The 55,450-nt window shown below is 72.6% G+C and carries 48 protein-coding genes; 13 read left to right on the forward strand and 35 right to left on the reverse strand.

From position 1 onward, the window contains the following. The 7 genes from purM to VMI11_06980 form a co-directional block, all read right to left on the reverse strand. On the reverse strand, positions 1-782 hold a 782-nt coding region (gene purM / locus VMI11_06950), incomplete at its 3' end, for a phosphoribosylformylglycinamidine cyclo-ligase (GenBank protein HTY72149.1). Positions 783-832: 50 nt separating this feature from the next. Continuing rightward, positions 833-2,371: an amidophosphoribosyltransferase gene (gene purF / locus VMI11_06955; protein HTY72150.1), complete on the reverse strand. Its 1,539-nt coding sequence runs from the start codon at positions 2,369-2,371 to the stop codon at positions 833-835. A 39-nt stretch (positions 2,372-2,410) separates the two neighbouring features. Next, positions 2,411-3,628: an aminotransferase class V-fold PLP-dependent enzyme gene (locus VMI11_06960; protein ID HTY72151.1), complete on the reverse strand. Its 1,218-nt coding sequence runs from the start codon at positions 3,626-3,628 to the stop codon at positions 2,411-2,413. 10 nt (positions 3,629-3,638) lie between these two features. Then, positions 3,639-4,427 (reverse strand): ABC transporter permease, encoded by a 789-nt coding sequence (locus VMI11_06965; GenBank protein HTY72152.1) that lies wholly within the window; start codon positions 4,425-4,427, stop codon positions 3,639-3,641. A 20-nt stretch (positions 4,428-4,447) separates the two neighbouring features. Continuing rightward, positions 4,448-5,356, reverse strand: coding sequence for an ABC transporter permease (locus VMI11_06970; protein HTY72153.1), 909 nt, complete (start codon positions 5,354-5,356; stop codon positions 4,448-4,450). Between the two features lie 28 nt (positions 5,357-5,384). Continuing rightward, a complete protein-coding gene (locus VMI11_06975; protein ID HTY72154.1) occupies positions 5,385-6,569 on the reverse strand; it encodes an ABC transporter substrate-binding protein in 1,185 nt (394 codons plus the stop codon). Next, entirely contained in the window at positions 6,556-7,644 is a 1,089-nt protein-coding gene (locus tag VMI11_06980; GenBank protein HTY72155.1) for an ABC transporter ATP-binding protein, read from the reverse strand. The genes VMI11_06975 and VMI11_06980 overlap by 14 nt, the downstream gene beginning before the upstream one ends. A gap of 215 nt (positions 7,645-7,859) precedes the next feature. On the opposite strand from VMI11_06980, the gene VMI11_06985 reads away from it, so the two are divergent. After that, positions 7,860-8,696 carry a TIGR02452 family protein gene (locus VMI11_06985; protein HTY72156.1) on the forward strand — a complete coding sequence of 279 codons (837 nt, stop codon included), beginning with the start codon at positions 7,860-7,862 and terminating at the stop codon, positions 8,694-8,696. Positions 8,697-8,927: 231 nt separating this feature from the next. On the opposite strand, the gene VMI11_06990 is transcribed toward VMI11_06985, so the two are convergent. The 6 genes from VMI11_06990 to VMI11_07015 all read right to left on the reverse strand — a co-directional run bounded on the left by VMI11_06990 (position 8,928) and on the right by VMI11_07015 (position 15,068). Beyond that, on the reverse strand, positions 8,928-9,746 hold the full coding sequence (locus tag VMI11_06990; GenBank protein ID HTY72157.1) for a sterol carrier family protein: 819 nt from the start codon (positions 9,744-9,746) through the stop codon (positions 8,928-8,930). Positions 9,747-9,748: 2 nt separating this feature from the next. Beyond that, positions 9,749-12,007, reverse strand: coding sequence for a phosphoribosylformylglycinamidine synthase subunit PurL (gene purL, locus VMI11_06995; protein HTY72158.1), 2,259 nt, complete (start codon positions 12,005-12,007; stop codon positions 9,749-9,751). A 156-nt stretch (positions 12,008-12,163) separates the two neighbouring features. Beyond that, positions 12,164-12,859 (reverse strand): phosphoribosylformylglycinamidine synthase subunit PurQ, encoded by a 696-nt coding sequence (gene purQ / locus VMI11_07000; GenBank protein HTY72159.1) that lies wholly within the window; start codon positions 12,857-12,859, stop codon positions 12,164-12,166. Next, the gene (gene purS / locus VMI11_07005) at positions 12,856-13,107 is read right to left on the reverse strand and encodes a phosphoribosylformylglycinamidine synthase subunit PurS (GenBank protein HTY72160.1); all 252 of its coding nucleotides are present in this window, start codon (positions 13,105-13,107) and stop codon (positions 12,856-12,858) included. Before purS ends, purQ begins: the two co-directional genes overlap by 4 nt. 114 nt (positions 13,108-13,221) lie before the next feature. Further along, the gene (gene galE / locus VMI11_07010; GenBank protein ID HTY72161.1) at positions 13,222-14,196 is read right to left on the reverse strand and encodes a UDP-glucose 4-epimerase GalE; all 975 of its coding nucleotides are present in this window, start codon (positions 14,194-14,196) and stop codon (positions 13,222-13,224) included. After that, the gene (locus tag VMI11_07015; GenBank protein ID HTY72162.1) at positions 14,193-15,068 is read right to left on the reverse strand and encodes a phosphoribosylaminoimidazolesuccinocarboxamide synthase; all 876 of its coding nucleotides are present in this window, start codon (positions 15,066-15,068) and stop codon (positions 14,193-14,195) included. Before VMI11_07015 ends, galE begins: the two co-directional genes overlap by 4 nt. Before the next feature lie 47 nt (positions 15,069-15,115). On the opposite strand from VMI11_07015, the gene VMI11_07020 reads away from it, so the two are divergent. Continuing rightward, the gene (locus VMI11_07020) at positions 15,116-15,466 is read left to right on the forward strand and encodes a hypothetical protein (GenBank protein ID HTY72163.1); all 351 of its coding nucleotides are present in this window, start codon (positions 15,116-15,118) and stop codon (positions 15,464-15,466) included. Here VMI11_07020 and purB read toward each other — a convergent pair. From purB to purD, 3 genes are all read right to left on the reverse strand, one after another. Next, entirely contained in the window at positions 15,442-16,863 is a 1,422-nt protein-coding gene (gene purB, locus VMI11_07025; GenBank protein ID HTY72164.1) for an adenylosuccinate lyase, read from the reverse strand. The two genes, VMI11_07020 and purB, sit on opposite strands and share 25 nt — an antisense overlap. Positions 16,864-16,902: 39 nt before the next feature. Next, entirely contained in the window at positions 16,903-17,919 is a 1,017-nt protein-coding gene (locus VMI11_07030; GenBank protein ID HTY72165.1) for a DUF389 domain-containing protein, read from the reverse strand. Positions 17,920-18,001: 82 nt separating this feature from the next. Then, positions 18,002-19,243: a phosphoribosylamine--glycine ligase gene (gene purD / locus VMI11_07035; GenBank protein ID HTY72166.1), complete on the reverse strand. Its 1,242-nt coding sequence runs from the start codon at positions 19,241-19,243 to the stop codon at positions 18,002-18,004. Positions 19,244-19,472: 229 nt separating this feature from the next. On the opposite strand from purD, the gene VMI11_07040 reads away from it, so the two are divergent. Next, positions 19,473-20,822: an aminotransferase class I/II-fold pyridoxal phosphate-dependent enzyme gene (locus VMI11_07040; protein ID HTY72167.1), complete on the forward strand. Its 1,350-nt coding sequence runs from the start codon at positions 19,473-19,475 to the stop codon at positions 20,820-20,822. Between the two features lie 94 nt (positions 20,823-20,916). On the opposite strand, the gene VMI11_07045 is transcribed toward VMI11_07040, so the two are convergent. From VMI11_07045 to VMI11_07060, 4 genes are read right to left on the reverse strand one after another with little or no spacing between them, the layout of a single operon-like run. Continuing rightward, a complete protein-coding gene (locus tag VMI11_07045) occupies positions 20,917-22,266 on the reverse strand; it encodes an aspartate aminotransferase family protein (GenBank protein HTY72168.1) in 1,350 nt (449 codons plus the stop codon). Positions 22,267-22,312: 46 nt separating this feature from the next. Then, the gene (locus tag VMI11_07050) at positions 22,313-22,984 is read right to left on the reverse strand and encodes a GNAT family protein (protein ID HTY72169.1); all 672 of its coding nucleotides are present in this window, start codon (positions 22,982-22,984) and stop codon (positions 22,313-22,315) included. Continuing rightward, positions 22,981-24,264, reverse strand: a complete 1,284-nt coding sequence (locus VMI11_07055; GenBank protein ID HTY72170.1) for an adenylosuccinate synthase — start codon at positions 24,262-24,264, stop codon at positions 22,981-22,983. Before VMI11_07055 ends, VMI11_07050 begins: the two co-directional genes overlap by 4 nt. Before the next feature lie 25 nt (positions 24,265-24,289). Next, positions 24,290-25,261: an FAD-dependent oxidoreductase gene (locus VMI11_07060; GenBank protein HTY72171.1), complete on the reverse strand. Its 972-nt coding sequence runs from the start codon at positions 25,259-25,261 to the stop codon at positions 24,290-24,292. Positions 25,262-25,369: 108 nt separating this feature from the next. Between VMI11_07060 and VMI11_07065 the strand changes: the two genes are divergently transcribed. Then, positions 25,370-25,798, forward strand: a complete 429-nt coding sequence (locus VMI11_07065; protein HTY72172.1) for a DUF3151 domain-containing protein — start codon at positions 25,370-25,372, stop codon at positions 25,796-25,798. 121 nt (positions 25,799-25,919) lie between these two features. After that, positions 25,920-26,867, forward strand: coding sequence for a type IV toxin-antitoxin system AbiEi family antitoxin domain-containing protein (locus VMI11_07070; GenBank protein HTY72173.1), 948 nt, complete (start codon positions 25,920-25,922; stop codon positions 26,865-26,867). A gap of 75 nt (positions 26,868-26,942) precedes the next feature. Here the strand turns inward: VMI11_07070 and fbaA are convergent, their stop codons facing one another. Continuing rightward, complete coding sequence (gene fbaA, locus VMI11_07075; GenBank protein HTY72174.1) at positions 26,943-27,965, reverse strand: class II fructose-bisphosphate aldolase; 1,023 nt, start codon at positions 27,963-27,965, stop codon at positions 26,943-26,945. A gap of 244 nt (positions 27,966-28,209) precedes the next feature. Continuing rightward, entirely contained in the window at positions 28,210-28,866 is a 657-nt protein-coding gene (locus tag VMI11_07080) for a TrmH family RNA methyltransferase (protein HTY72175.1), read from the reverse strand. Between the two features lie 33 nt (positions 28,867-28,899). Here VMI11_07080 and VMI11_07085 point away from each other — a divergent pair, with 33 nt between their 5' ends. Then, positions 28,900-29,535 (forward strand): VTT domain-containing protein, encoded by a 636-nt coding sequence (locus VMI11_07085; GenBank protein HTY72176.1) that lies wholly within the window; start codon positions 28,900-28,902, stop codon positions 29,533-29,535. Positions 29,536-29,625: 90 nt separating this feature from the next. Here the strand turns inward: VMI11_07085 and VMI11_07090 are convergent, their stop codons facing one another. From VMI11_07090 to pyrE, 3 genes are all read right to left on the reverse strand, one after another. Next, positions 29,626-30,357, reverse strand: a complete 732-nt coding sequence (locus tag VMI11_07090) for a LemA family protein (GenBank protein ID HTY72177.1) — start codon at positions 30,355-30,357, stop codon at positions 29,626-29,628. Next, the gene (locus VMI11_07095; protein ID HTY72178.1) at positions 30,354-31,082 is read right to left on the reverse strand and encodes a DUF3137 domain-containing protein; all 729 of its coding nucleotides are present in this window, start codon (positions 31,080-31,082) and stop codon (positions 30,354-30,356) included. Before VMI11_07095 ends, VMI11_07090 begins: the two co-directional genes overlap by 4 nt. Positions 31,083-31,241: 159 nt before the next feature. Further along, positions 31,242-31,781 carry an orotate phosphoribosyltransferase gene (gene pyrE, locus VMI11_07100; GenBank protein HTY72179.1) on the reverse strand — a complete coding sequence of 180 codons (540 nt, stop codon included), beginning with the start codon at positions 31,779-31,781 and terminating at the stop codon, positions 31,242-31,244. A gap of 38 nt (positions 31,782-31,819) precedes the next feature. On the opposite strand from pyrE, the gene VMI11_07105 reads away from it, so the two are divergent. Then, a complete protein-coding gene (locus VMI11_07105) occupies positions 31,820-32,533 on the forward strand; it encodes an alpha/beta fold hydrolase (GenBank protein HTY72180.1) in 714 nt (237 codons plus the stop codon). A 370-nt stretch (positions 32,534-32,903) separates the two neighbouring features. On the opposite strand, the gene VMI11_07110 is transcribed toward VMI11_07105, so the two are convergent. Next, the gene (locus VMI11_07110) at positions 32,904-33,683 is read right to left on the reverse strand and encodes a hypothetical protein (GenBank protein ID HTY72181.1); all 780 of its coding nucleotides are present in this window, start codon (positions 33,681-33,683) and stop codon (positions 32,904-32,906) included. 209 nt (positions 33,684-33,892) lie between these two features. Between VMI11_07110 and VMI11_07115 the strand changes: the two genes are divergently transcribed. Then, on the forward strand, positions 33,893-36,781 hold the full coding sequence (locus tag VMI11_07115) for a sigma-70 family RNA polymerase sigma factor (GenBank protein ID HTY72182.1): 2,889 nt from the start codon (positions 33,893-33,895) through the stop codon (positions 36,779-36,781). A 59-nt stretch (positions 36,782-36,840) separates the two neighbouring features. Beyond that, positions 36,841-38,073 carry a serpin family protein gene (locus VMI11_07120; GenBank protein HTY72183.1) on the forward strand — a complete coding sequence of 411 codons (1,233 nt, stop codon included), beginning with the start codon at positions 36,841-36,843 and terminating at the stop codon, positions 38,071-38,073. Between the two features lie 5 nt (positions 38,074-38,078). On the opposite strand, the gene VMI11_07125 is transcribed toward VMI11_07120, so the two are convergent. Both VMI11_07125 and VMI11_07130 read right to left on the reverse strand, forming a co-directional pair. Further along, positions 38,079-39,611, reverse strand: a complete 1,533-nt coding sequence (locus VMI11_07125) for an ATP-dependent DNA ligase (protein ID HTY72184.1) — start codon at positions 39,609-39,611, stop codon at positions 38,079-38,081. Between the two features lie 5 nt (positions 39,612-39,616). Beyond that, positions 39,617-40,393 carry an SDR family NAD(P)-dependent oxidoreductase gene (locus VMI11_07130; GenBank protein HTY72185.1) on the reverse strand — a complete coding sequence of 259 codons (777 nt, stop codon included), beginning with the start codon at positions 40,391-40,393 and terminating at the stop codon, positions 39,617-39,619. 57 nt (positions 40,394-40,450) lie between these two features. On the opposite strand from VMI11_07130, the gene VMI11_07135 reads away from it, so the two are divergent. Together VMI11_07135 and VMI11_07140 are read left to right on the forward strand one after the other, a co-directional pair. Continuing rightward, the gene (locus tag VMI11_07135) at positions 40,451-41,428 is read left to right on the forward strand and encodes a phosphotransferase (GenBank protein HTY72186.1); all 978 of its coding nucleotides are present in this window, start codon (positions 40,451-40,453) and stop codon (positions 41,426-41,428) included. 37 nt (positions 41,429-41,465) lie between these two features. Next, positions 41,466-42,626 (forward strand): pyridoxal phosphate-dependent aminotransferase, encoded by a 1,161-nt coding sequence (locus tag VMI11_07140; protein HTY72187.1) that lies wholly within the window; start codon positions 41,466-41,468, stop codon positions 42,624-42,626. 32 nt (positions 42,627-42,658) lie between these two features. Here VMI11_07140 and VMI11_07145 read toward each other — a convergent pair whose 3' ends face one another. The 7 genes from VMI11_07145 to dnaK form a co-directional block, all read right to left on the reverse strand. After that, a complete protein-coding gene (locus tag VMI11_07145; protein ID HTY72188.1) occupies positions 42,659-43,327 on the reverse strand; it encodes a hypothetical protein in 669 nt (222 codons plus the stop codon). Between the two features lie 95 nt (positions 43,328-43,422). Then, complete coding sequence (locus tag VMI11_07150; GenBank protein HTY72189.1) at positions 43,423-43,947, reverse strand: hypothetical protein; 525 nt, start codon at positions 43,945-43,947, stop codon at positions 43,423-43,425. Positions 43,948-44,067: 120 nt separating this feature from the next. After that, positions 44,068-46,647: an ATP-dependent chaperone ClpB gene (clpB, locus tag VMI11_07155; GenBank protein ID HTY72190.1), complete on the reverse strand. Its 2,580-nt coding sequence runs from the start codon at positions 46,645-46,647 to the stop codon at positions 44,068-44,070. A gap of 65 nt (positions 46,648-46,712) precedes the next feature. Next, complete coding sequence (locus VMI11_07160; GenBank protein HTY72191.1) at positions 46,713-47,078, reverse strand: MerR family transcriptional regulator; 366 nt, start codon at positions 47,076-47,078, stop codon at positions 46,713-46,715. A gap of 5 nt (positions 47,079-47,083) precedes the next feature. After that, a complete protein-coding gene (gene dnaJ, locus VMI11_07165) occupies positions 47,084-48,244 on the reverse strand; it encodes a molecular chaperone DnaJ (GenBank protein ID HTY72192.1) in 1,161 nt (386 codons plus the stop codon). 31 nt (positions 48,245-48,275) lie between these two features. Then, complete coding sequence (gene grpE / locus VMI11_07170) at positions 48,276-48,920, reverse strand: nucleotide exchange factor GrpE (protein HTY72193.1); 645 nt, start codon at positions 48,918-48,920, stop codon at positions 48,276-48,278. Further along, the gene (gene dnaK / locus VMI11_07175) at positions 48,917-50,773 is read right to left on the reverse strand and encodes a molecular chaperone DnaK (protein HTY72194.1); all 1,857 of its coding nucleotides are present in this window, start codon (positions 50,771-50,773) and stop codon (positions 48,917-48,919) included. Before dnaK ends, grpE begins: the two co-directional genes overlap by 4 nt. Before the next feature lie 291 nt (positions 50,774-51,064). On the opposite strand from dnaK, the gene VMI11_07180 reads away from it, so the two are divergent. Together VMI11_07180 and VMI11_07185 are read left to right on the forward strand one after the other, a co-directional pair. Further along, positions 51,065-53,179 carry a heterodisulfide reductase-related iron-sulfur binding cluster gene (locus tag VMI11_07180; protein HTY72195.1) on the forward strand — a complete coding sequence of 705 codons (2,115 nt, stop codon included), beginning with the start codon at positions 51,065-51,067 and terminating at the stop codon, positions 53,177-53,179. A gap of 311 nt (positions 53,180-53,490) precedes the next feature. Beyond that, positions 53,491-55,323, forward strand: a complete 1,833-nt coding sequence (locus VMI11_07185; protein ID HTY72196.1) for a S8 family serine peptidase — start codon at positions 53,491-53,493, stop codon at positions 55,321-55,323. Positions 55,324-55,450 lie beyond the last annotated feature (127 nt).

Below are 55,450 nucleotides of genomic sequence, written 5' to 3' on the forward strand. Positions count from 1 at the left end.
GCGAGCCCGCCTCCGGTGACATGGCTGAAGGCATGCACCTCGACGCCGGGCGCCGACACCAGCTCCAGGCAGTCCCGGGCGTAGATGCGGGTGGGCTCGAGCAGCTCCTCGCCGAGGGTGCGCCCGAGCTCCGAGACGTGGCGGTCGAGGGACAGGCCGGCCTGGGAGAGCAGGACGTGGCGGGCCAGGGAGTAGCCGTTGGCGTGCAGGCCCGAGGAGCGCATGGCGAGGACGACGTCGCCCGAGCGGACCCGCGACGGCCCCAGGAGGGCGTCCGCCTCGACGACACCGGTGCCGGCGCCGGCGACGTCGTACTCCTCCGGCCCCAGCAGCCCGGGATGCTCGGCCGTCTCCCCCCCGACCAGGGCGCACCCCGCCCGCCGGCACCCCTCCGCGATCCCCGCCACGATCGCGGCGACCCGCTCGGGCACGACCTTGCCGATCGCGATGTAGTCGGTCATGAACAGCGGCTCGGCGCCGCAGACCACGAGGTCGTCGACCACCATCCCGACGAGGTCGAGGCCGATGGTGTCGTGGACGCCCATGCGTTGGGCCACCGCGACCTTGGTGCCGACGCCGTCGGTCGAGGTCGCGAGCAGCGGACGGCGGTACGCCCGCAGGGCGGACGCGTCGAAGAGCCCCGCGAAGCCGCCCAGGTCGCCGACCACCTCCGGCCGCTGGGCGCGCGCCACCGACTCCCGCATGAGCCGGACCGCCCGCTCACCCGCCTCGACGTCGACCCCCGCGTCGGCGTACGACGCCGACGGCCGGGCGACCCGCACCGGCGCGGCCGAGGAGTCCTCCGAGGGCCCGGTCCCCGACGGCGCGAGGCTCACGGGCGACGCAGCGCGTCGACGGCGCCGCCGCCGCCGACCAGGGTCGCCAGGCCTTCGGGGTCGCCGCCGAGGAGGCGCGGCTCGTGGATGTCGACCTCGGGCACTGGGACGGGATAGGTCCCGTCGAAGCAGGCTCGGCACAGCCGCCCGATCGGCAGCGTGGTCGCCGCGACCAGGCTCTCCAGGCTGATGTAGGCGAGGGAGTCCGCGCCGATCGAGGTCCGGATCTCCTCGACCGCCAGCCCGTTGGCCACCAGCTCGGCCCTGGTCGCGAAGTCGATGCCGTAGAAGCACGGCCACTTCACCGGTGGCGAGGAGATGCGTACGTGGACCTCGGCGGCCCCCGCCTCCCGCAACATGCGGACCAGTGCCCGCTGGGTGTTGCCCCGCACGATGGAGTCGTCGACGACGACCAGCCGCTTGCCGGCGATGACGTCGCGCAGCGGGTTGAGCTTGAGCCGGATCCCGAGCTGGCGGATGGTCTGCGAGGGCTGGATGAAGGTGCGCCCGACGTAGGAGTTCTTCACCAGGCCCTGGCCGAAGGGGATCCCCGACGCCTGCGAGTAGCCGACCGCGGCGGGGGTACCCGACTCGGGCACCGGGATGACCAGGTCGGCCGTGGGGCACGGCGCCTCGAGGGCGAGGCGGCGGCCCACCTCCACCCGGGTGGCGTGCACGCTGCGCCCGCTGATCGAGGTGTCGGGACGGGCCAGGTAGACGTACTCGAACAGGCACCCCTTGGGGTCGGCGGGCGCGAACCGGGACACCCGCAGGCCGTGCTCGTCGATGCCGATCAGCTCGCCCGGCTCGACCTCGCGGACGTAGCTCGCACCGACGATGTCGAGCGCCGCGCTCTCGGAGGCGACCACCCAGCCACGCTCGAGCCGGCCGAGGACGAGCGGGCGGATGCCCTGCGGGTCGCGGGCGGCGTACAGGGTCGTCTCGTCCATCCAGACCAGGGAGAAGGCGCCACGGACCTGCGGCAGCACCTCGAGGGCGGCCCCCTCGAGCGAGAGGTCGGGATAGGACGCCAGCAGCGTGGTGAGCAGGTCGGTGTCGCTGGTCGAGCGGATGGCGCTCGCCCCGGGCAGGGCGAGCTCGCCGCGGGTGTCCTGGAGCTCGTCGACCAGCTTGGCCAGCTCAGGGGTGTTCGTCAGGTTGCCGTTGTGGCCCAGTGCGATGGACCCGGTCGCGGTGGCCCGGAAGGTCGGTTGCGCGTTCTCCCACACGCTCGCGCCGGAGGTCGAGTAGCGGGTGTGACCGACCGCGAGGTGACCGTGGAGCGCGGTGAGGTGCCCCTCGTCGAACACCTGCGAGACCAGGCCCATGTCCTTGTAGACGAGGATCTGGCGGCCGTCGCTGACCGCGATGCCAGCGGACTCCTGGCCGCGGTGCTGCAGGGCGTACAGCCCGAAGTAGGTGAGCTTGGCGACCTCCTCACCCGGCGCCCAGACCCCGAAGACGCCGCAGGCGTCCTGGGGGCCGTGTTCGTCGGGAAGCAGATCGTGGGAGAGCCGTCCGTCACCACGAGGCACGCGTTCAGTCTACGGGAGTCTCGGGGACGACCGACGCGCTCAGGTGACGCGTCCCACGTGTTCGGCGCCGGCGTAGCCGCCGGACGCCACGAGGTCCCTGATGCGGCGCAGGCCCTCGCGGACGTCGGCGAAGGACGTCACCAGCGGGACGGGCGCGAGACGCAGGATGTCGGGCGGCCGCACGTCGGCAACGACGTCGGCGTCCCTGATGAGGGCGGCGCTGATGGCATAGGCGTCGGGGTGTGCCAGGGCGACGTGCCCACCGCGCGTCGTGGCGTCGCGGGGCGAGGCGAGCCGGAAGCCGAGCGGGAGCAACCACTCCTCGGCCAGCTCGACGAGATAGGTCGTCAGCGCCCGCGACGTCGCCCGCAGGACGTCGATGCCCACCTCGGCCAGCAGCGCCACACCGGAGTCGACGGCCAGGAGACCTGCGACCGGCGGTGACCCCGCGAGGAAGCGGGCCACCCCGCGCGCCGGCACGTACTCCGACGCCATGGCGAACTGGTCGTGGTGGCCGAACCAGCCCGGGATCGGCGTCCGCAGCTGCTCGGCGAGGCCCCGGCGCACGTAGAGGTAGCCCGGTGCGCCCGGGCCGGCGTTGAGGTACTTGTAGGTGCAGCCCACCGCGAGGTCCACGCCCGCGGCGTCGAGGTGCACCGGGACCGACCCCGCCGAGTGGCTCAGGTCCCACAGCACCCTCGCCCCGGCCCGATGGGCCTGCACCGTCAGGGCCTCCACGTCGGCGATCTCCGCGGAGCGGTAGTCGACGTGCGACGTGGCGAGGAGCGCGACGTCGTCGCCGATGAGCCCGTCGTAGACCCGCACGCTGCCGCGGTGCTGTGCGGCCACGGCCGACAGGACATAGGCGTCGGTCGGGAACTCGTGGTCGGTGGTCACGATGACCCGGCGCCCCGGAGGGGATGCGTCGAGCGCCGCCCACGCCAGCTTGTAGAGGTTGACGGTCACCGAGTCGGTGACGACCACCTGGCCCGGAGCGGCACCGAGCAGCGCGGCTCCCAACCGGTCACCGACCTGGGTCGGCAGGTCGACCCACCGCTGCCAGCCGCGGACCAGGTCACGTCCCCACTCCTCCTCGACGAAGCGGGCGAGGCGGTCGCCGGTGGCGATGGGCAGCGGTCCCAGGCTGTTGCCGTCGAGGTAGACCAGCCGGGGATCGGGGCGGGCCAACCTGGCCCGCGCGGCCCCCAGCGGATGCCTCACGTCGAGCGCGGCGGCGTACTCCTCGTCGGTGATCACGCCGGACAGGCTAGAGCCGGCCGCCCGAGCGGCCGTCGGACAGGCGCTGGGCCAGGTAGACCGGGGCGATGAAGGCCACGATGAGCAGCGCGGCCACGGCGTTGACGATCGGGCCCTGGTTCGGGCGCAGCAGGTTGTTGAAGATCCACTGCGGCAGGGTCTGGATGCCCGGCCCGGCGGTGAAGGTCGTCACGACGATCTCGTCGAAGCTCAGCGCGAACGCCAGCAGGGCGCCGGCCACGAGCGAGGACCGGATCACCGGGAAGGTCACCCGCCGGAAGGTCGTGAAGGAGTCCGCGCCGAGGTCCATGGAGGCCTCCTCCAGGGAACCACCGGTACGTCGCAGGCGCGCGACGACGTTGTTGAAGACGATCACGATGCAGAAGGTGGCGTGCCCGATGATCACCGTGAGCAGCCCGAAGTTGATGCCGACCGGCCGGAGCACGGTCGTGATCGCGGAGTTCAGCGCGATGCCCGTGACGATGCCGGGCAGCGCGATCGGGAGGATGACGAGGAAGCTGATCACCCCGCGGCCGAACCACTGGTAGCGGGCCACCGCGAACGCGATCATCGAGCCCAGGACGAGCGCGACGAACGTCGCCGCCAGGCCCACCTTGACGCTCGTCCACAGCGCGTCGCGGACGCCGACGTTGGTCACCGCCTTGTGCCACCACTGGGTGGTCCACGACCGCGGCGGCCACGAGAACACCTTCGAGGAGTTGAAGGAGTTGACGAGCACGACGAGCAGCGGCGAGTAGATGAAGGCCAGGACGAGGACCGCGATGCCGGTGAGCACCATCCGGGCGCGGCGGGACAGCGTCACAGGTTGTCCAGGGCGCCGGTACGACGTACGACGACGAGGTAGAGCACCACGACGATCACCGGGAACAGGGCGGCGGCCGCGGCGAACGGCAGGTTGCCCGCCACGCCGATGTTGTCGTAGACGATCGAGGCGAACATCTGGGCCTTGCCGCCCACGATGCGCACCATGATGTAGTCGCCGAGGGACAGCGAGAAGGTGAAGATCGAGCCGGCGACCACCCCCGGCCAGATCAGCGGCATCACCACCGTCCGGAAGGTGCGCCACGCCGGGGCGCCGAGGTCGGCGGCCGCGTCCAGGAGGGAGTCGGGCAGGCGGTCCAGCGCGGCGTAGATCGGCAGGATCATGAACGGCAGCCAGATGTAGGCCAAGGCGATCGTGGTGGCGGGGATCCCCAGGCCCGGACCGGACAGCCCGAGCGGGCGCAGCGCCCAGTCGATCACCCCGTTGTGGTCGAACATGACCCGCCAGGCGTAGCCCTTGACGAGGTACCCGGCCCACAGCGGCATGCTCACCGCGACGACGAGCGCAGCACGCGCGCGCCGGCTGTGCACGACCTTGGCGATGAAGAAGGCCAGCGGGAGGGCCAGCACCGCGTCGATCACCGTGACCGTCGCCGCGATGGTGACGGTCCGGATGGCCACCGTCCGGTAGACCGGCGTGGTGATCAGCTGCTGGAAGTTGCTGGTGGAGAACCGCTTCTCGATCTCGTTGGTGAAGGCGTTCACGGTCCAGAACGCCGAGATGAACATCACGGTCAGCGAGCCGAGATAGAGCACGATCAGCCAGGTCAGCGGCGCGGACAGCAGCGCTCCGAGCCGCAGGGTCGGATGGGCGTGCAGGTACGCCGAGAGCCGGCTGGACCGGCGGCGTGCCGCCGGTCCAGCCGTCGTCGTCGTGCTCGTCACGTGAGACCTCTCAGGCCACCGGGGACGGTCAGCCCTTGATTTCCGTCCACGCCTTGGTCCAGGCCGCGTAGTCCTCGCACTTGTTCCCCCGGCCGTCGAGGCACTTCGTGGTCGGCGTGGTCCAGTAGCTGATCTTGGCGGCGTAGGCGGCGTCGAGCGCGTGGTACTGGTCGCAGAAGCCCGGCGCCGCCTCCTGGCAGGCCAGCGCCTGTGCCGGCGCCTCACCGAACCACTGGGCCACCTCGGCGTTGACCTTCGGCGAGATGATGTAGTTCATCCACTTGTACATGCAGTTGGGGTGAGCCGCCTTGGCGGCGATCATCCAGGTGTCCGACCAGCCGGTGGAGCCCTCCTTGGGCACGATCGAGTCGACGGTCACCTTCTTGTCCCCGTTGATCAGGTTGGCGTTGATCTGCCACGCCGTCCCGATCACGTTGCTGCCCTGCTCGAAGGCCTGGACCTCGTCGGTGTAGACCGACCAGTAGCTGCCGATCATCGCGTGCTGCTGCTTGAGCAGGTTCACCGCCGCGGCGAACTGCTTGCTGTCCAGCGCGTACGGGTTGGTGATCTTGAGGTCCGGCTGGGTCTTCTCGAGGTACAGCGCCGCGTCGGCGATGTAGATCGGGGAGTCGTACGCGGTGATCTTGCCCTTGTACGGGCTGTTCGGGTCGAACACCGCACTCCAGGAGTCGGGCGCCGGCGTGACCGCCTTGGTGTTCCACATGAGGACGTTGGCGCCCCAGCCGTGCGGGATGCCGTACATCTGGCCGTCCACCGAGTTCCACGGCTTGTCCTTGAGGAAGTCGGAGACCGTGGCGTAGTTCGGCACCAGGCTGGTGTTGACCGGCGCGACGTTCCCGCCGTAGATCAGCCGCAGCGTCGCGTCACCGGAGGCAGAGACGCCGTCCCACTGCCCGGTCTGCATGAGGGTGACCATCTCGTCGGAGGTGTTGGCCACCTTCGCGTTGACCTGGCACCCGGTCTCCTTCTCGAACGGGTGCACCCAGTCGACGGTCTTGTCGTCGCTGCCGTCCTCGGCGTACCCGGCCCAGACGATGATGTTGAGCTTGCCCTCCCCCGCACCGACGGAGGTCGCCATCGCGACGTTCGGGGGCTTGCCACTGCCGCCGCTCGAACTGCTGCTGCAGCCCGCGAGGGCCAGCGCGACCGCCATCCCCACACCGGCGACCACGGCCAAGCTACGCATGCGCATGCTCCACGTCCTCTCCCTGTGACGGGCCGGGCGCCTCGCCGGCGTCGGCTTCGATGCAGTACTCGTGCTCCTGGTGCCAGACCAGGCGGACGCGCGCCTGTCGGTAGTTCAGGACGTCCATCGAGGACGTCCGCAGGTTCTGCTGCACGGCGACGAGAGCCGCACCCGCGTCCAGCGCGACCACGAAGCGGGTCACCGGGCCGGCGTACACGACCTCCTGCACGGTCCCGAGCGCCGAGCGCTCCCCCACCGCGACCTCCGCGTCCGGCTCGGTGACCCGGATCTTCTCGGGGCGCACCGACCAGGTGCCGCCACGACCGAGGACCGATCGTGCGACGTCGTCGCTCAGCAGGTTCGACGTCCCGACGAAGCCGGCCACGAAGCGGTCGGCGGGACGCTCGTAGACCTCCGCCGGGCTGCCGACCTGGGCGATCCGTCCGTTCTCGAAGACCGCGATCCGGTCCGACATCGTCAGCGCTTCCTCTTGGTCGTGCGTGACGAAGATGAAGGTGATCCCCACCTGACGCTGCAGCGCCTTCAGCTCGACCTGCATCTCCTCCCGGAGCTTGAGGTCGAGGGCCCCGAGGGGCTCGTCGAGCAGCAGGACGCGCGGACGGTTGACCAGGGCCCGCGCCAGGGCGACCCGCTGCCGCTGCCCGCCGGAGAGCTGGGCGGGGCGGCGGTCGCCGTAGCCGGTGAGGCGGACCGTGGCCAGCGCCTCGGCGGCGCGCGTACGTCGCTCCGCGCCCGCGACCTTGCGCACCCGAAGGCCGTACTCGACGTTCTCCTGCACCGACAGGTGAGGGAACAGCGCGTAGTCCTGGAAGACCGTGTTGACGTCGCGTTCGAACGGCGCGCGCTTGGTGACGTCCACCCCGTCGAGCAGCACCTGTCCGGCGGTGGGCAGCTCGAAGCCGGCGATCATGCGCAGCACGGTCGTCTTGCCCGAGCCCGACGGGCCGAGGAGGGTGAGGAACTCACCGTCGGCGATGTCGAGATCGACGCCGTTGACGGCGGTGACCTCGCCGAACGTCTTGACCAGGCCGCGCAGGCTCACGGCGGGCTGGGACGTCATGGTGGAGGAGGGTACAAGCGAACAAGGCTCTCTGACATCAGAAGGACGACGGATTTCGTCGCCAACTTCCTCACTCGTTACGGATTGCGTCAGCCAGCTGTGCGCTTGCGGTCCGCCAGCCACACCCGCCTCCCGCCCCCGTCGGATCGATGACTCCGCCGTCAGGCCCGGAAGTCACTTGCCCCGTGCGGTTGCGCAGACGAGGGTGATCGACCGTGAACCGGGCGGAACGAGCACGGCTGGCGGCAGAGACCGACCAGGTCGTGGTCGCCGGCCGATACAGCGTCGACGACATCGAGGTCGAGTTCGGCGAGGCACTCGCCGGCGCGATCGGCGCCACGCACCTGCACGAGCCCGATGAGCCGATCGACGTGGCAGCGTCTCGCTCGGGACACGACCGGACTGCCACGGTGGAGGTCACGGCCGAGACCACCCTGGAAGCCTCAGAGAGACTCGTGCGTCAGCACGGACCCGAGGTCGCCTGCCTCAACTTCGCCTCTGCCAAGAACCCTGGTGGCGGATACCGGGGCGGATCCCAGGCTCAGGAGGAATCGTTGGCTCGCTCCTCCGCCTTGGTCGCCTGCCAGGAGTCGGCGCCGGACTTCTACGCCCGCCATCGTCGCCTTGGCCACCCCGCCTATACCGACACCGTGCTGTGCTCCCCGGCCGTCCCGGTCTTCCGCCGCGATTCCGGGGCCTTGCTCAAGGAGCCGTACCAACTCTCGATGATCACCTGTGCCGCTCCGAACGCTCGAGCGCTCCTCGACCGGGGATGGAGCGGAGACCTGGAGGCCATCTTCGTCCAGCGGGGGCGGCGAGTGATCGAGGCCGCCATCTCCCACGGCTGGACGCGGCTCGTCCTCGGCGCCTGGGGTTGTGGGGTCTTCGGGAACGAACCCTCGACGGTGGCACGCGCCTTCCGGTCGATTCTGGGGGATCCGAACCTCTCGGACCGGCTGGCTGTCACGTTCGCCATCTACGACCCTCGACCGGGTGCCCCCGCTCTCACCGCCTTCCGGGCGGTCTTCCCTGGCGGCCACGGCCACGACTAGCGGCAGGCGGTCCGCCGAGACATCTCCAGCTCGAGTCTCCGACGTCCGCACGCGCGCACGTCGGACGCGGCTCGTGTGCGGGGGCTGCGGTGGTTGCGGGCGGTGGGTGGATGCGCGGGCGGTGAGTGGGTGCAGCGCAATGAACGCGGCGTGGTTGCACTAGGTATGCAACGACGCCGCGTTCATTGCAACGGGCGGGGGCAAGGGGCGTCGGCTGCGCGCGGCCTCGGGTCAGAGGAGGGGCAACCAGGGGGAGAGGTCGGCGCGCTCGCCGGAGGCGCGTACGTCGCCGGCGTGCACCGCGTCGGCCCAGGTCCGGCGCCCGGCGGCGACGCGCAGCCAGGTCAGCGGGTCGGTCTCGACGACGTTGGGCGGCGTCCCCCGGGTGTGCCGCGGTCCCTCGACGCACTGGACGACGCCGTAGGGCGGGACCCGGACCTCGACGCTGCGGCCGGGTACGCGCTCCGCGAGCACGCCGAGCAGCACGCGGACGACGAGCGCGAGGGCGTCGGGGTCGAGGCCCGGCGGGGGGACGCGGGGAGCAAGGGCGTCAGGGTCGAGGCCGGGCGGTGCGTCCGGCAGGCAGCGGGCGAGGTCGTCGGCGTGGACGACGTACTCGACGACCCTGGTGGCCACGAGGTCACCGGCGCGGATCGGACCCCGGGGCGCGTCGAGCACCTCGCCCGGCGTGAGGACGTCGATCCGCGGGCGGCGCTGCGCCCACGCGGCCTCGAGCGCCGCGGGCAGGTCGTCGCCGAGGGAGTCGGCGAGGCGTACCGCGCTGTCGCGCAGGTCGTCGGCCGCACCGGCGTACCCCGCGACGTAGCCGGCGATGCTCAGCGGCCGGGCCGAGGTCGGCGTGATGTCGTCGAACATGCGCAGCGTCCGCGTCAGGTGGGCGAGCAGGTCTCGTACGCGCCAGCCGGAGAGCGGGCTCGGCCGGTCGTAGGCCGACGTCGGCACCACGTCGACCCACCTGCTGATCAGCTCCCACTGGGCGTCCAGGCAGCGCCGGGCGTCGTCGAGGGCGACCTCGCGGGGTCGGGCCATGCTCAGGTGACGGAGGGACCGAAGATCGCGGGGAGCGTGGCGGACCAGGCCGCGCGCACCTCGTCCACGCCGAGCTCGAAGAGCCCGTCGACGACGAGCGAGCGACCCTCGACCCGACCGAGACGGCGCATCGGTACGCCGTGCCGAGCGCAGAGCCCCGCCAGGGCCGGCTCGCCCGCGGGGTCCACGACGACCAGCGCACGGGCCGTGGACTCCGAGAACAAGGCGACGAAGGGCTCCGCCGCGACCTCGGCGAGGTCGACGCGAAGGCCCACGCCGGAACCCAGCGCCAGCTCGACCAACCCTTGGGCGAGGCCACCCTCCGAGAGGTCGTGCGCGGCGTGCGCGAGGCCGGCCGACCCGACCAGCACCTCGGCGAGGGAGCGCTCGGCGGCCAGGTCCACGCGCGGTGGCAGGCCGCCCAGGTGGCCGTGGACCACGTGCGCCCACTCCGAGCCGCCCAGCTCCTCGCGGGTCTCGCCGAGCAGCACGACGATATCGCCCTCATGCCCACCACCGAGGGGGACGCGCTTCGCCACGTCGTCGATGACCCCGAGCACCCCCACGACAGGCGTGGGCAGGATCGCGGTGTCGCCGGTCTGGTTGTAGAAGCTCACGTTCCCACCCGTGACCGGCACCCCGAGCTCGAGGCAGGCGTCGGCCAGGCCGCGTACCGCCTCGGCGAACTGCCACATCACGCCCGGGTCCTCGGGGGAGCCGAAGTTGAGGCAGTTCGTGACCGCGAGCGGCCGGGCGCCGGTGGTCGCGACGTTGCGGTACGCCTCGGCGAGGGCGAGCTGCGCGCCCGCGTACGGGTCGAGCCTGGCGAAGCGGCCGTTGGCGTCCGTGGCGACGGCCACCCCCAGGCCGGTCTCCTCGTCGATGCGCACCATGCCGGAGTCCGCCGGCTGCGCGAGGACCGTGTTGCCCTGGACGTACCGGTCGTACTGCGCGGTGACCCACGACTTGTCGGCCAGGTTCGGGGAGGCGGCCAGCCGCAGCACGTGCTCCCTCAGCTGCGCTCCGGTGCCGGGGCGGGGCAGCCCGTCCGGTACGTCCGCCTGCAGGGCGTCCTGGTCGGCCGGGCGGGCGTACGGCCGCTGGTACACCGGGCCCTCGTGCGCGACCGTGCGCGGGGGGACCTGGACGACGAGCTGGCCGTGCCAGTGCACCTCGAGGCGCTCGCCGTCGGTGACCTCGCCGATGACGGTGGCGTCGACGCCCCACCTCTCGCAGATCGCGAGGAAGGCCTCGACCTTGGCCGGCTCGACGATCGCGCACATGCGCTCCTGCGACTCGCTCATGAGGATCTCCTCCGGAGCGAGGGTCGCGTCGCGCAGCGGCACCCGGTCGAGGTCGATGCGCATGCCGCCGGTGCCGGCGGAGGCCAGCTCGGAGGTGGCGCACGACAGCCCGGCACCACCGAGGTCCTGGATGCCGACGACGAGGTCCGCGGCGAAGATCTCCAGGCACGCCTCGATGAGGACCTTCTCCATGAACGGGTCGCCCACCTGGACGCTGGGCCGCTTGGCGGGACCACCCGCCTCGAAGGTCTCGCTGGCCAGCACGCTGACCCCGCCGATGCCGTCGCCGCCGGTCCGGGCGCCGAAGAGCACGACGAGGTTCCCGGGTCCCGATGCGTGCGCCAGCTTGACGTCCCCGTGGCGCATCACACCGACGCACAGCGCGTTGACGAGCGGGTTGCCCAGGTACGTCGGATCGAAGACCAGCTCCCCGCCGATGGTCGGCAGGCCCAGGCAGTTGCCGTACCCGCCGATCCCGGCGACCACGCCGGGGAGCACGCGCCTGGTGTCCGGGGCGTCCGCCGGGCCGAAGCGCAGCGGGTCGAGGACGGCGACCGGACGCGCGCCCATCGTGAGGATGTCGCGGACGATGCCGCCGACCCCGGTGGCCGCACCCTGGTACGGCTCGACGTAGCTCGGGTGGTTGTGCGACTCGACCTTGAAGGTGACGGCGTAGCCCTGGCCGACGTCGACGACGCCGGCGTTCTCGCCGATCCCGACGAGGAGGGCGTCGCTCGCCGGCGCCTTCTCGCCGAACTGGCGCAGGTGCACCTTGGAGCTCTTGTAGGAGCAGTGCTCGCTCCACATGACCGAGTACATCGCCAGCTCGCACGACGTGGGCCGCCGCCCCAGGATCTCCCGGATCCGCTGGTACTCCTCCGGCTTCAGCCCGAGCGCGGCGTACGGCTGCTCCGCCTCCGGCGTCGCCTCCGCATCCTTGACTGTATCCACGGTCACGCGCCGCTCCTCGCTCCCGCTCGTCCCGCCGCCGTTCCGGTGTCCACGGTCACGCGCCGCTCCTCCTTCCCGCGCGATCTTGAGAGATGCAGGGGCTGGGTCGGCGTGTTGCCATGGATCTCTCAAGATCGCCGGGGTGGGGGCGGGTGGGCCGGCTCACGCGGGCACCGGAGCGCTCATGCCGGTCAGGGCGCGCAGGACAGAGGTGAAGAAGGTCAGGCCGTCGGTGCTCGGGCCGGTGAGCGTCTCGACGGCGTGCTCCGGGTGGGGCATGAGACCCACGACGTTGCCGGCCGCGTTGCTGATGCCGGCGATGTCGCGGCGCGAGCCATTCGGGTTGACGTCGAGGTAGCGGGCGACGACGCGACCCTCGGTCTCGAGCTCGTCGAGGGTGCGCTCGTCCGCGACGTACCCGCCCTCGCCGTTCTTGAGAGGGACCACGATCTCCTGGCCGGGCGCGTAGCCGGAGGTCCACGGCGTCCCGCTCGACTCGATGCGCAGCCGCTGGTCGCGGCACACGAAGTGGAGGTGGTCGTTGCGCACGAGGGCACCGGGCAGCAGGTGCGACTCGCAGAGGACCTGGAATCCGTTGCAGATGCCCAGCACGGGCATGCCCTCGCGTGCCGCGTCGACCAGCGGGCCCATGATCGCGGCGAAGCGGGCGATCGCGCCGCAGCGCAGGTAGTCACCGTAGGAGAACCCGCCCGGCAGGACCACCGCGTCGACCCCGTGGAGGTCCGCGTCGGCGTGCCACAGCGGGACCGCCTCACCACCGGCGAGGCGTACCGCCCGCTGCGCGTCCCGGTCGTCCAGGGAACCGGGGAAGGTGACCACGCCCACCCGGGCGCTCACTCCGCCCTCACCGTGTAGTCCTCGATGACGGGGTTCGCGAGCAGGGTGTGCGCGAGCTCCTCGACCGCCGCCAGCGTCGCCGCGTCCACCTCGCCGTCGACGGTGAGCTCGATGCGCTTGCCGATGCGCACGTCGATCACCGAGGACGCCCCCTCCACGCCGAGGCCGGGCAGGGCGCGGGCGACGGCCTTGCCCTGCGGGTCGAGGATCTCGGGCTTGAGCATGACGTCGACGACGACGCGGGCCACGGGCGCTCCAAGCTGGCTGCTGGCGGTCTCGGCGGTGTCTCAGCCTACCGAGGCCGCCGGGAGCTCAGGTCAACGCAGCGCCGCCACCCACGGCCCCGGTGAGCCGGCCGGCGGTCAGGCGGGCTGTGCGGCGTCCTTCGGCCAGGAGGCCCACGCGCTGGCGACCATGTCGTCGACGCTGTGGCGCATCGCCCAGTCGAGATCGCGCGCGGCGCGGCGGCCGGAGGCGACGATGCGCGCCGGGTCGCCGGGTCGCCGCTCCCGCAGCTCGGGGGCGAAGTCGATCCCGGTGATCCGGCGGAACGCGTCCATGATCTCCAGCACCGACAGTCCGGCGCCGCTGCCGAGGTTGTACGCGCGCTCCAGCGGCCGGCCCTCCTCGAGGGCGGCAGCCGCCGCGACGTGCGCGAGCGCGATGTCCGCCACGTGCACGTAGTCGCGCACGCACGAGCCGTCCGGCGTCGGGTAGTCGGTCCCGGTGACCCACGGCCGCCGACCGGCCACCAGCGCGCGCATCACGGCGGGGAAGAGGTTGTACGGCGAGACGTCCCACACGTCCGGATAGCCGGAGCCCACCACGTTGAAGTAGCGCAGCGACGTCGCCGCGAGCGCGGTCACCGCCGCGGAGTCGTCGATGATGCGCTCGTCCATCGACTTCGAGGCGCCGTACGGCGACTCCGGGGCGTGCGGCGTCTCCTCGGTGACCTGGTCGACGTGCGGGGTGCCGTACACCCCGGCGCTGGAGGAGAACACCAGCCGCTGCACACCCGCCTCCAGCATCCCCTCGAGCAAGGTGATGGTCCCCGACACGTTGCGGCGATAGGTCTCCAGCGGGCGCTCCACCGACACCCCGGCGTACTTGAACGCGGCCAGGTGCACGACCCCTGCCACGTGGCCGGCCAGGGCCGCCCGTACGGCCGCCGGGTCGTCGACGTCGCCGTGCACGAAGGCGACGTCGCTGTCGACGAAGGACGCCAGTCCCGTCGAGAGGTCGTCCAGCACGACGACGTCGCGGCCGGACTCGCGAAGGGCGCGCGCCACGTGCGAGCCGATGTACCCCGCACCGCCCGTCACCAGCCAGGTGGTCACATGAACGTCCTTCCCGTGATGCGCTCGTAGGCCTCGACGTAGCGCGCCCTGGTCCGTTCGACGACCTCGTCGGGCAGGGGCGGCGGCGCATCCCCGGAGTGGCGGTCCCATCCGCTGGCGGGCGAGGTGAGCCAGTCGCGGACGTACTGCTTGTCGAAGGACGGCTGGGCGTGACCGGGCTCCCAGCGATCGAGCGGCCAGAAGCGGGAGGAGTCCGGGGTCAGCACCTCGTCGGCGAGCACGACCGTGCCGTCGGCGCGGTGGCCGAGCTCGAGCTTGGTGTCGGCCAGAAGGATCCCGCGCTCGCGGGTGACCTCCTCCGCGAAGGCGTACACCCGCAGCGTGATCTCCCGCAGCTGCTCCGCAGTGGGTCGCCCCACGCTGGCCGAGACCGTCTCGAGGTCCACGTTGACATCGTGCTCGCCCTGGGGGGCCTTGGTGGCGGGGGTGAAGATCGGTTCCGGCAACCGGGACCCGTCGAGCAGTCCGGGCGGGAGGCCGACGCCGCACACCGCCCCGGTCGCTCGGTAGTCGGCCCAGCCCGACCCGGCGAGGTAGCCGCGGGCCACGCACTCGACGGGGAACATCGCCAGACGCTCGACGACCATCGCCCGGCCGTTCACCTCAGCGGGGACGTCGACCGACAGCAGGTGGTTGGGGACCAGGCCAGCGAGCCGCTCGAACCACCACAGGGTCAACGCGGTGAGCACCCGGCCCTTGTCGGGGATCGGTGTGGCCAGGATGTGGTCGTACGCGCTGATGCGGTCGGTCGCGACGACGAGCAACGTGCCGTCCGGGCGGGCGTACAGCTCGCGTACCTTGCCCGAGTAGACGTGCTCCACGCCGGGCAGCTCGAGCGGCTCGGCGGTCACGGCCCGCAGGTTACCGGGGCCGGGGTCCCCGAGGATGATGGGACGCGATGGCCACGCTGTTGCAGGAGGGCGAGAGCTACCGGGTGCACCTCGGCAGCTGGGAGCGCCTGGGCGCCCTCCGCGGCGACCTGGTCATCCCCCGCAGCAGCGTGGTGGACATCCGGATGGTGCCCGACGTGGTGGCCGAGATCCGCGGCATCCGAGCCCCGGGGTACGGCCTGCCGGGGCACGCGGCGGTGGGCACGTGGCGGGGCCGGGGCTTCAAGGACTTCGTCGCCGTCTCCTGGAGGCAGCGCCGGGGAGTCGTGATCACCCTGTCCGGGCAGGAGTTCGACCGGGTCGTCCTCAGCAGCGGGCCGGTCGTGGAGGTCGCTCAGAGGATGGCGCCGGCGGTGTAGCCGGCGGCCTGGGAGTGGCGCGACACGACCGCACCCACCCGCTCGACGACACGCGACACCTGGTCGACCGCGTCACCGGTGAAGGACAGCGGGCGGTCGACGAGCTGCTTGACCTCCTCGTGGCCGAGCCCGAGCCGGGGGTCGGCCGCCAGGCGCTCGAGGAGGTCGTTGTGCTCCAGCCCCTCCTCGCGCATCTGGAGGGCGACGGCCACCGCGTGCTCCTTGATGACCTCGTGCGCCCTCTCGCGTCCGACGCCGTGCCGCACGGCGGCCATCAGCACCTTGGTCGTGGCCAGGAACGGCAGGTAGCGGTCGAGCTCCCGGGCGATGACAGCTGGGTACGCGCCGAAGTCGTCGAGCACGGTGAGGAAGGTCTCGAACAGCCCATCGACGGCGAAGAACGCGTCGGGCAGTGCCACCCGACGGACCACCGAGCAGGAGACGTCGCCCTCGTTCCACTGGGTGCCGGCCAGCTCGGCGGTCATCGCCGCGTAGCCACGCAGGACCACGGCGAGCCCGGTGACCCGCTCGCAGGAGCGGGTGTTCATCTTGTGCGGCATCGCCGACGACCCCACCTGGCCGGGGCGGAACCCCTCGGTGACCAGCTCGTGCCCGGCCATCAGCCGGATCGTGGTCGCGAGGCTGCTCGGACCGGCCGCGACGTGGACGAGGGTGGCGAGCACCTCGTGGTCGAGCGAACGCGGGTAGACCTGGCCCACGCTGTCCAGCACCCGTGCGAACCCGAGGTGGTCGGCGACCCGTCGCTCCAGCTCGGCCAGACGCGCCGCGTCGCCGCCGAGGAGGTCGAGGCTGTCCTGGGACGTACCGACCGGGCCCTTGATGCCCCGCAGCGGGTAGCGCTCGACGACCGACTCCAGCGCCTCGAACGCCAGGAGCAGCTCCTCGGCGGCCGAGGCGAACCGCTTGCCGAGGGTGGTCGCCTGGGCGGCGACGTTGTGCGACCGGCCGGTGAGGACGAGGTCGGCGTACTCGGCGGCCAGCCGGGCGAGCCGCGCCAGCGTCGCGACCGTCTTGTCACGCACGATCAGCAGCGAGTCGCGGACCTGCAGCTGCTCGACGTTCTCGGTGAGGTCGCGGCTGGTGAGGCCCTTGTGGACCTGCTCGAAGCCCGCGAGGGCGTTGAACTCCTCGATGCGCGCCTTGACGTCGTGGCGGGTCACCCGCTCCCGCTCGCGGATGCGGTCGAGGTCCACGTCCTCGACGACGTCGCGGTAGGCCGCCAGCGCGCCCGCCGGGACCGCCACGCCGAGGTCGGCCTGCGCCTGCAGGACCGCGAGCCACAGCCGTCGCTCGAGCACCACCTTGTACTCCGGCGACCAGAGCGCGGTCATCGCCTCGGAGGCGTACCGGCTCGCCAGTACGTCGGGGATCGCCACCCGGCCATTGTCCCCCACGCCGCGACACCCGGCGGCGGGTCAGCTGCCGCCGACCCGTCCGACGCAGGTCGTCCCTCCGGCGGGGCAGCGCTCGATCCCTCCGACGACGAGTCGTACCTCCAGCCCGGCACCGCCCATCCCCCGCTCGTTGAGGTCGGCGCGCAGGTCCGCGACGTCGGCCTCCGGCGGGGGACCGAGCGCGGTGACGATGACGGTCCCGTTGACGGCGTCGACGGTGGAGACCTCCCAGTTCGCCTGCCGCGCCCACTCCTCGACGACCGGTCGCGCCTGGCGCCCCAGCTGCTGGTCGCGAAGAACCGCCAGCGTCCCGGCGGTGAGCGGGATGAGGATCAGCACGAGGAACCCGGCGATGGCGAGGAGCGTGGCTCCGCTGAGCCGGTGGACCTCCACCCCGGCCGCGCGCGCCGTCTCGCGGACGTTGTAGCCCAGGAAGACGACCACTCCGGTGGCGAGGATCGCGGCCACGTTCGTGCCGAAGAGCAGCGCCGCCTGGCCCGCGTCGTGGTAGCGGTGCACCTCGAGCAGCAGGCCCACAACGCCCAGCGGCGGCACCAGAGAGATCGCGATCGCGACACCGGGGAGGGTGTCGGAGATGTCCGAGCGCACGAGCGCGAAGGCCCCCACCGCACCGGTGGCCAGCGCCGCCACCAAGTCGATGAGGCGGGGCGAGGTACGTGCCGCGACCTGGGAGTTGCCGAGGTAGGCGTCCGCCGAGTGGTTGGTCAGCCCCATGACGTAGGCGATCGCGACCACGAGCAGAGCGCCACCGACCACGAGGCCGAGGCTGCGTAGCAGGTGGGCCCGGTCCGACAGGACCGCCGCGAGCGCCGTACCGAGGATCGGTGTCATCAGAGGCGCCACGATCATGGCGCCGATGACCGTCGCCGTGGAGTCGGCGATCAGCCCGGCGGTCGCGATGACCGCAGCGAGGACCAGCAGGACCCAGAACCGCGAGGCGGTACGACTGCGCCAGCCACGCTCGATGAACAGCGCCGTCGTCATCCGCTCGACGTCGTCGACGTCCGCCTTCGCCATCACGTCTCCCGCGCCGAGGCCGCCCTTCGCGCATCCTCCGACAGATCGGGCCGCCAACCGGCCACGCCACACCGGACGGGCGTCAGACGCCGGCCGCGATGTCCGTGCGGTGCTGCTCGCCCTCGAGGCCCAGGGTGGCGACCCGGCGGTACGCCGCCTCGCGGGCCGCGCCAACCGTGGGCCCGAGGCCGACCACCGAGAGGACCCGTCCGCCGGCCGCGACCACCGCGCCCTCGGCGTCCAGGGCGGTGCCGGCCTGCAGGACGTAGGTCGTCCCCGCGTCCTCGCCGGGCGTCAAGCCGGTGATCCGCCCGCCCGTCCGCGGTGCACCGGGGTAGCCAGGTGCGGCGAGGACGACGGTCACCGCGGCCTCCTCCTCCGCCCAGCGCAGCGGCCCGACCTGCTCCAGCGAGCCGGTCGCGGCCGCATGGAGGAGCGGCGCCAGCGGCGAGCGCAGCCGCGGCAGCAGGACCTGCGTCTCGGGGTCGCCGAAGCGGGCGTTGAACTCGACGACCCGCACCCCGTGGGAGGTCAGCGCCAGGCCCGCGTACAGCAGGCCCACGAACGGTGTCCCGCGGTGGCGCAGCTGGTCGACGGTGGGCTGGAGCACGTACTCGAGGGTCTCCTCGACGAGCGCGGAAGGAGCCCACGGCAGCGGCGAGTACGCCCCCATGCCGCCGGTGTTCGGTCCGGCGCCGCCGTCGAGCAGGCGCTTGAAGTCCTGCGCCGGCTGCAGGGGCAGGACGGTGGAGCCGTCGGTGAGCGCGAACACCGAGACCTCGGGCCCGTCGAGGTACTCCTCGACGACGACCCGGCCGCAGCCCTTGGCGTGTGCGATCGCCTCGTCGCGGTCCGCGGTGACGACGACCCCCTTGCCGGCGGCGAGGCCGTCCTCCTTGACGACGTACGGCGGGCCGAAGGCGTCGAGCGCCTCCTCGACCTCGGCCGGCGAGGCGCAGACGTACGCCCTCGCGGTGGGCACCCCCGCCTCGGCCATCACCTGCTTCGCGAACGCCTTGCTCCCCTCGATCTGGGCCGCCTCGCGCGAGGGTCCGAAGCAGGCGACACCGCGGGCGCGTACCGCGTCGGCGACACCCGCCACCAGGGGCGCCTCGGGGCCGATGACGACGAGGTCCACGCCGAGGTCCACCGCGAGGCCGGCGACCGCAGGCCCGTCGACGGCGTCCACCGCGGCGAGGGTCGCGAGCTCGGCGATGCCCGGGTTGCCCGGGGCGGCGTACACCTCGACCGGATCCGGATCCAGTCGGAGGGCTCGTACGAGCGCGTGCTCGCGACCCCCGGAACCGATGACGAGCACCCTCACGGGCGGTCAGCCTAGGGGCTGGCGGGCGCCGCTCGCGGCTGAGCCGTCCGCAGCGCCTCGGGTTCGCGCCACCCCACTCCTGCGCTCGCGGCGCGGGCGGGGCGTCGACGAAAGCCCGCTCGTTCCGGCGCCCGGCAGGGGTCGGCAGGTCTAGCGTCGGGCCGTGACCCCTGACGCGACCGCCGGCGAAGCGCCGGCCTCAGGCTCGGCGGCCCCCGACCCCGGGCGACTGCACCGCCTCGACCCGAAGCTGCTCGACCTCGTGCTGGGCTACGTCCGGGACCGGGTCTCGATGTCCGACGTGCCGCTGGACCACGGCGCTTCGCTGGACTACCTGCGCGAGCAGCTCGTGGGTCTGCTCCGCGAGGAGCCGCGGGACCCGGCCGAGGTGGTCGGGCTGTACGCCGACCGCCTGGCCCCGACGATCATCTCCTGCGACAGTCCCCGTTACCTCGCCTTCATCCCGGCCGCCCCGAGCAAGGCGGCCCTGCTCTTCGACATGGTCGTCTCCGCCGCGTCGCTGCAGGGGATCAGCTGGCTGGAGGCGTCAGGGGCGATCGCGGCCGAGAACCAGGCGCTGCGCTGGATCGCGGACCTGGCCGGGCTGCCCGCGAGCGCCGGCGGGGTCTTCGTGACGGGTGGCTCCGCGGGCAACCTGTCCGCGCTCGCGGTGGCTCGCGACGTCGGCCACACCCGACGCGGCCTGCACGCGGGTTCGACCGCACGGGTGGCGCTGAGCGACCAGGCGCACTCCTCGGTGCGCAACACGTTGCACATCCTCGGGATGACCCCCTTCCCGGTGGAGACCGACGACCACCGGCTGACCGGCGCCGCGCTGCGCCGCTCCCTGGACGCCGACCCCGAGGGCGCCGCCGACGTCGTGGCCGTGGTCGCGACGGCGGGGACGACCAACGCCGGCATCGTCGACGACCTCGACGGGGTGGGCCGGGTGGCCGCCGAAGAGAACCTGTGGCTGCACGTGGACGGCGCGTACGGCGGCGCCGGCCTGCTCGCCCCGTCGGTGCGGGCGCGCTACGCCGGCATCGAGCGGGCCGACTCCTTCGTCGTCGACCCACACAAGTGGCTGTTCGCGCCCTTCGACTGCGCCGCTCTGCTCTACCGCGAGCCGTGGCTGGCCAAGGCCGTGCACACCCAGGACGCGAGCTACCTCGACGTCATCCACCACGACGACACCGAGTGGAACCCCAGCGACTACGCCTACCACCTGACCCGCCGGGCGCGCGGGCTGCCGCTGTGGTTCTCCCTGGCGGTCAACGGCGCGGCGGCGTACCGGGACGCGGTCGAAGCGGCCCTGTCCCTCACCCGCCGGGCCGCCGACCTGATCCGGGCCGAGCCCCAGCTGGAGCTGATCCGCGACCCGGAGTTGTCGGTGCTGCTCTTCCGCCGCATCGGATGGGGGCCTGCCGACTACGAGGCGTGGTCACAGCGCCTGCTGGAGGCGCAGCTCGCCTTCGTCACGCCGAGCTCCTGGCTCGGCGAGACCGTCGGCCGCCTGGTGTTCCTGCATCCGGCGACGACCGAGGCCATCGTGGAGGACGTCCTCGCCGCTACGCGCTGACAGACCCCAGGGCTCACCCACCCCCTGCTTTGATGCAATGAACGCGGCGTTCTTCCAATAGGTCCGGCACAACGCCGCGTTCATTCGGAAAGAGTCAGCCCGTGTAGTAGGTGTCGGCGACGGTGAAGGCCTCGTCGAGGATGGCCAGGCCGTCCTTGACCTCACCCTCGGTGACGGTGCACGGCGGCACGACGTGCAGCCGGTTGTAGTTGGTGAACGGCAGCAGCCCGCGCTCCTTGCAGGCCGCCACGAGCGCGTTCATCGCGGGCGAGGTACCGCCGTACGGCGCCAGCGGCTCGCGCGTCGCGCGGTCGCTGACCAGGTCCAGGGCCCAGAACACGCCGAGTCCGCGGACCTCCCCGATGACCTGGTGCCGCTCGCCCAGCTCGCGCAGGCCGGGCCCCAGGACGTCTCGGCCGATCGCGGCAGCGTTCTCGACGATGCCCTCCTCCTTCATCGCGTCGATGGTCGCGACCGCCGACGCGCACGCGAGCGGATGCCCGGAGTACGTCAGCCCGCCCGGGAACACCCGCTCGTCGAAAGTCGCGGCGATCTCCCCCGAGATGACGACACCGCCCAGCGGGACGTACCCGCTGTTGACCCCCTTGGCGAAGGCGATGAGGTCGGGGTGCGCCCCCCAGTTCTGGTAGGCGAACCAGGCACCGGTACGTCCGAAGCCGGCCATGACCTCATCCGCGATCCACACGATCCCGTGGCGGTCGCAGATCTCGCGCACCCCCTCGAGGTAGCCCGGCGGCGGGACGATCACGCCGGCCGTCCCGACGATCGACTCGATGAGCACGGCGGCGATGGTCCCCGGCCCTTCGAACTGGATCGTCGCCTCCAGGTGCTGCAGCGCCCGCTCGCACTCCTGCTCGAGGGAGGCCGACCAGAACGGGGAGCGGTACAGGTACGGCCCGTAGAAGTGCACGTGCCCGTCGGCGAACTCGTTGGGCCAGCGGCGCGGGTCGCCGGTCGCCTGGATCGCGGCGCCGGTGTTGCCGTGGTAGCTGCGGTAGAACGACAGCACCTTCGGCCGGCCGGTGTGCAGCCGGGCCATCCGGATCGCGTTCTCGATCGCGTCGGCCCCGCCGTTGGTGAAGAACACCTTGCGGTGGTTGGGCGAGGCTAGGTCGACGATGCGCTTGGCGGCCTCGCCGCGCATGTCGTTCGCGTGCTGGGGCGCGATCGTGGCCAGCCGGGCCGCCTGCTGCTGGATGGCGGCCACGACCTTCGGGTGCTGATGTCCGATGTTGGTGTTGACCAGCTGGCAGGAGAAGTCGAGGAAGCGCCGCCCGTCGTAGTCCCAGACATAGCTGCCCTCCGCGCCGGCGATCACCATGGGCTTCAGGCCGGCCTGGGCGGACCAGGAGTGGAACACGTACTGGCGGTCGAGGGCGTAGACCTCGGCGCCGCGCGCGGGGTCGGGAGCTGGCTGCGTCATGGCCCCAGCCTAGGAGCCGATACCGCGCCGCACGACGGTCAGGCTGTCAGCCCTGAGGGCGGTGCGCCGACACCCTGGCGACAAGATGCTCCCGCACCGCGGGCCACTCCTCGGCGGTCACCGAGAAGAGCACGCTGTCGCGCACCGTCCCGTCCGCCCGACGGTTGAACCGGCGCAGGACCCCCTCGTAGGTCGCCCCGATCCCCGCGATGGCGCGTTGCGAGCGCGCGTTGCGCACGTCGGTCTTGAGCTGCACGCGGCCCATGCCCAGCACGTCGAAGGCGTACGCCAGCAGCTGCAGCTTGGCGTCCGGGTTCACCGCGCTGCCCCAGACGGCCACGGCGTACGCGGTCGCGCCGATCTCGCACCTCGCGTCGCTTGGGCTGACGTCGAGGTAGCTCGACCACCCGACGACGGCACCCGGTCCGAGGGCCCCGACCGCCTGCCGAAGGCGCAGCGTCCACGGGTGGAAGCCCCGCTCGCGCATCCCGCCCAGCACCTCCCCCAGGGCTGCGGCCTCCGCGGGCCGGCCCATCGGCAGGTGCTCCCACACCCGCTCGTCATCGAGCGCCGACCACAGCTGCGGCAGGTCGGCGTCGACCGTCGGCGTCAGGCGGACGACCTCGCCGGCGAGCACGACGTCGGGAGCGGGCGGCCACCTCGCCTCCGGCCAGACCACGTCGTCCGGACGCGGGTCCGGCCGCGGCTCGAAGCTCACAGCAGGGGCTTTCGCACCACGGTCGCATCGCGGCCCGGGCCGACGCCTACGAGCGAGATCGGCCGGCCGAGCATGTCCTCCAGCGCGAGCACGTACCGCTGCGCGTTGACCGGCAGGGCGTCGAACTCACGAACGTCAGCGATGTCCTCCCACCAGCCGGGCAGCTGCTCGTAGACCGGCCGCGCGTGGTGGAAGTCGGTCTGGGTCATCGGGATCTCGTCGTGGCGTACGCCGTCGACGTCATAGGCCACGCACACCGGGACCGTCTCCATCCCGGAGAGGACGTCGAGCTTGGTCAGCACGAAGTCGGTGATGCCGTTGACGCGGGCGGCGTACCGGCCGATCACCGCGTCGAACCACCCGCAGCGGCGTGGCCGCCCGGTCGTGGTGCCGTACTCCCAGCCGGTCTTGCGCAGGCGCTCCCCCCACGCGTCGTGCAGCTCGGTCGGGAACGGGCCCTCACCGACACGGGTCGTGTACGCCTTCAGGATCCCCACCACGGAGTCGATCCGGTTCGGCGGGATGCCCGAGCCGGTGCACGCCCCGCCGGCCGTCGCGTTCGAGGACGTGACGAACGGGTACGTCCCGTGGTCGACGTCGAGCAGCGTGGCCTGCCCGCCCTCGAGCAAGACGGTGCTGCCCTCGTCGAGGGCACGTTCGAGCAGCAGCGAGGTGTCCGCGACCATCGGGCGCAGCCGGTCGACGTAGGCGAGCAGCTCCCCCACGACCTCCTCGACCGCCACCGCGCGACGGTTGTACACCTTCACCAGCAGGTGGTTCTTCTGCTCGAGCGCCGCGGCGACCTTCTGGCGCAGGATGCCGGCATCGAAGAGGTCCTGGACCCGGATGCCGATACGCGACATCTTGTCCGCGTACGTCGGCCCGATCCCGCGCCCGGTCGTGCCGATGCGCCGGCTGCCGAGGAAGCGCTCGGTGACCTTGTCCAGCGTCCGGTTGTACGACGCGATGACGTGCGCGTTGGCGCTGACCACCAGGGGCGAGACGTCGACGCCGCGCGCGGACAGCGCGTCGAGCTCCTGGAAGAGCACCCCGAGGTCGATGACCACCCCGTTGCCGATGACCGGGACGACGCCGGGGGTCAGGATGCCGCTCGGCAGCAGGTGCAGGGCATAGGTCTCCTCGCCCACTACGACGGTGTGCCCGGCGTTGTTGCCGCCGTTGTACTTCACGACGTAGTCGACGGCGCCGCCGAGCTGGTCGGTCGCCTTGCCCTTGCCCTCGTCGCCCCACTGGGCGCCGACGACGACGATGGCAGGCACGGGCCGACAGGGTATCGGGTCGCACTCACCCCAGCCGACGCGCGAGCTCGAGCCCGAGCGCCCGACCCGACAGGTAGGCCGCCTCGACCCGGCTCGGTCCGTGCCAGCCGTCGCCGCACAGCCCGATCGCCTCGTCGAGGTGGAACGGCTCCGGGCGGGGCTCCACCGGCTTGGCGAGCGACCAGCGCATGACGTCGACCCGCTCCGCCGGCTTCGCGATGTGCAGCACGGCGCGCAGCTCGGCCAGCATCGCCGGCGCCGCCCTCTCCGGGTCGTCGAGGTGCCCGGCGGCGAGCACCGGGTGGGAGTGCGCGACGAGCACGGGAGCGCCGTCGCCGCGGCGGCTGCCGTCGTCGGCGACGAAGGTGAGGACCGGTGAGTCGTTGACGAAGACGCCGTCGAGCTGCGGCCAGCAGCGCCGCGGCCAGCGAGCCACGAGGGCGAGGGTCGGCTCCCAGACCGCGTCGGCTGCCTCCCGCGCGGCGGCGTACCGCTCGCTCAGCAGGTCGAGGGCCTGGGGACCGGGCATCGCGAGCACGGCCACCCTCGCCGCTCGTCCGGCCACCGAGGGCGTGCCGGCGCGGGTCGGGCTGACGTCGCTGACGTCGTACGGGTGCTCCACGCCGAGCCCGCGCGCGAGGTCCTCGACGAGGCTGCGCAGCCCGCGCGGCGCCGCGTAGCGGACGGGGCCTGTGCGGGTGCCCTCGATGCCCTCGGGCGTGGCCACGTGGAAGGTGTCGGTCCACGGCCGGGCCAGGCCGCGGGCGAGCCAGTCCTCGACGACGGCGCCGAAGGCGGGGTCGCGCACGGTGAGGTAGGACGCCCCGAGGTCGATCGGGCGGCCGTCGACGGTACGCACCGCCATCCGCCCGCCGATACGGCGGCCACGGTCGAGCACGCGGGGGGCGAGCCCGGCGACGGCGAGCTCGCGGGCGCAGGCGATCCCGGCGATACCGGCCCCGACCACGGTCGGTCGCGGCGGCGGGGTACCCGGCATGCCCCGATCCTCGCGTACCTCGTCCGGTGAGGCATGCCGTGCCCCCGACCCGACGCCGGCCCGCCACCCCGGTCCGCGGGTGGGCGGGGATCCCGGCAGGATGGGGGCATGACCTCTGGCGGCAGCCCGTACCCGGACCTGCTCGGCGGCCCGCCGCCCACCCTGCTCCCGCCCGACCCGGGTGCGGCGGCCCTCGAGGCCGGCACCCAGGCAGAGGCCGTGGCGGCGCAGTACCCCGGCTCGTGCGCGGCGTGGGCGGCGCTGGCCGACCAGGCGTGGCATGCCGGTGACGTGGTGCAGTCGTACGCGTTCGCACGCACCGGCTACCACCGCGGGCTGGACGCCCTGCGCCGAAGCGGGTGGAAGGGGCACGGGCCGGTGCCGTGGTCGCACGAGCCCAACCGGGGCTGGCTGCGCGCCCTGCACGCCCTGGGGCGCGCGGCCCACGCGATCGGCGAGGGCGACGAGGCCGAGCGGTGCGCCATCTTCCTCGTCGAGTCCAGCCCCGAGGCGGCCGACGTCCTCACCTCGGCCTGAGACCACCCTGGTCGCGGTTGGCCCACCCGCCTACCGAGGGCCCAACCACCACCGGGGTGGTGACGCCGCGCGCTGTGGATGACCGCCGCAGCCGGCTGCCGTACGTCGCCAGTCTGTTGTCGTGCATCCGCAGCTGGCGAGCCTCGCCGCCCGCCATGGGGGCACCTTCAGCCGGGAGGACGCGCTCGCCGCCGGCTACACGGCGGCGGAGATCCGCTCGAGGTTGGAGTCCGGGGCCTGGCTGCGGCTTCGGCGGGGTCGGTACGTCTCCGCGGAGCTGGCCGAGACGACGACCGACCCGCTGGCCAGGTACCGGCTCGACTGTTGGGCCGCCCTCGCGGTTCTCGACTCTGCCGTGGCCGTCAGTCACCGCTCCGCGGCACTGCTGCACGGCCTGGACCTGCATCCCACGTCCCGCCAACGCGCCTTGGCCCTGGTCGAGCTCATCCTCCCGGCGGGGCACTCCCGGCGCCGGCCTGGCGTCCTCGGTCACGACCTCCCGCTCGTCGCCGCGGAGGTCACCCACGTGGACCGACTGCCCGTCACGTCCGAGGCACGGACCGGCGTCGATGTCGCCGCCGTCGAGAGCCTGGCGAACGCCACGATCGCGTTGGACTCGCTCCTGAGACGGTGGGCCGCCGACGGCGTCGAACGGCAGGAGGCCCACCTCCGGCTGACGACGGCGGCTGACCGGTGGCCGCGCAAGCACCATCGCCGGATCCATCGCGCCATCGAGTTCGCCGACGGCCGCGCCGAGAGCCCCGGGGAGTCGCTGTCTCGGGTGCTGCTCGCCGGTCAGGGTCTTCCGCCGCCGGACCTGCAGTACATCGTGGCCGGCTACCGCAGCGACTTCGCCTGGCCGGGCGCCCGGACGCTGGGCGAGTTCGACGGTCGCATGAAGTACACCGAACCCGGCGTCCTGTGGGCCGAGAAGCTGCGCGAGGACGCGTTGCGAGCGGCCGGGTGGGAGGTCGCGCGCTGGACGTGGGACCAGATCACGACGAACCCCGCAGCAGTCGCGCAGCGATTGTTCGCGGCGTTCCGCCGGGGCTCCCGGCATGCGGGCTGACCGCACGAGACCACCCTGGTGGTGGTTGGCCACGCGGACTCGGCGTGGTCAACCACCACCCACGTGGTCTCGCGATCAGGTGATCCTGGTACCGGCGGACCGGAGGTCATTGGCGGCTTCGACGATCCGCGCCGCCATGCCGGCCTCCGCGGCCTTGCCGTACGACCGGGGGTCGTACTGCTTCTTGTTGCCGACGTCGCCATCGACCTTGAGGACCCCGTCGTAGCTCTTGAACATGTGGTCGGCGATCGGTCGGGTGAAGGCGTACTGGGTGTCGGTGTCGATGTTCATCTTGACCACGCCGTAATCGAGCGCCTCGCGGATCTCCGACAGCAACGAGCCGGAGCCGCCGTGGAAGACCAGGTCGAAGGGCTTGTCGACGCCGTACTCGGCCCCCACCGCGTCCTGGATGTCCTTGAGGATCGACGGGCGCAGGACGACGTTGCCGGGCTTGTAGACCCCGTGGACGTTGCCGAAGGTCGCCGCGACGAGGTAGCGGCCACGTTCGCCGAGACCCAGGCGCTCCGCGGTGGCGAGGCCGTCCTCCGGCGTGGAGTACAGCTTGGCGTCGTGCTTGGCCTGCACGCCGTCCTCCTCGCCCCCGACCACGCCGATCTCGATCTCGAGCACGATGTGCGCGGCCGCCGTCTTGTCGAGCAGCTCGTCGGCGATGTCGAGGTTCTCCTTCAGCTCCACCGCCGAGCCGTCCCACATGTGCGACTGGAACAGCGGCTCCTGGCCGCGCGCCACCCGCTCGGTGGAGATCGCCAGCAGCGGGCGGAGGAAGCCGTCGAGCTTGTCGACGGGGCAGTGATCGGTGTGCAGCGCGATGTTGACGGGATAGGCCTTCGCGACCTCATGGGCGTACGCCGCCAGCGCACTCGCCCCGACGACCATGTCCTTCACCGGCTGGCCAGAGGCGAACTCCGCGCCGCCCCACGACACCTGGACGATGCCGTCGCTCTCGGCCTCGGCGAACCCGCGGATCGCGGCCACGATGGTCTGCGAGGACGTGCAGTTGACCGCGGGATAGGCGAATGCGCCGGCCTTGGCGCGGTCGAGCATCTCGGCGTACACCTCGGGGCTGGCGATGGGCATGGCTGGACTCCTCGCGGGGACATCGGCACCGGTACGCCGCCTCCGGGCGACCCCGGCCGGACGGCGCAAGCGTCATCCTCGCACGTCGCGACGCCCCGCCACCGCGCCCCGGCCCGGCGGCAAGTCACCGCACTCCGGCTCTGCCGCACCCCCTCACCGCACCCGGGTCTGTCGCAATGAACGGTCTTCGCGCGCGGGCGCCGGTGCGGCGCTGGGCGTGACTGCGGGTGGACCGAACCGCGGGTCAACCGGGAAACTGACCGAAGACGTGGCGGCGCACCCAGGCGTGCATCGCCACCGCCGCGGCCGCGCCGGCGTTGATCGAACGGGTCGAGCCGAACTGGGCGATCGAGAGGACCGCCGCGGACCGCTCCCGCGCCTCGGCGGACAACCCCGGCCCCTCCTGCCCGAACAGCAGGACGCAGCCGCGCGGCAGGTCGTAGGTCTCCAGCGGCACCGCGCCCGGCAGGTTGTCGACGCCCAGCAGCGGGAGTCCGGCATCCGCCGCCCACGCCGCGAGGGCGTCTACGTCCTGGTGGTGCCGCACGTGCTGGTACCGGTCGGTCACCATCGCGCCGCGGCGGTTCCAGCGCCGCCGGCCCACCACGTGCACCTCGGCGGCCAGGAAGGCGTTGGCGGTCCGTACCACCGACCCGATGTTGAAGTCGTGGGCGAAATTCTCCACCGCGACGTGAAAGGGGTGCCGGCGCCGGTCGAGGTCGGCGACGATCGCCTCGAGGCGCCAGTACCGGTAGCCGTCCACCACGTTGCGGCGGTCGCCGTGGGCGAGCAGGTCGGGGTCCAGGCGAGAGTCGTCCGGCCACTCACCGGGCCAGGGCCCCACCCCCGTCGCAGGGTCGGCGGAGTCGGCAGGGTCGCGCGGCGCATGGTCGGCGCACATGGAACGCACAGTCTCCCCGGATAGCCTTCCGGCGTGCACCTTGCGGCCGAGCTCGCCCTGCTCGGGTGGCTGTCCCCCGATCACCTGCTCGGCAGTTTCGGGCTGCTCGGCCTGCTCGCCGTCATCTTCGCGGAGTGCGGGCTGCTCGTCGGATTCTTCCTGCCCGGCGACACTCTGCTGTTCACGGCGGGGGTGCTGGTCCGCAAGGGCAGCTTCGACCACCCCCTCTGGTACGTCATCGCGCTGGAGTTCCTCGCCGCCGTCGCCGGCAACCTCGTCGGCTACCTCATCGGCTATCGAGCCGGCCCCGCGGTCTTCCGCAACCACGACGCCCGGATCTTCCGTCCCGAGTACGTCCGCCGGACCGGCGAGTTCTTCCAGCGGTGGGGCAGCTGGGCCATCGTCCTGGCGCGGTTCGTCCCGGTCATCCGCACGTTCGTGGCGGTCATGGCGGGCGCCGCTCGGATGAACTTTCGCACCTTCGCCATCTTCAGCGTCATCGGCGGCGCGCTCTGGACGACAGGCGTGACCTGCCTCGGGTACGCCTTCGGCAACGTCGCCCTCATCGCCGACCACGTCGAGCTGATCCTGCTGGCCGGCGTGGCCTCCTCGGTGGTGCCGATCGGCTGGCACTACTGGCGGACCCGTCCGGCCTCCTCAACCGGCTGAGCCGAGCCGACCGACGACGCCCCCTCCCCACGCGACCCGGAGCACGGCCCGCACGACGGCCGACGGGGCCCGAGGCCGGCCGAGCCGGGGTCAGGCAGTGGCCGGCGGCTCGGGTGGAGGGGGCGGCGCCGACGGCGTCGTGGCTCCCGGAGGCGGTGCGGCGTAGGTCGGCCCGCCCGCGCCGCCATCCCCGGGACCGGGGGCAGGTGCGGTGGGTCCGGCTGCCGGCGGGCCGGCGTACGGCGTCCCGGTCGCCATACTCCCGAACGACACCTGCGGCACCGCCCGGGTCTCCTCGTCGTTGGCCTCGAAGTACTCGGCCGCGGTGAAGTGGAACATCGAGGCGATGAAGTTGCTCGGGAACGCCTGGATGCGCGTGTTGTACGCCCGTACGTTGGCGTTGTAGAAGCGCCGGCCGGCGGCGATCCGGTCCTCGATCTCGGCCAGCTGGCTCTGCAGCTGCTGGAAGAGCGAGCTCGCCTTGAGGTCCGGGTAGGCCTCGGCCACCGCGAACAGCTGGCGCAGGGCGCCGGTGAGGACGTTCTCCTGCTCGGCCTGCTGCGCCGGGGACGAGCCCGGGGCGGCGGCCGCCGCACGTGCCGCGGTGACCGCCTCGAAGGTGCCGCGCTCGTGGGCGGCGTAGCCCTTGACCGTCTCGACCAGGTTCGGGACCAGGTCGTGGCGGCGGGTCAGTTCGACGTCGATCTGGCGCCAGGACTCCTGCACCAGGTTGCGCTGCCGGACGAAGCGGTTGTAGGAGACGACGGCGCCGAGCAGGAGGAGGACGACGACGCCGAGCACGATCCAGACCACGGGACTCACGGTGCGCTCCCTCCACCGGTACCTCCGGCTGGCTGCTGGGGATCGTATCCGTGGTCGTGCCACACGAACGATGGGACACCGGCCACCACCTTGCTCAGGTGGTCCAGGCGCTGAAGCACGTCGACGGGGGAGAACGCGCCCGTCGCCCACGACAGGATGTCGGTGCCCTCGATGCGCCAGGCGAGGTGCGGCGCCGCCAGCAGCATCTCCATGGTCCGCGGCGTGAGCACGTCCGAGGCGAACTTCGGGTCGGGGCTGGTCACCGTGAACGCCCGGTTGAAGTCCTCGGACTCGAGGTCGATGTCGTGGCCCATCCCGACCGCCTGAGCGGCCCGTCGCAGCACGCTCTCGCCGGTGACCTGCAGCGTCGGCAGGTACGTGGGGAGCCCGAGGGCGACGACGCCGAAGGTGTGGGTGGTGCGGTTGGTACGCCCGTTGGCATCCGTCGACGTCGTCTCGTAGGAGTAGTCGAAGCCCACGAACGCTGCGCCGCGCCACTCCCCGCTCATCACGTTGCGTGCTCGACGCCGTTCGCCGGTGCCGAACGGGTGCCCCTGCCACCGGTCGACGTACTGCGGAGCCTCCGCGACGTAGCTCCAACCGCGATCGACGCAGAACTGCTCGACGGCCTTGATCCGCTTCTGGTTGTTCAGGTAGCCGATCACCACGAAGGCCGCGCCGACCACGAGGAAGACGACGAACACCAGCGGGGAGGCGTTGCTCATACCGTCCAGTGTCGACCCGTCACGGCACGGACTGGAGCGGCCCCACCGCCTCGCTCACCGAGGGGTGCCCGGTCCCGGGGTCACGCCGCGGGTAGACGCTGCGGGGCCGGGCTCCGGCGGCCGAGACTCAGGCCAGGGCCAGGCTCCAGCCGCCGAGGCTCAGGCGAGGCCGAGGTCGGCGAGGGTGAAGGCCGCCCGGTACGTCAGCCCGGCAGCCGCGACCGCCGCCGCCGCCCCCCGCTCGACGATGACGGCGACACCCACCACCTCGGCGCCCGCCTCGCGCAGCGCCGAGACCGCGGTCAGCACCGACCCGCCCGTCGTCGAGGTGTCCTCGACCGCCAGGACGCGCCGCCCGGCGACGTCCGGTCCCTCGATGCGCCGCTGCAGCCCGTGCGCCTTGCCCTCCTTGCGCACGACGAAGGCGTCCAGCCGGGCGCTCCGGCGCGCCGCCGCGTGCAGCATGGCCGTCGCCACCGGATCCGCGCCCAGGGTGAGCCCGCCGACCGCGTCGTAGCCCAGGTCCGCGGTGAGGTCGAGCATGACGTCACCGACCAGGGGGGCCGCCTCGCCGTCGAGGGTGATGCGGCGCAGGTCGACGTAGTAGTCGGCCTCCCGCCCGCTGGACAGCACGACTCGGCCGTGGACGACGGCCTTGCGCGTGATGTGGTCGAGGAGCTGTGCCCGTACGTCGCTCACGGGGCGCCACGCTATCCGCGTGCGGCAGGCTGGCCGGCGTGGCCGTCGTCTTGTGCCCCTCGCCCCTGACCCGCGCGATCGCCTGGGGCGCGCTGGGGGAACGGCTGGTCCGGTTCGGCCACGAGGTGGTGATCGCCGATCCCACCGATGACGACGACCCGCCGTACGCCATCCGCTGGATCGCCGGGTGCGCCGGGGTGGCCGACGTGACGGGACGGCTCGCCCTCGTCGGCCACAGCGGCGCGGGGCCCCTGCTCCCACGGCTGGGCGCCGCCCTGCGGGCGAGGGGACGAACGGTCGCGGCGTACGTGTTCCTCGACGCCTCACTGCCGCGGGAGCGTCCCGGCAACCGACTGGACCTGCTCGCCGTCGAGGACGACGCGTTCGCCGCGCAGCTGCGTGACCAGCTCGCCGCGGGCGGGCGCTTCCCGGCGTGGAGCGATGCCGACCTCGCCGGGGAGGTAACGGATCCCGAGTCCCGGCGCGCGCTCCTCGCCGGTCTGCGCCCGCGCGGGAAGGCGTTCTTCGACGAGCCGCTGCCGACCGCCGGCGACGGGGAGCCAGGTGGATGGCCGGACGCGCCGGTCGGCTACCTGCTGACCTCCCCTGCCTACGAACGCGTGGCACGTATCGCGGCCTCGCGCGGCTGGCCGGTCGTGGAGCACCCTGGAGGGCACTTCGCCGCCCTCGCCGACCCGGACGGCACCGCCGCCGCGCTCGACCGGCTGCTCAGCGCCCTGCACGCCCCCTGACCTGCACCCACCGCCCGCATCGCCCCCGCGCCCGAAGCCGACCATCCGCCGCCCGTTCTGCAGAAGTCCCTTTCGTCCCCTTTCCGCGGGCGGATCGACCGGACAAATGGGACTTCTGCAGAACGCGGTACGGCAGAAGTCCCATTTGTCCCCCTCCAGGGGTGGCAAGAACCGGACATATGGGACTTCTGCAGGGAAGCCGCTGGGGGACGGCTTGGTGGGAAGAGCCAGGGGACGGCTTGGTGGGAAGAGCCAGGGGGACGCGGCTTGGTGGGAAGCCGCTGGGGGGACGGCTTGGTGGGAAGAGCCAGGGGGCGACGGTGGGGACCGCCTCCCCCCTCCAGGAGGCGGTCCCCACCGCGCGGCGCCCTCAGCGCTCGAGCTCGTCGAGCAGCTGTAGGGCGACCTGGGTGTCAGGGGGCAGGCCCTCGACCCAGATCCGCGGTGGGCGGCGCACGACCACGCCCAGGCCGGCCCGGCCCACCCGGTCCTCGACCGCGTCGCGCAGGCGCGCCAACGCGGGATTCAGCTCATCGTCACGGCGAGCGAGCGCCACGAAACGCCCGCCGGGCAGGGCGGCCAGCGGGTCGCCGCCGTCGAAGACCTCAGCCATCGCCGCACCCAGGACGCACGCCCGCGCCATCCGCTGCCACGGGTGGGTCTCCGCGAGGTGGGCGTCGAGCACCACCAGGCAGTGGGTGAGGTTCACCGGCACGTGGGTGCGCGCCGCGCGAGCGTAGGTCTCCTTCAGCCGCAGCCGCAGATAGGACGCCGTCGCCAGACCGGTCAGCGGGTCCTCGCAGGCGCGGGCCCGGACCGGCGAGACGCCGGCGTCGACCCAGCCCTCGGCCAGCGCGCGGACGACCCCGAGCGGCGGCTCGCCGCGCCCAGCGGCCGTGTACAGCGCCGCGAGGTCGTCGAGCGCCTCCGAGAGCCCGACCCCGACGGCGGCCCGCGCGCGGCCCAGCCGGTCCGCGGCCGGTACGGCGTCCCGGCCCTCGGCGACCGCCTCGGCCAGCGCGTCGACCGCCGGGTCGTACCAGTCCGAGGGGCGCGCCCAGGCGACGTCGAGGCTGCCCAGGCGCCAGCGCTCGAGCAGCTCGTCGACGGAGGTGACGACGCTCGGGGCGCGCTCGATACGGAGATCCACGCCGAGGAGACAGCCCGAGCGGCGCTTCATGACGCGGGTCCGGCTGCTCTGTTCGGGTGAACCGGTGGGTCTCACCCTCAGGGAAGGCACCCGGTGACTCAGCGTCCGCGTTTGGAAACCCGATGCGACCAAGGGACCCTGGTGTGGGTCGGCCGCCGCGCGCGCCGTACCGACCGACACCCAGGGTCGGCCGAGAGGAGGAGGCCTTCGTGAGCCAGCAGCCGGGCATCACCGCGGACGCGGTGGGTCCGAGCGACGCCGAGCTCATCACGGCCGTCCGCGCCGGCGACGCCGAGGCCTTCGGCCAGCTCTACACCCGCCACGAGGCGGCCGCCCGCGGCCTGGCCCGCCAACTGGTACGTGACCCGGCCGAGGCGGAGGACCTCGTGTCGGAGTCCTTCGCCAAGATCCTGCAGGTCTTGCAGGCCGGCGGCGGGCCCGATGCCGCCTTCCGCGCGTACCTGTACACGACGGTCCGACGCGTCGCCTACGACCGGACCAAGGCCGGCGGACGGGTCCGGCCGACCGACGACCTCAGCCCGTACGACCCCGGGGTCCCCTTCGTCGACCCCGCCCTCGAGGGCCTCGAGAAGACCCTGGTGGCGGAGGCGTTCCGGACGCTCCCCGAGCGCTGGCAGGCGGTCCTGTGGCACACCGAGGTCGAGGGGCTGTCCCCCGCCCAGGTCGGGGTACTGCTCGGGCTGACCCCCAACGGCGTCTCCGCGCTCGCCTACCGGGCTCGCGAGGGCCTGCGGCAGGCCTACCTCCAGCAGCACCTGCTCGGTGAGGTCCCCGACGGCTGCGCCGCCGTGCACGACAAGCTGGGGGCCTACGCCCGCGGCGGACTCTCGCGACGCGAGACCGCCCAGGTGGACCAGCATCTCGAGGGATGCCCCAAGTGCCGCGCGCTGGTCCTGGAGCTCACCGACGTCAGCCACGGCATGCGCGTCGTCATCGGTCCGCTGGTCCTGGGCACCGCCGGGATCGCCGCCCTCAAGGCGGGTCTGCTCGGTGCTGGGGTGGGCGGGGTGCTGCACGGGGCCGCCACGGCCCACGCGGGGTCGGCCACCGCCACCGCCTCGGGTCCGGTGCGCTGGGTCACGCGCGCCGGCCAGGGGATCTCCTCCGCCGGTACGCCGGCGGTTGCCGCCAGCGTCGCCGCCGTCCTCGTGGTCGGCGTCGCGAGCGTGGTCACCGCCGCCGGGCTGCTCACGAACCACCACAAGGCGACGCTGGACGCCGTGTCCGAGCCCCGCACCGTCGCCTCCTCGGCGGCCTCGGGTGGGAACGCGGGCTCGGGCGGTGGGCTTCGCGTCGTGACCGGCGGCTCGACCGGGTCCGGCGGATCGACCGGGTCCGGCGGATCGACCGGCTCCGGCGGCTCCGGGTCAGCAGGCCCCGGGTCGGGCAGCTCGGCCGGTGTACCGCCGGTCCTGCCGCCGCCGTCCTCGTCGTCCTCGTCGTCCTCATCGTCCCCCTCGTCCTCCTCGCCGGCACCCTCCTCCGCGTCACCGACGTCGTCGGCCAGCCCGTCGGCCTCCTCCAGCCAGTCCGCGTCGGCCTCCCCGACACCCACCGGCTCCGGGCACTCCAGCGGCTCGCCCAGCCCGACGAGCAGCCCCACCAGCAGCCCGACCAGCACGGCCTCACCGAGCGGCTCGCCGACGCCCAGCTCGTCCCTCTCGGGCGGCGGGTCGGACTCGCCCAGCCCGTCCCCCACCGACAGCGGCAGCGCCTCGCCGAGCACGTCGCCCATCGGGTCGTCGTCCCCCTCCGCCAGCCCGACCACCTCCGCGACGGCCCTCGCCGTCAATCTCGAGCCGCTCGGCGACCTGGTCGCGGGCCACGACGGCATGGTCGGCTTCACCCTGTCGGCGAGCGGCTCCGATCCCGCGACGGGACTCACGGCGAGCGTCGTCCTGCCGCCGGGCGTCTCGCTCACCGGTACGGCCGTACGCTCCGGCTCCGGCTACGGCGTGGGCGCCGTCCTCGCCGAGCCTTTCGTCGTCTCGGGTGAGTGGATCTGCACGGGCACGACGGGCACCGTGACCTGCACCGGGCCGGACCTGGCACCCGGTGACTCCTCCAGCGTCTACCTTGCGGTACGCGCCGCCGCCGGTTCGGCCGGCACCACCCCGGTGAGCGTCACGGTGAGCGGCACCGGGCTCACCCCGGTGACCGCGACCGGCACCGCGGGCGTCGCCGCCACCGGCCTGTCCGCGCGGTGGGCGGGGCGCGGCCACCTCGGTGTGACCGAGGTCGGCGCACCGCTGCTGACCTGTCCCGCGAGCGCCAAGGGATGTGCCGACGCCAGGGCCGGGCGCGGTGACACCCTCAACAACGACTCGTGGGGCATGGTGCCGGTCGACACCGACACCGACCCGACCACGACCGACTCCTCCAGCACCACGTTGGGCCTCCCGGCCAACGGCCACGTGGTCTTCGCCGGACTGTACTGGTCCGGGAGCACGCCCAAGGGGGCGGACGACGCCACGCTGGGCAGCGTCCGGCTGACCGACCCGAGCGGGACCCAGAGCGACGTCACCGCCGAGCGCGTGGACCGCGCGAGCACCGCCCAGGGCCAGGACTACCAGTCCTTCGCCGACGTGACCGACCTGGTCGAGGCGGGCGGGGCGGGCACGTGGACGCTGGCCGACGCAGGGGTGTCCCCCGGCGCGACGCACTACGCGGGCTGGTCCCTGGTCGTCGTCTACGGCGACGCGACCCGGCCCGAGGGCAAGGTGAGCGTGTTCGAGGGCTTCGAGCCGGTGACCCCGACCGCACCGGTCTCGTTCACCGTCGCCGGCACGGCCGGCGAGGCGGCGCGGATCGGCCTGGTCGCCTGGGAGGGCGACGCGGGCATCACCGGCGACAGCATGAGCCTCGACGGAACGGCGCTCACCCCGACGTCCGGCCACGAGGACGCGAACAACGTCGCGGACTCGACGGCCACCGGCGCCAGCGACGCCAACAGCTTCGGTACCGACGCCAAGGCACTGTCCGGGGCAACCTTCGCCGCCGACGAGGCGACCCTGGTCGCGACCACCAAGCAGGACGTCTTCCTCGTCGGGGTGATCACCGTCTCGGCGGCCGGCTGAAGCTCGGAACCCGACCGCCCACCCGGGCGTCTCACGGGGAGACGACGGGGGGAACGAGGATGCGCGGGACCGGCCGACTGCCTTGGCCGGCCCTGGCCTTGCTCGCCCTGGGGTTCAGCGCCTGCGCCACGGGCGAAGGCGCGACCGGAGCGGTACGCCTGACCGGTCGCGCCCGCACCCTCCCGGTCGGCACGCTCACCGCCAGCGACGTCGGCGCGGCCCAGCGGGCGTTCGGGCTCGACGTCTTGAGCGCCCTGTGCCACACCACCCACTCGGCGAACCTCACCCTCTCGCCCGCGAGCCTGGCCGACCTGCTCGGCCTGCTCGACGCCGGCGCCGGGGGCGTGACGCGCCACCGGCTGGCGCACCTCCTGCACCTGCCGGCGTGGGGTCAGGACCTGATCGCCGCCCAGCAGGCCCGTACCCGGTCGCTGGCGGCGCTGGCGAGCGACCCGCACGCCCGGGTCCTCGTGAGCAACCACGTGTGGGCGCAGGCAGGCGCCCGGCCTCAGCAGACCTACCTCGACGACATCCGCACCGCCTTCGACGCCGATCTGCGCACCGTGGACTTCGCCGGAGCGCCGGCGGCGGCGACGGACTCGATCAACGCCGCGGTGGACCACGACACCGAGGGGCTGATCCCCACGCTGTTCGACCGGCCGCTCGACGCCGGCACGGTCGACGTCCTCACGAACGCGGTCTACCTCGACGCCAGGTGGCAGCAGGCCTTCGACCCGCACTCCGACGACGCGACCTTCACCACGGCAGCCGGCCCCGTGACGGTCCCCATGATGTCGACGACCCAGGTCTTCGACTGGACCGCGGCCGACGGCTGGCAGGCGGCCACCCTGCCCTACCAGGGCGGCACGCTCAGCGCGGTGGCGATGCTGCCTCCCGAGGCGAGCTCCGCCTGCACGGTCCCGTCGGCGAGCGCCCTCGACACGCTGCTCGGCCGAGCGATGGCGAGCACGACCGTGCGGCTGCCCCGCATGCGCCTCGAGCAGACCCACCAGCTCCTGCCGACCCTGACCCGGCTCGGACTGCCGGCGGACGGGGACTACTCAGCGATCCATCCCGGCGCCTTCCTCAGCCAGGTCGTGCAGAAGGTCGTCGTCGAGGTCGACGAGTCGGGGACACGTGCAGCGGCCGCGACCGGCGGGGCCATGGCGACCTCGGCGCGCCTGGACCAGCATCACCTGAGCTTCGACCGACCGTTCCTGTTCCTCGTGCGCGACACCGCAACGGGGTCCCCGCTGTTCCTGTCCTGGGTCGGTGACCCCACCCGCAGCTGATCACCTCAGCGGCGGTGCAGGGCCCGTACGTCGTCGACGGTGTCTGCCTGCTCCGCGGACTTGTCCGGGCGATGCCGCACCACGCGCGCGAAGCGCAGCGCCATCCCGCCCGGATAGCGCGAGGAGGTCTGCACGCCGTCGAAGGCGACCTCCACGACGAGCTCCGGGCGGACCGTCACCACCCAGTCACTCCGGTCGATGGCGAGAGCGAGCAGCCGCTCGGTCTGCCATCGCAGCATCTCGTCGGTCAGGCCCTTGAACGTCTTGCCCAGCATCACGAATCCGCCCGTCGAGGGGTCGCGCGCGCCGAGGTGCAGGTTGGAGAGCCAGCCACGACGACGCCCAGACCCCCACTCCGCCGCGAGCACCACGAGGTCGAGGGTGTGCACCGGCTTGACCTTCACCCAGGCGGCACCGCGACGGCCCGCGTCGTAGCGCGCATCGACCGCCTTGACGAGCACGCCCTCGTGGCCACGTCCGAGGGCCTCGTCGAGGAACGCCGCGGCGATCTCGTTGTCGTCGGTGACCAGCCGGGGGACGAGCAGCCCCGACGGCGCGACCGACGCCAGCGCCTGGTGGCGGACCGCCGCCGGCAGGGACAGCAGGTCCGCCCCGTCGAGGTGCAGCGCGTCGAAGACGTACAGCGTGAGCGGTGTCTCCCGCCGTGCCCGCTCGAGGTCGATCCGCGAGCCGACGCGCGATCCGGTTACCTGGAACGGGCGCGGGCGACCGTCCGGGTGCACCGCGATGGCCTCGCCGTCGAGCACCGCGCTGCGCAGGGGCAGGGCGCGCACGGCGTCGACGATCTCCGGCAGCCGGTCGGTGACGTCGTCGAGCGTGCGCGTGAAGACTCCCACGTCGGAGCCGTCGCGGTGGATCTGCACGCGGATGCCGTCGAGCTTCCACTCCACCGCCGCGCGACCCACCCGGCCGAGGGCCTCGGCCACCGTCGGGGCGCTCTGGGCGAGCATCGGCTGGACCGGCCGGCCGACCTCCAGGTGGAAGGCCCGCACCGCGGCCGCCGCGTCGGCGCCCGACTCCAGCACGGCGGCCGCGACCGGCCCGGGGCTGCCGCGCAGCATGACGGCACGGCGTACGTCCGGTGCGGGCAGGCCGGCCGCCCTCGCGAGCGCGTCCACCACGAGGGACTCCAGCGCCCCCTGGCGCAGCTCGCCCCGGGCGAGCCCGGACAGGAAGGCCTGCTCCGGGGCGGTCGCGGCGCCGAACAGCTTCTCGAGCAGGACCCGGCGGGTGCTCACCGCGCCGGGACCGGACACCTGCGCGATGTCCCGGAAGGCCGTGTCGACCTCGGCCACGGTGAGCGTGGCCCGCTCGGCCGGTAGCGGCAGGTCGCGCAGCGTGGCCCAGCCGACCCCCGTCCGTCGTTGCCGCAGCTCGCCCGACAGGAACGCGACCGTGGTCTCGACCTCCTCGGGCGCGGCGTCGTGCAGCGCCGCCGCCAGGAGCTCCACCTTGCGCGAGCGCGCGGACGTCGCGGCAACGTCGGCGGAGGTCTCGGCGAGCCTGGCCAGGAGCACGGTCCTCAGTCCGCCGCGGGCCGGCGGTTGCGGTAGTAGTAGCGCGACACGACCGCCGACGGCAGGTACCGGGCGAGGGTGGCCGCCGTCTTGTACCGCAGGTCGGGAACCGAGCGGACCCGCCCGCGCGCGAGGTCGCGCAGCGCGGCGTCGACGACCGGGTCGACGTCCAGCCAGGCCCACGAGGGCAGCCGGCTCATGTCCAGGTGGGCCCGCTGGTGGAACTCCGTGTGCACGAACCCGGGCTCGAGCGCCATCAGGCGCACCCCGCGAGCGGCGACCTGCCGGGCCAGGCCGGTCGTGAAGGAGCTGACCCAGGACTTCGCTGCGTTGTACGTCCCAGCCGGGACGTAGGCCCCCACCGACGAGACGTTGACGACCGCGCCCGAGCCCCGCTCGAGCATGCCGGGCAGCGCGGCCCTGGTCAGCAGCAGGACGGCACGCACCAGCACGTCCAGCTCGCGCTCGAGGTCCTCGGGGCTCGAGTGCACGAAGGAGGTCCCCAGCGTGAAGCCCGCGTCGTTCACCAGCAGGTCGACCGGGTGGGCGGGATCGGCGAGCCGCTCCACGACGCGTGCCACGTCCTCCCGCGTCGCCAGGTCGGCCACGAGCACGTCGACGTCGCCCCCGAACCGGTGGGCGAGGTCCGCCGCGGTGGCGTCGAGCCGGGCGCTGTCGCGAGCGACGAGGACGAGGTCGTAGCCGTCGGCGGCGAGCCGCCGGGCGAAGCCTGCTCCGATGCCCGACGTCGCCCCGGTGACGAGCGCGGTCGATGTGGCCATGTCCCCACCGTGGCACGGTGGGGTGACGACGGCCACGCCGGTACCGAGGAGGCTGAGGTGGGAGCCGACCGATCCGCGGCACCGGATCCCCTCACCTGGGCTTGGGACGCCCTGCGTGGTCTCGGCCGGTTCCCCACCGCCGATCCGGTCGAGGTCAAGGACCGCCCCTGGTCACGCGTGGTCCGGCTGCCGACCGGCGCGGGACCCGTGTGGCTGAAGGTCAACCGGGGCGGGACGACATACGAGCCCGCCCTCGTCAGCCTGCTCGCGCACCTCGTGCCCGGGGCCGTGGAGGCACCCCTGGCGTCACGGGGGCCGTGGTGGCTGTCCGCCGACGGCGGGCCGACCCTTCGCGCGAGCCGGGGAGACGCGCCGCTCACCGGGCAGGAGATGGCGGCGGTACTGGCCGAGTACGCCGTGCTCCAGCAGGCCAGCGCCGAGGCCCTGCCCACGCTCCTCGACGCCGGCGTCCCCGACCTGCGCCCCGAGCACCTGCCGTCGCTGCTGCGCGGCCTGCTCGACGACCAGGAGTGGATGCGGGTCGGGTTGGAGGGAGGGATGCCTGAGACGACCTACCGGCGCCTGCTGGCCCGTCTCCCCGAGGTGGACGAGGCCTGCGAACGGCTCGCCGGCTCGCCGGTACCGATGTGCGTGCAGCACGACGACCTGCATGACAACAACGTCTTCGCTGGCACGGACGCCGGCGGGACGCGGTCCTACCGCATCTTCGACTGGGGTGACGCGAGCGTCGGTCATCCCTTCGCCACGCTCCTGGTCAGCCTCCGCAGCTTCGCCACCGCGCGCTCGGTGCCGGTCGACGACCCGGCGGTGCTCGCCCCGCGTGACGCCTACCTGGCGTGCTGGTCGGAGCTGGCGTCGATGGAGGACCTGGCGGCCGACGCCGACCTGGCCGTCCGCTTGGCGCCCATCGGACGCGCGCTGTCGTGGCGGCGCGCGCTGCTCGACGCCGAGGGCGCCGAGCGGGCGCGGTGGGGCGCAAACGTCTGGGGCTGGCTGGAGGAGCTCTTAGTCTGAGCCAGTGGAGCCGTCTTCGCGGGTGGGGTCAGGACAGCTGCGCCGAGCCCGCGGCGCGCTGCGGACGCACGGACTCGGGACGACGATCTTCGCCGAGATGTCGGCCCTTGCGACCGCGACCCGCTCGGTCAACCTGGGCCAGGGGTTCCCCGACAGCGACGGCCCCGAGGAGGTCGTGGACGCGGCGATCGAGGCGATCCGGGCCGGGATGAACCAGTACCCGCCGGGCCCGGGGATCCCCGAGCTGCGCGAGGCCGTCGCCCACCACCGGCAGCGGTTCACCGGCCTGGCGTATGACCCGGACACGGAGGTCCTCGTCACCACCGGCGCCACCGAGGCGATCGCGGCGGCGCTCCTCGGCCTGGTCGACCCGGGTGACGAGGTCGTCGTCCTGGAGCCCTACTACGACTCCTACGTCGCCTGCATCGGCTTCGCCGGGGCGCTCCGGAGGCCGGTCACGCTCCGGCCGCCGACGTACGACCTCGACGTCGACCAGCTGCGCGACGCGGTCACCGACCGGACCCGGCTGCTCCTGCTGAACACCCCGCACAACCCGACCGGCGCGGTGCTCTCCCGCGAGGAGCTGGAGGCGGTGGCGGCGCTCGCCGTCGAGCGGGACCTGGTCGTCGTCGTGGACGAGGTCTACGAGCACATGACCTATGAGCGCCCGCACGTCGCGGCTGCGACGCTGCCCGGCATGCGGGAGCGCACCCTGTCGTTCGGCTCGGCCGGCAAGACGTTCTCGATGACCGGCTGGAAGATCGGGTGGGTGACCGGTCCGGCGGACCTGGTGGCCGCGGTGCGCACGGTCAAGCAGTTCCTGACCTACACCTCCGGTGCGCCGTTCCAGCCGGCCGTCGCGCGTGGGCTGCGGCTGCCGGACGAGTACTTCACCGGCCTAGCCTCGACGCTGCGGGGCAAGCGAGACCGGCTCTGCGCCGGCCTGGCCGGGCTCGGACTCGAGGTGCACGTGCCGCGAGGCACCTACTTCGCGACGACCGACGTACGGCCGCTGGGCTACGCCAGCGGCCTCGACTTCTGCCGCGAGCTGCCCGGCCGGGCCGGTGTGGTGGCCATCCCCCACGCCGTCTTCTGGGACGACCAGGAGATCGGCGGACCGCTGGTGCGCTGGGCCTTCTGCAAGGCCGACCTCGTCCTGGACGAGGCCGTCGCCCGGCTGGCGACGGCGTTCGGCTGAGGGCGCGTACGTCGGCCCCGGACGACCGGGGGTTACCCCTGAGCGCGAAGGCTCACGACGGCCAGGGACGCGCCTACGGCGAGGGCGGCGAGCCCCCAGTGCAGCGGCGACGTGCCGATACCGGTGACCAGGTCGTTCCAGCGCGACCCTGCGATGGCCTGTCGCCAGCCGACATCCAGCTCGGACATCCTCGACTGCACCGCGGTGGCGGTGAATCCGGTGACCGAGGCCAGCAGCGAGAAGAGGACGGCGCAGTAGACATTGCGCTCGTCCGCTCGCCCTCCGACAACGCGGATCGACGCCCCCACGAAGCCGCCGACGACCACGGAGAGGGCAGCCAGCTCGCCCCCAGTGAGACGCGCAAGCAGCAGCCAACAGGCCGTACCGAGAACGGCCGCCCCGGCTGCCGCAACCGGGGCCAGCGCCGCAGCCGACACGGGCGCCGGTTCGTCGACGGACCGTGGGTAGCGCTGGGCCGGGGTCGGGCCGGCGCCGGTGGACCCGTGCCGCGGACCCGACGGCCGGGGCTGGTCGGCCGCGGGCAGACGCACCGGGTCGGGCCCCTGTGCCGGCGGCAGCCCGGGTGCCTCCGGCCACGCCCACAACCCGGCGAGAGGGTCCACCGGTGCCGCAGGGCCGACCGCGACCTCTGCGGGCGCGACCGCTGGCTCGACGTCGGCCCCGGTTCGTGCGTGACGCATGAGGCCTCTTTCGCTGAAGGCCTCTGAGGCCTCTCGACGGTGGTATCCGTTCGATCATGGATCGACTCGGATGCTCGACCCCTTGAGGTCTGCCGTCAGCGGCGGACGAGCCGCACCGCGGTCAGCACGGCGAGCACCAGGAACAGCCAGTTCAAGGGATCCGACGAGAGATCCTGGGCGACGACGCCCCACCGCAGACCTTCGATCGCCGTGAGCAGGCTCACGTCGAAGTAGCGGCTGACCGCGTCGATAGTGGCGAGAACGAGTCCGAGCCCGACACCGAGCACCGCGAGCGCACCAGCCGTCACCGAGCTGAAGGTGCCCCGGCGGGCACCGAACGCCCGCATGGCGAACCCGACGAACCACCCGACGCCGATCGCCATCCAACCGATGTCGTGATTGGTCAGGTGAGCGACGAGCGCCCAGACAACGGCGGCGCCCACGGCCGCTCCCATGCCCATCACGAGGGCCGCCGCCCGCGGCGGCGCGGAGGCGGGTGGGGCGACCGGTGCGCCCCACTCGGCCGCCGTCACCGGAGGGGCGCCCGGGCCACTCAGACCCACGTCGACGGCGGCGGAGCCAGGCTCCGCCGGCTGGACCGGCCCCACATGGTCGTCCATCGCGCACGTCCCCCCGGTGGGCCGTCGCCTCGTCCACTGCGCCGCGATCGACCTGGGACCACGGTGGAGGACGGCGACCCGACCGTGCTACCGGCGGAAGGGTGAGACTTCACGCACCCCTCAGGCGAGGACGAGCCCGGCGTTCGTCGGGTCCACGTCGACGGTGACGACGGAGCCGTCGCTCACCGCGCCGGAGAGCAGTCCGCGGGCCAGCCGGTCTCCGATCTCGGTCTGCACCAGGCGCTTGAGCGGACGCGCGCCGTAGACCGGGTCGAAGCCGGCAAGGGCCAGCCACTCGCGGGCCCCTGCAGTGACGCGCAGGGTGAGCCGCCGCTCGGCGAGCCGGGCCGAGAGCCGGTCCACCTGCAGGTCGACGATGCGGGCCAGCTCGTCGGTGGTCAGCGCGTCGAACACGACGACGTCGTCGAGCCGATTGAGGAACTCCGGCTTGAACGTCATGCGTACGACCCCCATGACCGCTTCGCGCTTCTCGGCGGCCGAGAGCGCCTCGTCCACGAGGTAGACCGACCCGAGGTTCGACGTGAGCACCAGGATCGCGTTGCGGAAGTCGACGGTTCGGCCCTGGCCGTCGGTGAGGCGCCCGTCGTCGAGCACCTGCAGCAGGATGTCGAAGACCTCGGGGTGCGCCTTCTCGACCTCGTCCAGGAGGACGACGGTGTAGGGCCTCCGGCGCACCGCCTCGGTGAGCTGGCCGCCCTCCTCGTAGCCGACGTACCCCGGCGGGGCACCGACCAGACGGGCAACCGAGTGCTTCTCGGAGTACTCGCTCATGTCGATGCGGACCATCGCCCGCTCATCGTCGAACAGGAAGTCCGCCAGCGCCTTGGCGAGCTCGGTCTTGCCGACGCCGGTGGGACCGAGGAAGAGGAAGGAGCCGGTCGGCCGGTCGGGGTCGGAGATGCCGGCCCGGGCCCGGCGTACGGCGTCGGAGACGGCACGCACCGCAGCGGTCTGCCCGACGAGGCGCCGCCCGATCTCCTCCTCCATGCGCAGCAGCTTGGCGGTCTCGCCCTCGAGGAGGCGGCCCGCGGGGATACCGGTCCACGCCTCGACGACCTCGGCGATGTCGTCCGGCCCCACCTGCTCCTTGACCATCGGCGCGGTCGCCATCTCGGCGAGCGCCTCCCTCGCCTCCACGTCGGCGACCTGTCGCTCCAGCGCCGGGATCTCGCCGTAGAACAGCTGCGACGCCCGGGCGAGGTCACCCTCGCGCTGGGCGCGGTCGGCCTCGACCCGTAGCCCGTCGAGGCGCTCCTTGAGCTCGCCGAGCCGGTTGAGCCCGGCCTTCTCCTGCTCCCAGCGCGCGGTGAGGGCGGTCAGCTCCTCCTGCCGGTCGGCGAGCTCCTTGCGCAGGGTCTCCAGTCGGGCCATCGACGCGGGGTCCGACTCGCGCTCGAGGGCCATCTCCTCCATCCGCAGCCGATCGACCGCGCGACGCAGCTCGTCGATCTCGATGGGGGAGGAGTCGATCTCCATGCGGAGCCGAGACGCCGCCTCGTCGACGAGGTCGAGGGCCTTGTCCGGCAGCTGCCGGCCCGAGATGAAGCGATCCGAGAGCTGGGCGGCTGCGACGAGGGCGGCGTCGCTGATCGCCACCTTGTGGTGGGCCTCGTAGCGTTCCTTGAGGCCGCGCAGGATCGCGACGGTGTCCTCGACGCTCGGCTCGCCGACGTACACCTGCTGGAAGCGCCGCTCGAGGGCGGGGTCCTTCTCGATGTGCTCGCGGTACTCATCGAGGGTGGTGGCGCCCACCATGCGCAGCTCGCCGCGGGCCAGCATCGGCTTGAGCATGTTGCCGGCGTCCATCGCGGAGTCTCCCACCGCACCGGCCCCGACGACGGTGTGCAGCTCGTCGATGAAGGTGACGACCTGGCCCTCGCTGCCCTTGATCTCGTCGAGGACGGCCTTGAGCCGCTCCTCGAACTCACCGCGGTACTTCGCGCCGGCCAGCATCGCGCCCAGGTCGAGGGCGACCAGGCGCTTGCCACGCAACGACTCCGGTACGTCGCCCGCGACGATCCGCTGGGCGAGCCCCTCGACGACCGCGGTCTTGCCGACGCCCGGCTCGCCGATGAGGACCGGGTTGTTCTTGGTGCGCCGGGCCAGCACCTGGATCACGCGGCGGATCTCGGCGTCGCGGCCGATGACGGGATCGACCTTGCCCTCGCGGGCCCGCGAGGTCAGGTCGACGCTGTACTTCTCCAGCGCCTGGAAGGTTCCCTCCGGGTCCGCGCTGGTGACCCTCTGGGCACCGCGGAGACGGTCGAGGGCGTCGGTCAACGCGGCGTCACTGGCGCCGAAGCGGGCCAGCAGGGCGCTGGTGTCCCCCCCGCTCGCGGCGAGCCCGAGCAGCAGGTGCTCGGTCGAGAGGTAGCTGTCGCCCCGGGCGGCGGCGCGCTCCTGAGCGGTGGCGAGAACCCGCTGCAGCGGGCCGGACGCCTGCGGTCCGCCGACCGTGGAGCCGGTGGCCCGGGGCAGCCGCGTCACCGCAGCCTCGGCCTCGGCTCGCAGCGCCGCCCGGTCCGCCCCCACCGCCTGCAACAGCGCGGCCGGGATGCCGTCCGGCTGGTCCAGCAGCGCGAGCAGCATGTGCGCGGGCTCGAGCTGCGGGTTGCCGTCGCGGACCGCGCGCTGCTGCGCCGCGGAGATGGCTTCCTGGGAACGGGTGGTCAGGTCCATGAAAGGGGCTTCTTCTTCGTCGGTGTGGTCTGTTGGTGTGGTCTGTTGGTGTGGTCTGTTGGTGGTCAGTCGCTGCTACGTCGCTGCGGGCGCCACACCACGAGGGCTCCGGCGCGCTGGTCGGCCTCCAGGCGCATCAGCCGGCGCTGGAGTCGCTCGACCTCCTTCTCGAGGGCGAGGACCCGCTTGATCCCCTCCAGGTTGACGCCCTGGTTGGACAGCCGCTGCACCTCTTGGAGCAGCTCGATGTCACGCATCGAGTAGAGGCGCTGGCCGGCGCTGGTCCGGCCCGGCGAGACGAGCCCGAGCCGGTCGTACTGCCGCAGCGTCTGCGCGTGCAGACCGCTGATGGCGGCCGCCACCGAGATGACGTACACGGGCGCGTCCTCGCTGAGCTCGAAGCGCTCGCGGGACGGGCGGGAGTCGCTCATGTCTCTCACCGGCCCGCCTCGAGGAACAGGTCCTCGCGCGGGTTGTCACCCGCCGTCTCGTCGCGGTAGGTCTCCAGCGCGCTTCGTGCAGCGCCGCTGACCCGGTGCGGGACGCTCACCTCCACGGTGACCAGCAGGTCCCCGGTCGAGCCGTCGTGCTTGGCGACGCCGCGCCCCTTCACCCGGAAGGTGCGCCCGGAGGAGGTGCCCGCCGGGACCCGCAGGGTCACCGGCGAGCCGTCGAGGGTGGGCACGGCGATGTCCGCACCGAGGGCGGCCTCCGGGAAGGTGACCGGGACGGTGAGGGTCAGGTGATCCCCCTTGCGGCCGAACAGCGGGTGCGACGCGACGTGGACGGTGATGTAGAGATCCCCGTTGGGCGCGCCGCGGGTGCCCGGAGAACCCTTGCCCTTCAAGCGGATCCGCTGTCCGTCCTTGACCCCGGCGGGGATGCGGGCGTGCACCGTGCGGGTGTGCGAGGTCTGGCCGCTGCCGTGGCAGGTGGGGCACGGGTCGTCGACGACCTGGCCGCGCCCGCCGCAGCCGTGGCACGGCTCCGCGAAGGCGAACCCCGCCGCCACGTTGCGTGATACCTGACCCGAGCCCTGGCAGGTCGGGCAGGTCCGCGGCGTGGTGCCTGGCTTGGCGCCGCTGCCATGGCAGGTGCCGCACGGCCCGTCAGTGGTCAGCCGCAGCGGGACGGTCACCCCGCTGACCGCCTCGCGGAAGGACAGCCGTACGTCGGACTCGACGTCGGCGCCGCGGCGCGGACCGGACGGCGACGGGCGGCGCCCGCCTCGGCCGAAGAGCCCGCCGAGCAGGTCGCCGAGATCGCCCATGCCTGGGCCGGCGCCGCCGCCGCCACCGAAGACGTCGCCCATGTCGTAGGTGGTCCCGGCGCCGCCCCCACCCGGGAAGCGGAAGCCGCTCGCCCCGAGCCGGCGCAGCTCGTCGTACTCCTTGCGCCGCTTGTCGTCGGAGAGCACGTCGTAGGCGGCCGAGATGTCCTTGAACCGCTCCTCAGCCGCCGCGTCGCCCTTGTTGGCGTCCGGGTGGTAGGTCCTGGCCAGCTTGCGGTAGGCCTTCTTGATCTCGTCGGCGGTGGCGCTGGAGGGCACCCCGAGGATCGCGTAGTAGTCGTTCTCGAGGTCGTCCTTCGCGCTCATCGGGGTCCCTCCCTCCACACGGCGATGCTGATCAGGGGTGCGCGGTCGGCGGTACGTCGACCGTCGTCGGCTGCGCCACCACGACGCGGGCCGGACGGACCACACGTCCCGCGTAGCGGTACCCGGGCTGGTAGACCTCGAGGACGGTGGGGACGTCGACCTCGACCGAGTCGACAGCCGTCAGCGCCTCGTGCAGCGTCGGGTCGAAGGCCTCGCCGGGCTCGGCGAAGCGTTCGAAGCCCAGCTTGGCCACGGTGAGCTCCAGGGACTCCCCGACGACCCGGAAGGCGCCTTCGAGCTCGCCGTGGTCGCGCGCCCGGCCGATGTCGTCGAGCACCGGCAGCAGCTCGAGGACGACACCGGCCACCGCCGACTCACGCACCACGGCCCGATCGCGCTCGACGCGGCGCCGATAGTTCGCGTACTCGGCCGACAGGCGCTGCAGGTCCGCGGTCAGCTCCGCCAGCTCGTCGCCGACCTCCGCCGCGACCTCCTCCGTCGTCTCCTCCGCGACACCGGCCACGGCGGACGGCGACGGTGCGCCGTCGCCGGATGCACTCGGCGGCGCTTGCTCGGCGTTGGGGGACTCGCTCGGAGCCGGCTCGCGCACGGCGTAGGTCTGCGGGTCGATGCGACGCTTGTCCCGGAAGACCGGGCGCTCCTCGAACTCGCTCACTGGCTCTCACCGTCGTCGACGATCTCGGCGTCCACGATGTCCTCCTCGTTGGAGGGGTGCGCGGCGCCCGGCGTGCCTTCGTCCTCGGCGCCGCCGCCCGGCGCGGCCTGCTGGCTCGCCTGGGCGTACATCGCCGTCCCCAGCGCCTGGCTGGCCGTCGCGACCTTCTCGGTGGCCTGACGGATGGCGTCGACGTCCTCGCCCTGCAGGGCCTTCTTGAGGTCCGCCAACGGTTCGTCGACGTTGGCCTTCGCCTCGGCCGGGACCTTGTCGGCGTTGTCGGCCAGGAACTTCTCGGTCTGGTAGACCAGCTGCTCGGCGGTGTTGCGGGTCTCCGCCTCGACGCGGCGCTTGTGGTCCTCCTCCGCGTACTGCTCGGCCTCGCGCATCATCCGCTCGATGTCGTCCTTCGGCAGCGCGGAGCCGCCGGTGATGGTCATCGACTGCTGCTTGCCGGTGCCGAGGTCCTTGGCCGAGACGTTGACGATGCCGTTCGCGTCGATGTCGAAGGTGACCTCGATCTGGGGGACACCGCGCGGTGCGGGCGGCAGGCCGGTCAGCTCGAACATGCCGAGCTTCTTGTTGTACGCGGCCATCTCGCGCTCGCCCTGGTAGACCTGGATCTGCACCGACGGCTGGTTGTCGTCCGCCGTGGTGAAGATCTCCGACCGCTTGGTCGGGATGGTGGTGTTGCGCTCGATGAGCTTGGTCATGATGCCGCCCTTGGTCTCGATGCCGAGGGACAGCGGAGTGACGTCGAGGAGCAGGACGTCCTTGACCTCGCCCTTGAGCACGCCGGCCTGAAGGGCGGCACCGACGGCGACGACCTCGTCGGGGTTGACACCCTTGTTGGGCTCCTTGCCGCCGGTGAGCTCGCGCACGAGGTCGGTCACGGCGGGCATGCGAGTGGATCCGCCGACGAGCACGACGTGGTCGATCTGGGCGAGGGAGATCCCGGCGTCCTTGATGACGTTGGCGAAGGGCGTACGGCAGCGGTCGAGCAGGTCCTGGGTCATCTGCTGGAACTGCGCGCGGGTGAGCTTCTCGTCGAGGTGGAGCGGACCCTCGGCGCTGGCCGTGATGTAGGGGAGGTTGATCGTCGTCTCCGAGGAGGACGACAGCTCGATCTTGGCCTTCTCCGCCGACTCGCGAAGCCGCTGGAGGGCCATCTTGTCCTTGGACAAGTCGATGCCGTGCCCGTTCTGGAAGGCCTTGACGAGGTGGTCGACGACGCGCTGGTCCCAGTCGTCACCGCCGAGGTGGTTGTCGCCGGAGGTGGCCTTGACCTCGATGACGCCGTCCCCGATCTCGAGCAGGGACACGTCGAAGGTCCCGCCGCCGAGGTCGAAGACCAGGATCGTCTGCTCCTTGTCCGCCTTGTCCAGGCCGTAGGCCAGGGCCGCGGCGGTGGGCTCGTTGATGATGCGCAGGACGTTCAGCCCGGCGATCTCGCCGGCCTCCTTGGTGGCCTGGCGCTGGGCGTCGTTGAAGTACGCCGGCACGGTGATCACCGCATCGGTCACGCCCTCACCCAGGTAGGCCTCCGCGTCGCGCTTGAGCTTCTGCAGGACGAAGGCGCTGATCTGCTGCGGGGTGAAGGTCTTCCCGTCGATCTCCGCGGTCCACGTCGTGCCCATGTGGCGCTTGACGGAGCGGATGGTGCGCTCGACGTTGGTCACCGCCTGGCGCTTGGCGACCTCGCCGACCAGGACCTCGCCGGTCTTGGCGAAGGCCACCACGGACGGGGTGGTACGGGACCCCTCGGCGTTGGCGATGACGGTGGGCTCGCCGCCCTCGAGGACGGAGACGACCGAGTTCGTCGTCCCAAGGTCGATACCGACGGCACGGGCCATGGAAGTGCTCTCCTTGCGATGGATGGTCAGGTGGGTGGGTTGGGGGTCAGATCTGGGTCAGATCTGGTCAGATCCGGGTCAGATCTGGACGTTTCGGCCGGTTCACTGCGTTCCACTATGCCAACGCGAGCCTAGTCGCGTCAATTCCCTTGAGTCGAGTCGGCTCAAGGGAGGCCCAGCGGTGGCCGGGGCCGGGCCTGCCTGCCCCCGTCCCCCGGGCCACTGCGACTCGTCTGGCGTCGTTGTTACCGGTGAGTAGCATCGCGGCCCGGATCGGTAGGGTTCGCTGTTGTGAACGCCCTCGCGACCGGCATCGCCCTGCTCGTCACGGTGGTCGCCCTCGCCGTCGCCGCCCGGCGCCTGCACTGGCTCTACCGGCTGATCCACTCGGGCCAGCCGTTGACCGGGCGGGACGTCGACGCAGGGGCGGTGACCCAGACCGAGGTCCAGGAGGTCGTCGGCCAGCGCCGCCTGCTGGCGTGGACCGTGCCGGGGCTGGCCCACGCGTTCGTGTTCTGGGGCTTCCTCGTGCTGGGGCTGACGATCGTGGAGGCGTACGGCGCGATCATCGACCGCAACTTCTCGATCCCCGTGCTCGACGGCTGGGCCTGGATCCCTTTCGTCGAGGACCTGTTCGCGGTCGCGGTCCTGCTCGGCGTCGCCGTCTTCGCGATCATCCGGCTGCGCAGCAGCCCGCGACGGTTGGGGCGAAGGTCCCGCTTCTACGGCTCGCACCTGGGTGCGGCGTGGCTCGTCCTGTTCATGATCTTCAACGTCATCTGGACGCTGCTGCTCTACCGCGGCGCGCAGATCGAACGTGGTGACTTCCCCTACCCGTCGCAGTGGGCCTTCGCCTCGAACTGGGTCGCCGACCTGCTCGGCCCGCTCACGACGGGCAGCGATGACCTGCGGGTGGAGACCGTCGGTCTGCTGCTCCAGATCATCGTGATCATGGCCTTCCTGGTCATCGTCGTGTACTCCAAGCACCTGCACATCGCGTTCGCGCCGTTCAACGTCGCGTACAAGCGCCGGCCGGACGCCCTCGGGCCGCTCCTGCCGATGGCCTCGGGGGACCACCTCATCGACTTCGAGGACCCCAAGGACGACGACGTCTTCGGCCGCGGGGCGATCGAGGACTTCACCTGGAAGGGCCTGCTCGACTTCTCCACCTGCACCGAGTGCGGCCGCTGCCAGTCCCAGTGCCCGGCGTGGAACACCGACAAGCCGCTGAGCCCGAAGCTGCTGGTGATGGGCCTGCGCGACCACGCGTTCGGGAAGGCCCCGTACGTCCTCGCGGCGGAGGAGGCCAGGGGCGGGCTGCCGGAGGACGTACGCGCCGAGGCGGAGCGGCCGCTCGTCGGCACCGCCGAGGAGCACGGGGTGGTCGATCCCGACGTGCTGTGGTCGTGCACGTCGTGCGGCGCGTGCGTGCAGCAGTGCCCCGTCGACATCGAGCACGTCGACCACATCATGGACATGCGCCGCTACCAGGTGCTCGTGGAGTCGCAGTTCCCCGGCGAGCTGGGGGGCCTGTTCAAGAACCTCGAGACCAAGGCCAACCCCTGGGGGATGAACGCCGCCGTCCGCAACGCCTGGATCGGCGAGGTGGACTTCCCGGTGCGCGTCGTGGGCGAGGACGGCGGCGAGACCATCCCGGACGACGTGGAGTGGCTGCTCTGGGTGGGCTGCGCCGGGGCCTTCGACGACCGCGCCAAGCGCACCGTCAAGGCCGTGGCGGAGCTGTTGCACATCGCCGGGGTGCCCTACGTCGTCCTCGGCGACGGCGAGTCGTGCACCGGCGACCCCGCCCGGCGCTCCGGGAACGAGTTCCTCTTCCAGATGCTCGCACAGGCCAACGTCGAGGTGCTCAACGGCATCGGCGCGAAGAAGATCGTGACCACCTGCCCGCACTGCCTGAACACCCTGGGACGCGAGTACCCGCAGCTGGGCGGTCGGTACGAGGTGGTCCACCACACCCAGCTGCTCAACCGGCTCGTCCGGGAGGGGCGCCTCACACCGGTCGCCCCGGTGGAGGAGAAGACGGTCTACCACGACCCGTGCTACCTCGGCCGGCACAACAAGGTCTACCAGCCCCCGCGCGACCTGCTGGCGTCGGTGCCCGGCCTCCAGCTCGCCGAGGCGCCCCGCCACCGAGAACGCTCGTTCTGCTGCGGCGCCGGCGGAGCGAGGATGTGGATGGAGGAGCGGATCGGCAAGCGGGTGAACGAGACCCGTACCGATGAACTGCTCGGAACCGGGGCGGCGACGGTGGCGACGGGCTGCCCGTTCTGCCGGGTGATGATCAGCGACGGCGTGACCAAGCTGCAGGCGGCCGGCGGCGCCGCCGGGGTCGAGGTCAACGACATCGCCCAGCTCCTCCTCCGCGCCGTCCAGTCCCCGACCTGACCCCCTCTCCTCCTTCCGATGTCCGATCTCTCCGAATGAACGCGGCGTTCCTCCAATAGGTCCGCAGGAACGCCGCGTTCATTCGGAATAGCCGGGGGGGCGGTGGGGTCGGTTCACGGCGCTGTCGGCGAGTGACGGTTGGGCACTTCGGGGTGACTGAGTACGCCGAGCGGGTGACAGAAGGCCCGGGTGGCTGGTGGAGGCGGCGGCGAACCTCCACAGTTCGTGGCGAAGGGATCACCGTCCGCACTCGGGAGGCGGTGACCCGACGCCTCGGCAGACCGCCGGGGCGACAGGGGGGGATACCTGTCATGGGAATGGACCACGTGGAGTCGGAGGGCCGCGGCCCCGGCGCCAGCTGGATCGCGCGGCGCGCCCGCCGCGCCCGACGATCGGTCGCGGGCGACGCGGCTCGGCGCTCGCTCACGGTGACCGCGGCGCTTGCCCTGGCACTCGGCGCGGGTGCGGCCGTGGGGCCCGCCGCACACGCGTCGGTGCCGGCCGCGCCGCACCAGGCGGCAGAGCCGGCAGCGCCGCGCCAGGCGGCAGAGAAGGCCTACCTCGTCCGCGCCGACGCCGGGCACCTGCCCGCCGTGCTACGCGAGCTGCGGGCCAGCCACCTCACGGTGACGCGCACGCTGGGCGTCGTCGACGAGGCGGTGGTCCGCGTACCCGCCGGGACCGCCGCCCGGCTGGCCGGCTGGCCCCACGTGGCCGAGGTCACCCCGGACGGCTCGGTCAGCGTCGAGAGCGACAGCTACGACCAGACGAGCGACCCGAACTCCGCGTACAGCATCGCGGACAGCCTGAACGTCGACGCGGGCTGGGCCAAGGGAGCCACCGGCAAGGGGGTCACCGTCGCCCTGATCGACACCGGCGTCACGCCCGTGAACTCACTGGCCGGGACGACGATCATCAACGGGCCGGACCTGTCCTTCGACAGCCAGAACGACAACACTCGCTACCTGGACCTCAACGGCCACGGGACCTTCATGGCCGGCCTCATCGCGGCCGACCCGGCATCCGGTGACCCCACGAGCGACTACCAGGGCATGGCGCCCGCCGCCCGGCTGGTCAACGTCAAGGTCGGCGACGCGTTGGGTCGCGCGGACGTCTCGCAGGTCATCGCCGGCATCGACTGGGTGGTCGAGCACAAGTCGGACCTCAACATCCGGGTCCTGAACCTGTCCTTCGGGACCGACTCGACCCAGTCCTACCAGCTCGACCCGCTGGCGCACGCGGCCGAGGTCGCCTGGCGCAAGGGCATCGTCGTGGTCGCCTCAGCTGGAAACGGCGGGGGGACCAAACTGACGATGCCGGCCGCCGACCCGTACCTCATCGCCGTCGGCGCGCTGAACGGCCACACGAAGGGATCGGCCGCGGCCGACGTCCTGGCCTCGTTCAGCGCCCAGGGCGGCAGCCGGCGCAAGGTGGACCTGGACGTTCCCGGCGTCCACGTCCAGGGGATCCGTGTCCCGGGGTCCTACGTCAGCGACCAGCTCGGGCCGAACGGCGGGATCAACGACCAGTACATCCGCGGCAGCGGCACGTCGGAGTCCGCCGCGATCGTCTCCGGGATGGTCGCGGACCTGCTGAGCGCCAGGCCCGGCCTGACGCCCAATCAGGTCAAGGCGATCCTCGTCGGAACCGGCGGAAACGTCCTGAACACCCAGGGCGTCGTCCCCGACCTCGCCGCCGCGCTCGCGGCCCCGGCCCCGTCGTCGTGGTCGTCGGCGCAGTGGTTCACCCGCTCGACGGGCACCGGCTCGATCGAGGCGTCGCGAGGCAGCTACCACGTCAGCGACGGCACCAGCACGCTGAGCGGCGAGCAGGACATCTTCGGCAACCCGATCGACACCTCGGCCCTGTCCAACGCCGAGGAGCAGGTCAACGCCTGGCAGGGCGGGGTGTGGAACGGCGCTTCGTGGGCCGGCGCCTCGTGGGCGGGCGCGAGCTGGGCCAGCGTCACCTGGTCCGGCAACGACTGGGCCGGTGCGTCGTGGGCCGGCGCCTCCTGGGCCGGCGCGAGCTGGGCGGGGGCGTCGTGGACCGGCGCGAGCTGGGCCGGCGCCTCCTGGGCGGGTGCGTCGTGGGCCGGCGCCTCATGGGCCGGCGCCGGCTGGGCCAGCGAGGACTACTCGTGAGCCCGCGCGAGGAGGAGGTCGGCATGGCCGGGGCCTCCTGGATCTGACCGGGTCCACCCACGCGCGGACGTGGGGGACACCCGGGAAGGGACGCGGCGTCGCAGCGCCAGCACGCGCGACGCCGCGT

Source organism: Actinomycetes bacterium, from assembly GCA_035506535.1.
Lineage (GTDB): Bacteria > Actinomycetota > Actinomycetes > DATJPE01 > DATJPE01 > DATJPE01.

Bases quoted from the DNA above. Each gene is read 5' to 3' on its own strand.
- VMI11_06965 (HTY72152.1), bottom strand. From the start codon at position 4,427: ATGGTGCTCACCGGCATCGCGGTCCTCGTCCTGGCCTTCATCTACTCG.
- VMI11_06975 (HTY72154.1), bottom strand. From the start codon at position 6,569: ATGCGCATGCGTAGCTTGGCCGTGGTCGCCGGTGTGGGGATGGCGGTC.
- VMI11_06980 (HTY72155.1), bottom strand. From the start codon at position 7,644: ATGACGTCCCAGCCCGCCGTGAGCCTGCGCGGCCTGGTCAAGACGTTC.
- VMI11_06990 (HTY72157.1), bottom strand. From the start codon at position 9,746: ATGGCCCGACCCCGCGAGGTCGCCCTCGACGACGCCCGGCGCTGCCTG.
- VMI11_07020 (HTY72163.1), top strand. From the start codon at position 15,116: ATGGCCACGCTGTTGCAGGAGGGCGAGAGCTACCGGGTGCACCTCGGC.
- VMI11_07030 (HTY72165.1), bottom strand. From the start codon at position 17,919: ATGGCGAAGGCGGACGTCGACGACGTCGAGCGGATGACGACGGCGCTG.
- VMI11_07045 (HTY72168.1), bottom strand. From the start codon at position 22,266: ATGACGCAGCCAGCTCCCGACCCCGCGCGCGGCGCCGAGGTCTACGCC.
- VMI11_07060 (HTY72171.1), bottom strand. From the start codon at position 25,261: ATGCCGGGTACCCCGCCGCCGCGACCGACCGTGGTCGGGGCCGGTATC.
- VMI11_07065 (HTY72172.1), top strand. From the start codon at position 25,370: ATGACCTCTGGCGGCAGCCCGTACCCGGACCTGCTCGGCGGCCCGCCG.
- fbaA (HTY72174.1), bottom strand. From the start codon at position 27,965: ATGCCCATCGCCAGCCCCGAGGTGTACGCCGAGATGCTCGACCGCGCC.
- VMI11_07080 (HTY72175.1), bottom strand. From the start codon at position 28,866: ATGTGCGCCGACCATGCGCCGCGCGACCCTGCCGACTCCGCCGACCCT.
- VMI11_07095 (HTY72178.1), bottom strand. From the start codon at position 31,082: ATGAGCAACGCCTCCCCGCTGGTGTTCGTCGTCTTCCTCGTGGTCGGC.
- VMI11_07120 (HTY72183.1), top strand. From the start codon at position 36,841: ATGCGCGGGACCGGCCGACTGCCTTGGCCGGCCCTGGCCTTGCTCGCC.
- VMI11_07130 (HTY72185.1), bottom strand. From the start codon at position 40,393: ATGGCCACATCGACCGCGCTCGTCACCGGGGCGACGTCGGGCATCGGA.
- VMI11_07145 (HTY72188.1), bottom strand. From the start codon at position 43,327: ATGCGTCACGCACGAACCGGGGCCGACGTCGAGCCAGCGGTCGCGCCC.
- VMI11_07150 (HTY72189.1), bottom strand. From the start codon at position 43,947: ATGGACGACCATGTGGGGCCGGTCCAGCCGGCGGAGCCTGGCTCCGCC.
- clpB (HTY72190.1), bottom strand. From the start codon at position 46,647: ATGGACCTGACCACCCGTTCCCAGGAAGCCATCTCCGCGGCGCAGCAG.
- VMI11_07160 (HTY72191.1), bottom strand. From the start codon at position 47,078: ATGAGCGACTCCCGCCCGTCCCGCGAGCGCTTCGAGCTCAGCGAGGAC.
- dnaJ (HTY72192.1), bottom strand. From the start codon at position 48,244: ATGAGCGCGAAGGACGACCTCGAGAACGACTACTACGCGATCCTCGGG.
- dnaK (HTY72194.1), bottom strand. From the start codon at position 50,773: ATGGCCCGTGCCGTCGGTATCGACCTTGGGACGACGAACTCGGTCGTC.
- VMI11_07185 (HTY72196.1), top strand. From the start codon at position 53,491: ATGGGAATGGACCACGTGGAGTCGGAGGGCCGCGGCCCCGGCGCCAGC.